This window comes from uncultured Psychromonas sp., from assembly GCF_947489755.1.
GTDB lineage: Bacteria > Pseudomonadota > Gammaproteobacteria > Enterobacterales > Psychromonadaceae > Psychromonas.
On record NZ_CANLFB010000014.1, the window covers coordinates 57,672 to 115,342 of the forward strand.

Consider the following 57,671-nt stretch of genomic DNA (forward strand, 5'->3'; position numbering starts at 1 on the left):
TTACTTCAATCATTCACCTTGAGCTACGCAAAACTAACGACGCTTTCATTAATCATCATTGTAGGTTACTGACAAACATCTATTGGAGACTGTCAATAACTAACCTTAATGCTCGCTAATGCCAATTTGATTACGGCCATTGTTTTTTGCAATATATAAGCCCAAATCAGCGACTTCAATTAGCTTCTTATGATCTGTAATAGAGGGGGTGATTTGAGCAATACCAAAGCTTGCAGTCACTTTAACCACGGTTCCTTGGTATTCAAAATGTATCGCTTCAATAGCCTTACGAAGTCGCTCAGCGACTAATTTGGCAGATTCTAAATCAGTATCAATTAATAAAGATGTAAACTCTTCACCACCAAAACGTCCTGTAATATCTTGCTTCTTGCTCTTATCACGTATCGCATCAGCAATCCCTTTAAGGACTTCATCACCAAAAGGGTGGCCATAAGTGTCATTTACAACTTTAAAGTGATCAATATCCAAGATGATCATTGAGGCTATCCTCCCAGAATTTTTATGGCTCATGAATTCACTCGCACATCGTTCACGCCAATAACCTTGGTTATATAATTGGGTTAACGTATCTGTTTGGCTTAAAAGAGTCAGTTTTGCATTGGCTTTCTGGAATGCCTGTTTAGATATAGCAATATCGGTGACATCATGAACAATCATACAGATTTGTGTGACTTCACCTTGAATATTAGTTAACGGTATAAACGTAATATTCTGATACATAAATTCGGCGTTACTGGTAATAGGGCGGTAACTTTTGAATTTAAATAAGTACGGGCGTTGTTCCCAAGTAGTAAACGCTTTGTTTTTTAATAAACAGACGCTCTTAACTTTCTGTTGTAACCAGTCTTCAGGAATGCTGGTAAACACGTCGGTGATTTTTTTATCCATCATATGCGTGGTTAAAAAACCAGAATGGTTTTCCATAAAGCCATTCCAAACTTTGACACTGAAGTCTTTATCGATGATCACAATGCCTACGTCTATGCTATGCACCATATCTATAAGCCAATGGATATCTTTTAATTCTATTGTTGTACTCATTAGTCTAAGAGGTATCCTATTTTATGTTGAATGACTTTAATTGATTCTTCAGTAAATAAAAGCAGTAGCTCACACTTGATGTCGTGCTCTTGAATGCTATAACTAACTTCGATGGTAAGCGTTTTTTGCCAGTCTTTTTGGCGACTCTTAATTAAGTCTTCGACTTTTCCATGTTGCCCTAAAACGCTAGGCTGCCCTTGACTAAATTGAATATCTAACTGCTCTGCTAAACCATTTAAAAAAGCACCCACCAAAATGTTAGAAATATCATTCATGACCTCAAGTTCTAAATGGTCACTGATCATATTTTCATATTTCAGTAACTTAGTCATTTCATCAAAATTTGAGTCGTGGAAAATAACAATCGCTTCGCCGCTGATACCTGAGCTAATAAACCCCTGAGTGACTGCTGAAACCGTATTATCTTTGGCGATATTCGTCAGCGCCATATGTAACTCGCTGCTTTCAAAGGTATTTACATTAGGGACGGGGAGCAAAATAAAAACATCTAATAATCGCCCTAATAAATCGCCCGCTCGACCCATTGCAATATTAGCAACCTCTTGCAGTGCTTCGCGAATACTGACTTTTTCTAAGTTTTCTGGGCTTGAAAGTGAGTTGTGGCTGCCTGGCTTATAAATGCCATATTGCTCAAGGATGGCAATTAGTTTGGCGTTGTTGATCGGTTTTTCTATAAAATCCATCGCACCTAATTCTTTTACTCGACGATGCGCTTCAGGTTGAATATCCCCTGAGATAACAATAACAATCGCTGGTAAATCATCTCGTTGAATTTCTTCTAATACTTGATAGCCATCCATAATCGGCATATTCAAATCAAGGAATACGATATCGCCTTTCTTTTGGCGAATCGCTTCTAAACCAATCTTGCCATTCTCAGCAAAATTGACGTTAATATCCCAATCTTTGGGTAATGAGCGAGCAATTTGTTTTCTGGCTAATGCAGAATCATCACAAATTAAAATGGGTAAAGGCATATTATTCCTATTATATGTCTGCAATAGTGCAAAAGCACAGAGATGGTCATACTAGTTTAAAGTACGTATCATTTTTCTACTACCATAAGAGTAGGCTAATGATGACAAAATAGAACTGATTTTAAATGCTTTTGTAGATTTATTGAGAAGTAGATTTAAAACACAAAGAATAAAGTCGATGGTTTACATAAAACAAGCCTATGTTGCCCAATCATCACTATAAAATTAAGTGATAATAGAAAGTGACTTAGCGTTACCGTCACACTGATTTTAATAAAAGAGGAGAGTGGTGCTTCTTGCCCACTTTTATGCGTTTTTTATTACAGAGTTTTATTACAGAACTTTATTGCTAAGCTTTTATTGAATGCATGATAGCTTATTTTTCAGACTCAACTTGTTGTGCTTGTTGTAATGCCATTAACATTTCATCAGGGTTACGAATGGCTCTTACGGATTGTAAGAACGGGTCAGCTTGTACATGTTGCATTTTCATAAACATTAACCACTGCTTAATACGACTAGGCATAAATTTTTCTTTGTCCTCAATCACCCGTAACCATTGATAATACTGTTCCATCATCTCTAAGTTTTGTAACCAAGTATAGGGTGCTTCTAAACCTTTAAGTACATTAGACAGATTAGGTACGGCCATTGCACCGCGCCCAATCATTAAATGGTCACAGCCACTTATTTCAATACAACGCTGTGCATCTTCAAAACTAAAAATATCACCATTCGCAATCACAGGAATATCGATAGCGTCTTTTATTTTTTTAATCCAATGCCAATGAGCAGGGGGCTTATAACCTTCATCTTTAGTACGCGCATGTACGGCCAGTTCACTTGCACCTGCTTCAGCAATCGCCTGTGCATTTTCAATCGCCAAGCTTTTATCTTCATAGCCTAAACGGATTTTAGCACTAACCACATGTTCACTTGGAACCGCTTCACGAACCGTTTTGACTATTTGATATAAGGCTTCTGGATCTTTTAATAACACTGCACCACCACGACTTTTATTTACCGTTTTAGCCGGACAACCAAAGTTTAAATCAATTCCGTCAGAGCCTAGTTTAATAGCGCGAGCTGCGTTCATTCCTAAACATTGAGGGTCTTGGCCTAATAACTGAACGCGAACAGGCGTCCCAAATTCAGTACGGCTGGCATTATGTAATTCAGGGCATAAGCGGTAAAAAACACGTGAGGGCAACGGTAATTCAACAACACGAACAAACTCAGTAACACAACGATCGATCCCGCCAAGTTGGGTTAAAAATTGGCGCATGTGGAAGTCCATCACACCTTCCATTGGAGCAAGCGTTATATGCATGAGTGTTCTCGTGTAGTTATGGAGAAATTAAAGAGCGCGGATTATACCTGCTCCCTTTATATAAGATAAGCAAAAATAAGTATAAGCAGAAATAAATACCTTATCTCTCGTTAGAGGTTTATGAATAGTTAAAGTCAAAAGCATTAATGATTAAACCATATTGGCTAATAGTAATTTAAGAACGAATCATCTTTTGACCTTGGGGCGCATGCTTCAGCCTGCTTGCTTTTACTGTTGTGTTGTCTTTTCATCTACTTGGAATAAGAAGGTAATAAATAACTTGTTCATTCTTTGGTTTTTCCTTCGTGTCCTTAGTGAAGCGCAGCGCTTCGTGGTTGCTGAAGTTTTTTAAAGCCAAAAGCGTTAATGATTAAACCCTACTGGCTACTATTACTTTCAGAACGAATCATTTTTTGAACTTGGGGCGCATGCTTTAGCCTGCTTGTTTGTATTGTTGTGTTGTCTTTTCATCTACTTGGAATAAGAAGGTAATAAATAACTTATTCATTCTTTGGTTTTTCCTTCGTGTCCTTAGTGAAGCGCAGCGCTTCGTGGTTGCTTAAGCTTTTTAAAATCAAAAGCAATTAACCACGAAGGATGGAGAAGGTTAAGACAAAAGCATTGATGATTAAAGCTTACTTGCTACTATTACTTTAAGGGCAAAGTATCTTTTGACCTTGGGGCGCATGCTTCAGCCTGCTTGTTTGTACTGTACTGTACTGTTGTCTTTTAATGTACTTGGGATAAGAAGATAATAAATAACTTGTTCATTCTTTGGTTTTTCTTCATGCCCTTCGTGTAGAGAAGGTTAGGTCAAAACATTAATGACAGAGTTATATTGGTTTTCCTTCGTGTCCTTAGTGAAGCGTAGCGCTTCGTGGTTGCTTAAGTTTTTTAAAGTCAAAAGCGTTAATGATTAAACCATACTGGCTACTATTACTTTAAGATCGAATCATTTTTTGACCTTGGGGCGTATGCTTCAGCCTGCTTGTTTGTGTTTTATTTTCCTTCGAGCCCTTCGTGTAGCACAGCACTTCATGGTTGCTTAAGTTTTTTAAAGTCAAAAGCAATTAACCACGAAGGCACGAAGGGTAGAGAAGGTTAGGTCAAAACATTAAGGACCAAATGATCCTGGTTTTTCTTCATGTCCTTTGTGAAGCGCAGCGCTTCGTGGCCGATTGTGTTTTTTAAAATCAAAAGCGCTATTGATTAAACCCTACTGGCTATTATTACTTTAAGAACGAATCATTTTTTGACCTTGGGGCGCATGCTTTAGCCTGCTTGTTTGTACTGTTGTGTTGTCTTTTTTAAAATCAAAAGCAATTAACCACGAAGGGTGGAGAAGGTTAAGTCAAAAGCATTAATGACCAAATTATATTGGTTTTCCTTCGTGTCCTTAGTGAAGCGTAGCGCTTCGTGGTTGCTTAAGTTCTTTAAAGTAAAAAGCGTTAATGATTAAACTATACTGGCGACTATTACTTTCAGATCGAATCATTTTTTGACCTTGGGGCGCATGCTTCAGCCTGCTTGTTTGTATTGTTGTGTTGTCTTTTCATCTACTTGGAATAAGAAGGTAATAAATAACTTGTTAATTCTTTGGCTTTCCTTCGTGTCCTTAGTGAAGCGCAGCGCTTCGTGGTTGCTTAAGCTTTTTAAAATCAAAAGCAATTAACCACGAAGACACGAAGGGTGGAGAAGGTTAAGTCAAAAGATAGTATCGATATATGTTTTAGAAATGAGTTGTCTATTGAACTGGGGCGCATGCTTTAGCCTGCTTTTTTGTACTTTATTTTCCTTCGTGTCCTTAGTGAAGCGCAGCGCTTCGTGGTTGCTTAAGCTTTTTAAAATCAAAAGCAATTCACCACGAAAGCTCGAAGGGTAGAGAAGGTTAAGTCAAAAGCGTTAATGATTAAACCATACTGGCTAATATCATATTAAGGGCTAGTCATTTTTTGAACTTGGGGCGCATGCTTTAGCCTGCTTGTTTGTACTTTATTTTCCTTCGTGCGCTTAGTGAAGCGCAGCCCTTCATAGTGCTCCAATACTCTTTTAAATTCAAAGCATATTATCAACATCTATTCGTACAATATCTAAGCTATTTATTCTCATTGTTTTAACACTAGATAGAACTCCATCAGCCTCCAATACATCCACAAAAGCTGAACAGACGATTTTTTATGCAATTATTGAAAATAGTTACCTACTTTATGACAACACAACTTGCACTACTGCAAGCAACTATTTACCCTATGATATTAGATATTACAGGATAAAAAAGATGAGCATGGAACCATTAGCATTAATTAAGAACAGCATTAAAAGCATCAAAGATTATCCGTTACCGGGTATCATATTTCGTGACGTCACTAGCCTGATTGAAAATGGTGAAGCTTTCTCAGCAACGATTGACTTGTTCGTAGAACGTTATAAAACACAAAAAATAGACAAAATAGTCGGTACAGAAGCACGTGGTTTCATTTTTGGTGCGCCATTAGCCGCAGCGTTAGGCGCTGGCTTTATTCCAGTGCGCAAACCTAACAAACTACCACGTGAAACAATTCAAGAAAGTTACGAATTAGAATACGGTAACGACATTTTACAGATCCATAAAGATGCCATCAAAGAAGGCGAAAAAGTCTTATTGATGGATGATCTACTAGCAACAGGTGGCACAGCAGAAGCATCAGTTAAACTTATCGAACGCTTAGGCGGTGAAGTCATTGAAGCTGCTTTTGTTATCTCCTTACCAGACTTACGTGGTGAAGATAAACTAAAAGCCATGTCTGTTCCTGTTTTCTCTTTGATTGAATACGCGGGTGAATAATTAGTGAGCTATCAAGTTTTAGCACGGAAGTGGCGACCACAGTCTTTTAAAGAAGTCATTGGTCAACCGCATGTATTAACCGCATTAGAAAATGGGTTAACACAAGATCGCGTACATCATGCTTATTTGTTTAGCGGTACCCGTGGGGTTGGTAAAACAACTATCGCGCGTATCTTAGCAAAAAGCTTAAATTGTGAAACTGGCGTAACAGCAACCCCTTGTGGTGTCTGTGCTAACTGCCAAGCAATCGATCAAGGTCGATTCGTTGACCTATTAGAAATTGATGCGGCATCCCGTACTAAAGTTGATGACACGCGTGAACTATTGGATAACGTGCAATATAAACCAGCGCAAGGGCGTTATAAGGTTTATTTGATCGATGAAGTGCACATGTTATCCAAGCACAGTTTTAACGCACTGCTAAAAACGCTCGAAGAGCCACCAGAGTATGTGAAATTCTTACTCGCAACGACTGATCCTCAAAAACTACCTATTACCGTCTTGTCGCGTTGTTTACAGTTCCATTTAAAAGCGATCATGCCAGAGCAAATTGAACAACAACTGGCTGCGATTTTAGATCATGAAAAAGCAACGTACGAGCAGCCTGCACTTGGCGTTATTGCTAAAGCTGCTGACGGCAGTATGCGTGATGCATTAAGTTTGACTGACCAAGCACTCGCGTTTGGCGCTGGCAATATCAAATATGCCGCCGTATTAAAAATGTTAGGCACGATTGACCAATCGCATCTACATTATTTATTACATTTCATCGCATCGGGTAATAGCCAAAAAGTCTTTGAAAAGATTCAAGAGTTTGTGCACTTAGGCGCTGACTTTGCTGCTTTACACCAAGAGTTAGCAAGCTTATGTCACCAAATTGCATTAATGCAATTACAGCTCAATGCCAATGTTACTGATAAAACTACCGTGCAGTTATTAGCAGAACGTTTAACGCCAGAAGAAGTGCAGTTATTCTACCAAATTGCAGTACAAGGTTTTAAAGATTACGCCTACGCACCAAACGGTAAAGTCGCATTAGAAATGACCGTAATGCGTTTGCTTGCCTTTAAACCGGCAAACTACATCGATATTGATGAATCAATGCTGGTTAAAGCGCAACAAGTTGAAACTATTAAACCAGTTGCTCCTGAAACGCGTACAGAAACACAACCGCTTACAGCACGACCTGAAAATCTAGCAACACAAACGGAACCCGTTAAACCTCAAGCTACACCTATAGCGGCTACAGTACCTGAATCAGTTTCACAACAAGCAGCGGTTCCATTGCAAACAGAAAATGCAGTGCCAGCTCAAATAGCCGCTGTTCAACCAGTAGTGCAACAAACCACTGACGAAACTGAGGTAGCGGCACAATCTGCTGCACCAGAACAGCCATCAACGCCTTATCAGCCAGACTATCAACAACCTCGCGATCAAGCGGCTTATATTGCGACTGAACAACATGCGGTGCCTGAAAATATCCATGCATCAGAACAACACGTTACAGCGGCTCAATACGAGCAACCGACTGCAGCGCCCGTTCATGAGACCGCTTCTGACCCTGCTGCTGTAGCGCAAACTACATCAACACCGCCAGTACAAAGTGAACCTGCACCTGCAAGCTTTGATCTAGCAGCAACAACAAACTCACGTAACATGTTACGTAGTCATCGTTTAAAGCGAGAAGAACTAAAAAAGATTGAAGCGGCAACTGGGCAAAAAATACCAAAAGCAAACGATCGGTTTGCCGCATCTGAAGTAACAGCGCCAGCGACACCGGTCACTGAACCGCTAAAAAAGAAAGTCGTTGAACCATCAACTGTCACTCATGCAGTGCCAGTTGAAAAAACACCAATGCCAATAAGAGCAGTTGAAGCAAAAAGCAATGAGCGTTTAAGCAATCAACATTCAAATAACGACCATTCAAACAACCAACAAGCATCGCCTAACCATTCAACGAATGAACAAGAGTTACCGCCTTTAACAAGCTACCAAGAACAACCACATAATCAAAATAACTATGATGACTATAATGGTGATTATAGCGGTAATGATTATGGCGATACTGACAATAGCCAGAAAAATAACGACTACTTTGATGACCATTCTGACAAGCATGCTAAAGGTGCTGATGTCACCACTGCGCCAACATCTGACCATCATGTGCAGAATGATTACTTCGAAGACACTAAATCCGTGTCTACAGACGCTAACGCTGCTCATCTAAATGCCAGTAACTCGAGCGCTTCTCAAGCAAGCATTGCTAAACCATCAGCAAGTGCACAAGTGATCACTGAAGTAATACCTGAAAAAGCACCTGCTGCAAAAACCGTGGTTGCCAATCATGATATTTCTACATTAAATCAATCAGCTTCGAGTACTGAAGTCATGTTGGTGAATGATCCAAACTTACAAAGTGCTGAAATAGATATTGCCGCTTATGTTGAAGACAAAATGACAGACGCGTGGTTCTTAGCCATTAAAGCCATGGAATTAGTGGGATTTGAAAAATTATTAGCAAAAAGTTGTGTTATGCAGCAAAAAGATCAAGCAATAGCCTTGAAATTACATAAATCGCAAGCACATCTATTAAATAATCAAAGTTTGTGTGAAGACTTAAAAAACAAACTAAGCCATTACTATGGTCAACAATACACCATCACTATTGAGCAAGGTGAAGTTGCTGGCAGCTATACACCAATGGAATTAGAGCAAGTTGTTTATCAGCAGTATCTTGATAACGCGAAAACATCGATTAAAAACGATCCAATTGTACAGACGCTTGTGCGAGATTACGCTGCAAAAGTCTATGAAAATAGTGTCGTGCCGCTATAATCGGCATGATTTAATTAACTAATATAAAGAGATAAAATATGTTTAATAAAGGCGGAATGGGCGACTTAATGAAAAAAGCCCAAGAAATGCAAGAGAACATGCAAAAAGCACAAGCTGAAATCGCAAACACAGAAGTGGTTGGTGAATCAGGTGCCGGCCTAGTCAAAGTAACTTTATTGGGTAACCACAATGTACGTAAAGTTGAAATTGATCCAAGCTTATTTGAAGACGACAAAGACATGATCGAAGACCTAGTAGCAGCCGCAATGAACGATGCAGTACGTCGTGTTGAAGAAGTTAACAAAACTAAAATGAGCGGTTTAACTGGCGGTATGGATTTACCACCAGGCTTCAAAATGCCTTTCTAGGCTTTATGCCACGAAATACACTGTTAATATAATTAACATCAATAGCTTGTCTTTGCATCGTTTATTAAATAACGAAATGAAGACAAGTTTTTTTGTTTTCGTATTTATGTTTTAGTTTCAAAGTTATCTCTATTTTATACCCCATACTTTTATCAGCTATTTCTTTGTCGCCTAGACCTTTATCATCTAACTTTTTATTGTCTACAGTCGCCAACCCAGTTCAATCTAAGCCAATAACATGACTCATATTATTGAATTCATGGACGAGTGCGGTACCATCAACTACTTTGAGATTATTTATTTTATAAAAGAAGCAACTATGCCCATTTCATCTTCATTAAAAACAACCTTATTAACATTGACTGGCGCGCAAGCGATATCTGATGTTCAGTTAATTCAAGGCGTGTGGGGCGGATATGGGGAACTGTTTAGAGTCAGTTTGCAAGGCGGTGAACATCGCGCAGTGGTCGTGAAATTAGTAAATACACCACAACCTAGCTCGCATCCTAAAGGGTGGAATACTACACTGTCGCATCAGCGTAAATTGCATTCTTATCAAGTCGAAGCAAATTGGTATGCTCATTACACCGCGCTAAATAATGATGACTGCTACTCACCACGCTGTATTGCACTGCAAAGTGACCAACAACAAAGCTTATTGGTATTAGAAGATTTGGCCGCAGTCGGTTATCCCATCGTTAAAACAGAAGCGACGCTTGATGAAGCCAAAACCTGTATAAAATGGCTTGCTAACTTTCATGCGTTACATCTTCAAAGAAAAGCCAACGACTTATGGGCAACTGGAACCTATTGGCACTTGGCGACGCGTCCAGATGAATTCGCCGCCTTGCAAGATAGTGAATTAAAACATTCAGCACAACGTATCGATCACATCTTAAGCCAATCACCTTTTCAAACCTTAGTGCATGGCGATGCTAAATTAGCTAACTTTTGTTTCTCTGCTGATGCTAACAAAGTTGCCGCGGTAGATTTTCAATACGTTGGGCAGGGTTGTGGCATGAAAGATCTGATCTTATTTATCAGCAGTGCTATTCCACCTGAAGATTGCGAACAGTTACAAGCGGCGTTAATTGATCATTACTTTCAATGTTTAACCTCGGCAGTTTCAAAAACACGTCAAGATATTGATGCAACAAAACTAGAGGAAGCGTGGCGACCTTTATATGCCATTGCTTGGGCGGACTTTCAACGTTTTGTAAAAGGGTGGTCACCAACGCATTGGAAAATTAATGCTTACACTGAACAACTCACTGCACACGCGCTAAAATCGTTAACACAATTTCCCTAAAAGGTCAGACAGCCGTGTTATTAACAACAGAACAACTGAATCAATTAAGCTTATTAGCCATTCAAGCGGCAGAGCAAGCTGGCGATTATATTCGTCAATTTGACCGTGCATTACTAACCACACACTTTAAAGCAGCAGGCAGTAGTCAAAGTGCACAAGTGGTGACAGACGTGGATTTTGCTTGCCAAGATATTATCTTAACTATCTTACAACCGATCTGTGAACAGTACGATTTAGCACTGCTGAGTGAAGAACAAGTAAACGAAAAAAAGCTAAGCGAAGATAGCACTGATCTAGAAGCGATTAATCTAAAAAGCGCTAATCAAGAAAGCCGTGAAGAAAATACAAACATTCATCCACGTTTAACAAAAGACTACTTTTGGTGTATCGATCCGCTCGATGGCACCTTACCCTTCATAGAGGGCGGAAATGGTTATGCCGTATCGATTGCACTAGTCGCAGCAAGCGGCGAGCCCATACTGGCGGCTGTGCATCAACCCACAAGCAATACCACTTATCATACAATGATAGACACACTGGGGATGACGCAGGGCTATAAAAATAAACAGCCATTCAATAAATCATCACCGAGCGACTTATCGCCAAACAAGCCATTACCAAGCGAGTCATTATTAAACCAATCACTACCAAGCAAACTAACTGAAAGTAGCACAAGCGACATCAGCAGTATCAATACCATCAATAAGGTGAATAACTCATTTACTTTTTACAGCGACAGAAGCTTTCAGTTTAGTAAGCACTATCCAGTGTTAATTAAGCAGTTAACAATATTAGCCAATGAACTAGGTTATGAAAAAGTGATAGTCAAAGAACAAGCAGGCGCGGTAATGAATGCAATGTCGGTGATTGAATGTGCCGTGATGGAAAAACAGAACCCTCAGCACAATGCCGCTTGTTATATTAAATTACCTAAACCCCAGTTAGGCGGAGGCAGTTTGTGGGACTTCAGCGCAACAGCTTGTTTAGCCAATGCGACAAATACCTGGGTCAGTGACATTCACGGCAATCCGCTTGATTTAAATCGACACGATTCAAACTATATGAACCATCAAGGTGTGCTTTACGCGTCAGAACAAAAGCTCGCACAAAGGCTCATTACTATGTGTAGAGCATTCAAATAATGGTTAAATAATACCTTAATAGCTAAACTGTTAAGCTATTTCACAACATTAATTAACCAATCTACTGTTCATCAATAAAGCGTGTTTCAAATTGAAATGCTCTAAAAAAGTGATGAATAAACAGTATTCTTCATTTTTCTCATTAATATCAACTATTTCAAGCTCTTACCATTCCTAAAATCACTTTTTTGTGATAAAACTGATTTAATAGCTGAACTTATGTAATGAATTTAGCTATTAAGGAATAAGCTCCTTTTCCCTATTTTGAGAATCAAATCTTAAATGCTTTCAATAACAAGATGAAATTAATGTGCAGGGAACTGAGTAAATAAAATGCCAGAGAGCTTTTACAATAAAAATGCAGACTATTTAGCAAAATTGTATTTATCAAAATCCTTTGAGCAGGTGCATCAACCATGGCTTGAATATCTAACACCCATCTTAAACAAACCCGATGCCCGCATTTTAGACTTAGGGGCAGGCGCGGGGCGCGATAGTAAATATCTGGCGCAACAGGGTGCTAGCAACAATATCTCAGTTACCGCGATAGAGCCTGCTGCAATGCTTGCCGAACTAGGCAAACAATATACCCAAGGTTTAAACGTTCGTTGGTTGCAAGACTCCTTACCCGATTTAACCACAGTCACCAAACAAGAAGTCAGTTTTGACCTGATCTTACTGAGTGCTGTTTGGATGCATATTCCCGAGACACAACGTTCACGCTCGTTACGGAAATTAGCTAACCTACTTAAACCCGGTGGAAAATTAGTTATCTCATTGCGTCATGGCCCAAGTGGCGATGAACGTAATATGCTTGATGTGTGCAGTGACCAGTTACTGCACATGAGTAAAGAGTTTGGGTTATCTCCATTATTAGTCACTGACAAAAATGCAGATGTTATTGGGCGAGAGTCAGTGACATGGCAAACGGTAGTGCTCATTAAGGAAACAAATTAATGGCGGTAAAATATTACATTGATAAATTTCAATCAATTAGAGCTGATCGTTCTAATGGTCATGTTAAACCTCATAAAATTTGCTTACTTTTTGCTGTTATTGATCTTATTGAACAGGGCATTATTACTCAAAATAAAATTATCTTTAGTGAACAATTAAAAGCATCTTTTACTTCCTACTTTGAACCACTTAAACAGGGGAATGATAAAGATACGCCGCATTTACCCTTTTATCATTTACAAAGCAGTAATTTCTGGCACTTAGATATTAAGCCTGAATACCAAAAAGAGTTTGATAAACTGAAATCTGCAAGTAATGCAACTATGTTGTGTTTTGTCAATTTCGCATATATTGATGATGAGCTTTTTGATTACCTCAAAAGCTCAATAACCAGAGGTGTATTGAAAGACGCCTTAACTCATAACTTAGGTGACTTAGAAGCACAGTATATGCGCTGGGCTTCATCTATTGGTAAGTCTGATAAAACCATAAAAAATTATATCGGTGCATTAAAAGGTTCAATTCCAAATTGGCTTAAAGGCAGTGGTTTAGCGACTGGAAGCTTAATGTCTATCAGTTCACATGCAACTTATAGCCAAGTGACAGAAAAAATAATGCAAATAGAAGAATTTAAAGCTAAAAATAAAAAAGGTAATGGTATGTATAGTGCAGCCATTAAATCCTATTCTGCATTCTTAGATAATATTACTCAAACTACTCTTAACAATGATCTAGAAACGATCATTAAAGATGAGGCTACAACAGCCACAGATAAAGCAACGTTAGTGAAAACTCGCTTAGGGCAGGGGAAATTTAGATCTGATCTTATTAATTATTGGCATGGCTGTGCTTTAACAGGTTATAGGAATACTGACTTTTTAATTGCATCGCATATACGGCCTTGGTCTGTATCAAATGATAAAGAAAGATTAGACCCTAACAATGGTATTTTATTACTAGCCAATATTGATAAAGCATTTGATGGTGGTTACATCACTTTTAACGATAAAGGTAAGGTGCTCATTTCTGACTCTCTCGATGATCATAAAGTATTGGGTATTGGCGTGGACATGGCAATATCATTAAACAATGAGCATCAAAACTATCTTGCTTACCATCGCGAAATGATTTTTAAAAATTAAAAACGTATCTAAATAACAGAGATCGATATGGAAAAAATATTTAATAAAGTAAATGGGTTTATACCTAGTTTAACCGCATTAGCAGTCTTATTTGGTTTTTTATCTTATATGGTTGCCTATTTTTTTATCAAAGGTGTGGGGGAAGGCTATGGTGTGAGTGCTAATATTGGTACTCAACAGGAACTTATTGCACAAGGTCTAATTTTATCAGTTGGACTTATAGGTAAAATAGCTATTCAAGCTTTTTATTCAATAATCGAACAGTGGCATATGTTATTAGTTGGTGCAGGCATTGGTATCTGTATTGTTATCTTTGACGTATTTATAAAAAAAGGAGCCGCCGTTGGTGATTTATCAGAGAAAGCCCAAACCTACTCTAGATATTTAGTTGGGTTATTAATATTTATTTATATTTTTATCGCTTTCCCGTTAGCCGCTTATAACAAAGGGGTTGCAACGGCTCAGAAAGTGATCGAAAACTTAAATGAGAAAGGCTGTGTAATAGAATCAAATATGTGGAGGAAATGCTCTACTATTACCTACAAAAAATCAGATGTACTTATTACATTAAATGGTTTGGTAGTTGATAAAAGTGGACAGGAAATAACCATTTATCTACCGAAAGAAAAAGTATTAAGAACCTTTCAATTGCCTAATGATGCTGTTATCGAACGAAATTTTGTTTTAGATTGATGCTGAAAATCATGAAAAATAAATAGATTAAATTAATATAATATAGCCGCTATTTTGTGAATCATGTGTGTCTATTTTAATTAGAAAATAAAGGTTACATATGAGTAAATATCCCATTTCAATCCTTCCATATTTAGAAGAAATATCTAATTGTATTTGGAGTCAAAATGCCTCAATAATGGTCGGTGCGGGGTTTAGTATGAATGCTAAACCAATAGGGAATAATAAAAAATCATTTCCTAGTTGGCAAGATTTAGGAAATAAATTTTATCAAAAGGTTAGAGGTGAAAAAATTGAAGAGGCTAAATATAATTTTTTTGACCCTTTAAAGCTTGCGTATGAAGTAGAGGCTAATTTTGGACGTCCTGCTCTTAATTATCTGTTAAAAGACTCTATTCCTGATCTCGAGTATTTACCTTCTGATCTCCATAACACATTACTTAATTTCCCTTGGTCTGACGTATTCACTACAAATTACGATACATTATTAGATAGGGCTTCTATGGAAGTTGCACGTAATTATAAGATTGTTGTTAATCAGAACGACTTAATCCACTCTGCTTCTCCGCGCATAATAAAATTACATGGCTGCTTTAATGCTTCAACTCCTTTAATTATAAGCGAAGAAGATTATCGAACATATCCTATTAAATATGCCCCATTTGTAAATACAGTTCAGCAAACTCTTTTAGAAAATACACTTTGTTTAATTGGTTTTTCTGGTGATGACCCTAATTTTTTAAAATGGATTGGTTGGATAAGGGATAATTTAGGTCAAAGTAATTCGCCAAAAATATATTTAATTGGGATGTTAGGGCTTTCTGCTTCACAAGAAAAAGCATTATCTCAATATAATATTACATGTGTTGATATGTCTTTATGCCCTGAACTAAATAGTCAAGATCATAAACAAGGAATCGAGTATTTTTTTGATTATATAAAAAGTAATAAAATAGAAACGGTAGACTGGGAAATCATAGAGGAATTTTCTAAAGAAATTCAAACAAGTCCATTTCCTAAAAATATACAACCCTCTGAAGATTTTGAGGCTAAAAGCTCTGAAATAGTAAAGCTTACTAAGAAATGGAGTAATGTTAGAGGTAAATATCCTAATTGGTTGATTGTACCTGAAAATATAAGAAGTCAACTATACCAAAGAACACGTCGTTGGCAGGGATATATTAATGATGAAGATCCAATCGACAATAAAGTAAAACTTGAATTTATTTATGAGTATTTATGGAGAAAAGAAAAGTGTTTATTACCTATATGGGATGATGAGATTCAGGTGATAGAAACCGTAGTTGATTATTATATTAAAGAATTAAGCAAAGAAGCTTCAAGTATTGAAGGTATGGATGTTGAAAATTTAAAAAATAAGATTTCATATTTAATGTTTGCATTATTACGTTATTACAGAGAGGAAGGAAAATCAAACGAGTGGAATACTTATTTTTCATTGATTGTAAATACATTAGATAAATCAAAATTTGCTAATGAAATAGAGCATGAACAAGCTCTACAATTTTTATTTGATGGAGATAGAAAACAACTGGAAATATGCTTAATGAGGTGGAATGTTTCTCAAAGTACAGCATATTGGATGTATAAAAAATCAAGCTTACTGGCTAAATTAGGGCAATTCCAAGAAGCAAAAACTTTGTTAAATAATGCGTTAGTGAAAATTAAAAAGCATATCAATGAAACTAATGTCATAAATCAATATAGCCATGTTTCGCTTGAATCTTATGTACTATTATTACTTAATTACATTGAGAATGCTTTAGGTTGGACGCGTAATAATGATAATGAAATTCAATCAAGGTTAGACTTCCTCAAACGATATTCTTGTAACCCCAGAGGAGAAATTAATTCTTTAGAAAAAGATATTTCTCATAAATTCGTAACTGGAAAGTTCATTTCATCGCAATATAGTTTTGACGTTGGTTTTATTGATCCTAGTGATATAGCTGATGATAATGTCCCTGAAGTCGAGAATGCTTTTCATTTATTGAGGTTCTTTGAAGATACTGGTATTCCATATCAAATAAAAAATACTACTTTAGGTGCTAAAGGTGTAGAGAACGCAATAAAACGAATTGCTAATGTTGCGCCAAATTGGGCTATGGCGACAATGCTTCAATTAGGTAGTAGTAAAACAGTTAAGGTTTTTTTCACTCGTGAAAAATTAAACACAATGACAGTTGAATCTATCGATGAAATTGCACTTAAATATATTTCACGATTAACAGAACTATGTGAGATAAATGATTCTAATAACCTTAGTGGGAAAGTGTTACCTGAAGCTTTATCAAGACTTTGTTGTAAATGTTCAATATCAGTAAAAGAGGATATATTAAACTTATTAATACGAATTTACAGTACAGAATATGGTAGGCAATTTGCGGATGTAAAGACATTGGTAAAGCGTTTGATCTATTCGCTAAGTGATTTAGAAATGATAAATTATCTACCCAATTTTATTGAGCTATCATATTTATATATCTCAAATATACAAAAGTCATCATTTCAGCATTATTTTAATAACCCATTTTATTATATTGAAAATATATCGAATGAAGTTATTAAATCACAAGCAGTTAAGATAGATGCTAAGAAAATTTATTCATTAATTAAGTTTATAAAATCAGATATTTTAAATGAAAGGGATAATGCTACACAGGTTCTTATCTCACTTTACAATTTTTCTATTCTCAATAAAAACCAGCATAAAGCTTTAAACAGTAGTTTGCTGTCACAAACAGATGAGTTTGGAATCCCGAATAATACCAATTTTTGTAAAGCTGCTTTTAATGAGGTTCTTATTGAACAGGATAAATATAAAGCAAACTTAAAAAATTATCTCCTCGAATCTACACATCTTATACAAAATGAAGAGCCAAACCCCAATGCATATACTTTGACCTCTAGACCAGATTTATTATGCAATGAAATGGTTATATCTAGCTCTTTTTTAAAATGGGATAAAAATGAGCAAATATATATTTTAAAAAAACTAATAGCATGGTGGAATGTAGATAAAAAATACCTTCTAGAAAAAAGAGTCTATCATGATATTAAAGCTGAGTTTAAAACTCGTTTTTCTCTTATTCCTCAAGTTATTTGCTCTGTAATAACTAAAGACAGTTTTGAAGAACATAGAAATGATTTATTACAAATGGTTAATGACTTCAAAACACATGATGTACCTTATATTTATTTAGACACTATTTTATTTAATTTAGTCGATAAAGAAAGAATAAAAGCGTTAATCAATAACTCGATCTCAAGTGATGATAAAAGCACCGTGGTTGATACATTTAAATCAATTCACTACCTTATTAAAATTGAAAGCCCAATTTGCGATGATGTTATAGAGAGTGTTTTTCAATTTGTTAAGTATGACAAAAGCTATAATCTAACATATGGATTGACAGTAATTGAAAGCGTAATTTTTGCTGACGTTGTACCTATTAATGATCAATTTGAAAATATAATTATCAACCAATTAAAAAGAATAAATAATGGAATTAAAGAGTTAACTATTGAAGAAAACTTGGAGCTACAAAAATTAGCTGCAAGACTCGCATATCTAATTGACCATCATTCTCTTGATAAAAGTGATGCAATGAATGAGGCATTACTTATTTGGAAAGAGCGTTGTTTAAGTGAAAATGAGTTTTCTGAAATTAAGAATCAGTGGTTACAGTGATACTACTTTTGAAATTATAAGTACCCAATTTATTCGAATATAAATTTTCATATTAAGTGAAAAGCTAGATTTACTTATTTCTAAACATAATATAATTGTGACTTTCAACCAAGCTCTCGCATTATTTTTTAGGAGATTCTGTGGAAGTTGTTTTATTCGTAGTGGCAGCAATTAAGTATGTATTTAGTCATTACGTATTTACTGTGTAAACGACTATTCATAAGTTTTTTAAAAGCATACAAAAAAGCCGAACATAAGTTCGGCTTTTTTATTGCAACTATAAAGAAACTTACGCTTCTTCGTCCGCTACAACTGGACGGTCAACGAACTGGATGTAAGCCATTGGAGCTTTATCGCCAGTACGGAAACCACATTTAATGATACTAGTGTATCCACCAGGACGAGTCGCGTAGCGAGGACCTAGTTCATTAAACAATTTTGCTACTGTTGCATCATCACGAAGACGAGCAAACGCTAAACGACGGTTAGCAACGCTATCCACTTTAGCTAGTGTAATTAATGGCTCAATTACACGACGCAATTCTTTTGCTTTAGGCACGGTAGTTTTAATAACTTCGTGCGTAGCAATAGAGATTGCCATATTACGAAACATAGCCTGACGGTGGCTGCTGTTTCGGTTAAGTTGACGTCCACTTTGACGATGGCGCATAACCTAATCCTTATTATTCGTAAGTCGGTTTTAGACTAATCTTCGATTAAACTTGCTGGTGGCCAATCTTCTAAGCGCATGCCTAGAGACAATCCACGTGATGCAAGTACATCTTTGATTTCAGTTAGAGACTTCTTACCTAAATTAGGCGTTTTTAGAAGTGCAACTTCAGTACATTGTACTAGGTCACCGATATAATGAATCGACTCTGCTTTCAAACAATTAGCAGAACGAACAGTGAGTTCTAAATCATCTACTGGGCGTAAAAGAATTGGATCAAATGCAGGCTTTTCTTCTTCAACTGGAACTTGTACTTTTGTGCGTAAATCAACAAATGCGTCTAACTGCTCAGCTAAAATTGTAGCTGCGCGACGAATTGCTTCTTCAGGCTCTAAAGTACCATCTGTTTCCATATCGATAATAAGCTTGTCTAAATCGGTACGTTGTTCAACACGTGCTGATTCAACACTGTAAGCAATACGCTCAACAGGGCTGAAAGTCGCATCTACTAATAGACGACCAATTGGACGCTCATCTTCTTCACTATGCATACGTGATGAAGCTGGAACATAACCGCGACCTGATTCAATTTTAATACGCATGCTGATTTCAGCATTGCCTGTTAAATTACAGATCACGTGCTCTCGATTGACTATCTCTACATCACCATCATGAATGATATCGCCTGCAGTAACAGGACCAGCGCCAGATTTAGTTAAACTAACTAAAACTTCGTTTTTACCTTCAAGTTTTACTGCCAGACCTTTAAGGTTAAGAAGAATCTCTAGGATATCTTCTTGAACGCCTTCTTTGGTGCTGTACTCATGTTGTACACCATCAATTTCGACTTCAGTTACGGCTGTGCCAGGCATAGACGATAACAAAATACGACGAAGCGCATTACCTAAAGTGTGGCCAAAACCACGTTCTAGTGGTTCAAGAACCACTTTTGCTCTAGTTGTTGAAATTTGTTCGATATCAACTAATCTTGGTTTTAGAAAATCAATTACAGAACTCTGCATTTATGTCCTCTCTTAAAAATTAACTTTACTTAGAGTAAAGCTCGATGATTAACTGTTCGTTAATCTCAGCAGATAAATCTGAACGTTCAGGTTGACGAGTAAATATGCCTTCCATCTTCGTTGTATCAACCGAAACCCAAGCGAGGGCTTCACGTTGACCAGCAATCTCTAATGCAGCGCCAATACGTGTTTGCTTTTTAGCTTTTTCACGGATTGCGATAACATCACCAGCTTTCACATTGAAAGACGGGATATTTACAACTTTACCGTTCACTAGGATAGCTTTATGGCTAACTAGTTGACGTGATTCAGCACGTGTAGCGCCAAAGCCCATACGGTATACAACATTGTCTAAACGACCTTCTAATAAAAGAAGTAAGTTTTCGCCAGTGTTGCCTTGTAAACGAGCAGCTTCTTTATAGTAGTTACGGAATTGCTTTTCTAATACACCGTACATACGACGTACTTTTTGCTTTTCACGTAATTGTAAACCGTAGTCTGATAGACGAGGTTTACGCGCACCATGTACACCTGGTGCGTTATCAATTTTACACTTAGATTCGATCGGACGAACGCCTGATTTTAAGAATAAATCAGTACCTTCACGACGGCTAAGCTTAAGCTTAGGACCTAAATATCTTGCCATTGTTCTTTCTCCAATTACCTTAGAACGTTGCGATTAAACGCGACGTTTCTTTGGTGGACGACAACCATTATGTGGGATCGGTGTAACGTCAGTAATATTAGTTACACGGAAACCCGCCGCGTTTAGTGCGCGAATCGAAGATTCACGACCAGGTCCTGGTCCATTTACAAAAACTTCTACGTTTTTAAGGCCATACTCTTTTGCTGCTTCAGCAGCACGTTCAGCAGCAACCTGTGCAGCGAACGGAGTAGATTTACGAGAACCACGGAAACCAGAACCACCTGCAGTAGCCCAAGAAAGAGCATTACCTTGACGGTCTGTAATAGTGACGATTGTGTTGTTGAAAGAAGCATGAATATGAGCCATGCCATCTGCAACTTGCTTTTTAACGCGCTTGCGAGCACGAGTTGGTGTTTTAGCCATGATCTCTTACCCTATTTCTTAATTGCTTTGCGCGGACCTTTACGGGTACGAGCATTCGTTTTAGAACGCTGTCCACGTACAGGCAAGCTGCGACGATGACGAAGTCCACGGTAACAACCAAGGTCCATTAGACGCTTGATGCTCATAGATACTTCACGACGTAAATCACCTTCAACGGCGAATTTAGCTACTTCTGTACGAAGCGCTTCGATTTGTGTTTCATCCAGATCTTTAAGCTTAGTATTTTCAGCAATACCTGACTCAGCACAAATAATTTGTGAACGAGTCTTGCCAATGCCAAAAATAGCAGTTAATGCGATAACTGCATGCTTATGATCAGGAACGTTAATGCCAGCGATACGGGCCACTATGCACTCCTTAAAGTTAACGGTTTATTTGCGAAAAGCCCGAAAGGATGCTCTACAAATAATGATTATAAAATGCGATTCAAACTTGAATCACTAGGATGTTGATATCCAAACTTTAGCCTTGGCGTTGTTTATGCTTTGGCTCTACGCAGATAACTCGCACCACACCGTGGCGTTTGATTACTTTGCAGTTACGACAGATCTTTTTAACGGATGCACGAACTTTCATTGCAACACTCCGGTTAGTAAATATTAGCCTCTCGAAGAGTGAACAAGTTTAAAATAAACCTGTACATCTGAAGGGTGGTGGAATATAGCAAATTCTATATAAATTTTCGAGTAATACTTGATGAAAAATGAATAAATATCATGCCGATTTACAATTTAGAGATAAAAGAGACTCTCTTTTTAAAAGAGATCGTTTGGAGGAGAATAAATTTAGATTTTAAACTTGAAGAGCAAAATAATACAATCATGATTTTCTTTAATGCTATTTCTGAAATGGTATTAAGATAAGTGGTATTAAGATAAGTGGTAAAAATTTTAACTTGGTATTTTTTTTGATGGGGCGGGGCGGTATTTACTGACAGGCTATATTTGCAATATAACCTGTCAGTTGATCTAAAAAGTGAACTTTATATTTTAAAAGAGCCTACATGTTTATCTAACGTGTCTGCTAGTTCGGTTAAGTTTCTGCTGGTGACTTCTAATGCCTGACTAGCGGTTGCACCTTCTACTATTGAGTTATTCACTGTATCCATATTCATGTTAATTTCATTAGATACACTCGATTGTTCCTCTGTTGCAGTGGCTACTTGAGTATTTAAATCTAATATTGCGATGACTTGATTTGATATTCTGACGAGTGCTTGTTGCGCTTCTTCAGTGGCTTTTGAGCCTTCATAGGTTAAAGATTTACTGATGCTCATTGCCTCTACTGCACTTTTAGCTTCGGTTTGTAGGTAGTCAATCATCTTCTGAATTTCACCGGTTGATTTAGCGGTTTTGGTTGCTAGATTTCTTACCTCATCTGCGACTACTGCAAAACCTCTTCCTGCTTCTCCGGCGCGAGCGGCTTCAATGGCTGCATTCAAAGCAAGTAGGTTGGTTTGCTCTGAAATACTGTTAATAACTTCAAGAATTGACCCTATAGATTGAGTTCTATCGGCTAATGACGTTATCACTAGTGAAGTATTGTTTATTTCTTCAGATAGGTTTTGAATAGTGCTGGTGGCTTCCTGTAATATTTTATTACCTTCTTGCGTTTCTTTGTTTACATCTTGCGCTGCGTCAGCTGCACCAGATGCATTTGAAGAAATTTCATTGATGGTCGCGATCATTTCATTCATTGAGGTGACGACTAAGATAGATTGCTCACTTTGTTCTTCACCTCGTGTTAGTGAACGTAAAGCTTGGTCTCTAACATCGGTCGCTGACAGACCTAATTGCACGCCTGTTTTAACAACTTGAGTCACTATTTCATTAATATTGCTAGCAAAGGCATTGAAGGCGATCGAAATTCGCGTGATTTCATCATCCCCTTTAATAGGTAATCTTACGGTAAGGTCACCATCACCTTTAGAGATGTCTTCTAATGCCAGTTGTAATCCTGAAAGGGGTTTGAAAAGGTGATTCATTACCCAAATAAGAATACAGATACAGATAATAAATATCCCTGAGATTGCAACTAACTGAATCATTAATATGCCAGAAGCCGCTTCGCTGACTTCTGTAATTGGAATACCGATATCTACCGTGCCATAAAGTTTACCGTTGACATAAATAGGTGTCATTATGTCGTAAACCCATACTTTTTGTACGTCGGCATACCATTTCGAGTGTTGAGAAACCCCTTGGCTAGCACCTTTTACTGAATAACTGTCGTCGTACACTTTATTAAGTTTTTCTCTGTCACTGTGTGCAACCGCTTTTACTTGTTTATTAATGACAATGGCATAAGAAATATCAGGTCGACTTTTAAGTGAAGTGACCAAACTTTGTAAGTCGGCCAATGGTTGTGGTGATTTTTCTAGAATATATTCAACATTGGTAACCAGTAAAGAAGCCTGTTGTTGTGACTTTTTGAGAATTATTTCATCTATTTCTTGGTTAGAAATATAAGAGGTTGCAGCAATGCTAGTAATTGCTGCAATAACAAACATTGCAAATACTACTATCAGTATTGTTTTTTTCATTTTTTGTTTCCTGAAGTTGTAAAATATTCCTTCCTAAATTCACATGATAAGTGAAGGATGTAGCCATAAAGGAGTATACATACTCTCGAGTTTATCGAAAAGTGATTACTATTTTAAATTAACGTTATGCACTTATTATTTGAATCCAAGTTTCAAATTTTATGTTGTCATGTGTTCTTTTATTAACTGGTTCATTCTTTTGAAGGTACAACGAGAGTAGAAGTAAATGAGATATAAGCAAAAGTATCTTATAAAAAGAGTAAGTTTTTAGCATCAGATGTGTACTTTAATGTTTGAACGCTGATGTTGTATAGATATTAAATTGCTTTAACTTGTTGTGGCTTTGATGTGGCTTTTAGTCTGAATAGTTATAAATTCACTGAAGATCCCATCTTATAAAAAGCATTAATTAAATAAACGCCGTTATGTGGTTAAACGGAGGGTGTTGTAAGTATTTTATTTAATTGTTTCTTGTCTGGATGTAATTAAGCTAATCTGTTGTTTATCAATAATATCTATCACTGAAGTGTTAGTGCATGCTTAAAGGAATAACAGACTATGCATAATAAGATTGCAAAAATATTGGCACAGCTGAATGCTGTTTTATTAGGTAAAGAGCGACAGACTAAACTGGCGCTGGTGTGTTTATTAGCTGATGGCCATTTGTTGATTGAGGATTTACCTGGCATGGGTAAAACCACTTTAGCGGGGGCATTGGCAAGAACCTTAGGGTTAGATTATCAACGAGTGCAATTCACCAGTGATATGTTGCCTGCTGATATTTTAGGTGTGTCGATTTTTGATAAGCAACTGCAACAATTCAGTTTCCACCAAGGACCTATTTTTACACAAGTGTTATTAGCCGATGAAATAAATCGTGCGAGCCCTAAAACACAAAGTGCATTATTGGAAGCGATGGAAGAACGTAAAATATCTATCGATAAACATACCTATCCATTAGGCCAACCCTTTTTTGTGATTGCGACACAAAATCCACAAGATCAAGCGGGCACGTTCCCGTTACCTGAGTCCCAATTAGACCGATTTATGATGCGCATTGAATTGGGTTTTCCTAATAAAGACGCTGAATTATTAATGTTAAAAGGACAATACCAACCGCAAGTGACTGAAGCGATTATTGATGCTCAGCAATTGAATGAAATGCAAGCCGCTGTTCGGTTGGTGCAAGCAAGTGATGCGGTATTACATTATCTGATCCGTTTAATTGAAGAGAGTCGTTATGGCGCTGAATATGCGAATGCGCTTTCACCTCGTTGTTCAAAAGTGTTGTTGAGTGCGGCTAAAGCGATGGCCTTTATTGAGCAGCGTGACTATGTGGTACCAGAGGATGTTCAAGCGGTGTTTGTAGCAGTGGCTGATCATCGATTAAATGGGGTGAATGGCACTAAGAAAAGTGGACAAGCATTGAGCCAAACCCTGTTAAATAGTGTTGACCCGCTACAGTAATTCATTTTTATTTTTTAAAATAGTGTTTTTAAAATCGCGCTTTTAACCATGAATTTTTAAATCAGGCTTTTTTAAATAACATTTTTAATAATACTTTTATTATCTAAATCTAAGCCGCTTTTAATCTCGATTATTAGAAAGTGATGTTCAGGAAATACGCTTAGTCGAGGCGTGTTGGACACTGTTTAATAAAGCATAAGAATAAAAGCATACGAGTTAAATACGACTAATAAATCACACAGAATAACGGTAACGTTGATAAGCACGTATTGAGTAAAGGTAGCAATCATGTCTCTGACAATAATATCAAAGCAGTTTAAGACGTTAATGAATCAGCGATTTGATCGTTGGTTGGTTAAGCGCATACCGGTTGTTGATTCAATTACCTTGAACCGAGGTAATACGTTTATTTTCCCTTCTCGGTTTGGGCTTATATTTTTAGCCACCTGCGTTATTTTGTTTTTAATTGGCACTAATTATCAAAATAATTTGATTCTATTTTTGGTGTACTTTCTATTAAGTTTTATGATCACTTGTTTATTATTAAGCCACCAAAACCTGTCAGGCCTGAGATTAACAGCAAGCCAAACGGAAGATCAGTTTGCGAATGAAAATTGTGCTTTTACTTTACGTTTATCACGGTCAAAAAATGCCAAAGCGAATTGTGCTCAACAAACCAGTTTTGCGTTTAAGCAGGCTAGTTCAACTTTTCCCGCGACCATGGCAGAACCTTTATCTGAACAACAAAATATTAGCTTATTTGCAAAAAGCACCAAACGAGGATGGTTTAAACCCGGACGCGTTACGGTGCAATCTTATTATCCTTTTGGGTTGTTTAGAGTGTGGTCGCATATTGATTTTGGTTTCTCATGTTTGTTGTATCCGAGCTCCATTGAAAATGCCTTAGATAACGTGGTGTTAAACGGTGATGAAACAGAGGCAGGAAAGCAAGCTGCTAAAGTCGGTTTTGATACGTTCAGTACGTTAAAGCCATTTCAGGAAGGCGAATCATTAAAATCGATAGCATGGAAACAAGTTGCTCAAGGAAAAGGTGTTTTTACTAAGCAGTTTGAAGAGGAACGAGGTGGCGATGTGTTTTTATCTTTGTCGGCTTTTAATGGCGTACCCACTGAAGCGCGATTGTCGATGTTAGCTTATCAAGTGTTAACGTATGAACAGCAAGGTATTAGCTATGCGTTAGATCTTGGAAAAAGAGTTATTGAAGTAGGATCTGGTGCGCAGCATCAACAAGCATGTTTACGTGCGTTAGCGTTATATGGAGAGCAGCATGCCTGAGTTTTTAACACGTCAAAGCTTGTCGTTAATTGTGTTTAGTTATGCCTTAGTGGTGGTGTTATTAGCTGAGCAAGTGAATGTGCTATTAATTGTTTTTGGTGTGCTTTGTGCTGCCTGGCGTATTGCGCTGTTTACTGGGCGAGTAACGGCATTAAAGAAAATGATGACCAATAGTATTTCTGTTATTTGTATCTCAATTATTGTGTTGATGGTTTATAAGTCAGATGTGCTGAATATATTGGTGCATGTGATTTTATTAGGCTTCAGCCTTAAGTTCCTTGAATTAAAATCGGTTAGAGATGTGCACTTTTTTGTGAATACCGGCATTGTGCTAGTGGCGGTTTTTCTGGTGTTTAATCATAGTATTATGATGGCAGCCGCTGCGGCTATAGTGGTTGCTTTATTGCTGATGATTTTACTGTCGATACATGGTGCAACTTTACAAACAAAACCCCAATTTAAGGTGTTGAGTAAAGTGCTCGTTTTAAGCTTGCCATTGGCTGTGGTGCTATTTCTTGTTTTACCTCGCTTACCTTCCATGTGGCAAATGCCATTACAAAACAAAGCAACGACGGGGTTAACCGATAGCGTGTCCCCTGGCAGTATTGCTGAATTAAGCCAATCTTCAGCACTTGCTTTTAGAGTGAGCTTTGATGACGAATCACCTCAAGGCGTATTACCTGTAGGACAAGCACGTTATTGGCGAGTGTTAACGTTAGATGAGTTTGATGGCAAAACATGGTCGCAAAGCCCCAGCTTACAAAGAGAAGAAAAAAGGGCTAAAAGAGGTAAGAATCTAGGTTACGAGTTAATTGATAAACAACGTAGTTATCAATTGATATTAGAACCTCATTATAAGCATTACGTGCCGAGCTTGGATTTTGCTTATTCAAGTAATGACAGTGCGTTATTAAGTGATTTTAGTTTACGCAGTGTTGACCCTGTTTATAAACGCCAAGCTTTTAAAATCGAGCAATATAAGCAAGTCGACGGTTTTGTTAATAGCGCAAAGTCGTTACAAAAATACACGCAATTGCCAAGTAAAGGCACTGAGGTCGATAACCCTAAAACAAGGGAGTGGATACAGAGTAAGCTCGCTTCAGGCATTGATAAGTACGCGATATTAGATCAATTATTAGCGATGTTTAATAAGGATGATTTTCGTTATACCTTAAAGCCCCCTTTATTGGGCGAGCAACAAATTGATGATTTTCTGTTTTCATCACAAGCTGGATTTTGTGTGCATTACGCCAGTACTTATTTGTATGTAGCTAGAGTATTGAATGTGCCTGCACGTATGGTGGCTGGTTATTTAGGGGGGGAATGGGATAACTCAAATGAGTTTTTGAGTGTACGTCAATATGATGCTCATGCTTGGGTTGAGATTTGGAAAGATGAACAATGGACGCGCGTCGACCCAACGGCGTATGTTTCACCTGAACGAGTGGAACAGGGCATATTACAAAGCTTGGATGATCAAAGTGAGTTTTTATCTGGGCAATACTTGTCACTTCGTCATTGGCAAAATAATCAATTATTCAATCAACTCGCTGATTTCCTCGATAGAGCAGATTACTTTTGGGCGGTTTGGGTTATAAATTATGATAATCAGAAGCAATTAGAAATACTGAAGCGTTTATTGAGTAACATTCCTTGGTTAAATTTATCCATGTTGATATTACTGCTGTTATTTTTAGGCACAACGATCACCGCATTATGGATATTTAAACCGTGGCAAGGTGAGACGCTACCTATTGAAGATCGATTGTTTAATAAGTTGTATAACACAGCCACTGAAAAGCATTTGGTCAGACATAAAGGGCAAACCGTTGCTGATTATTGTAACGCGCTAGGGCAGTTAAAGGTTGATGCACAACCTTCATTGGTTAAATTCGCTATGGTGTATAACCAAATAAAGTATCAGGCGAGTTTAACTGCATCACAAAAAAACGTGTTAATTGCAGAGCTGGTTGTACTGAGAAAATTGATTAGTAAGCAATGTAAGCGTTAATGCTTACATTGCTTTTATTTTAAAATCAAAAGCAGTTTTACCACGAAGGCTCAAAAGGTAGAGAAGGTTAAGTTAAAAACACCGTTCACTTTTAAAGATTCTCTTCGTGTCCTTCGTGAAGCGCAGCGCTTCGTGGTTGATTAAGTTTTTTAAAGTCAAAAGCTTATTTACCACGAAGGCACGAAGGGTAGAGAAGGTTAAGGTCAAAAGCAGATATTCACTTTAACAGTCTTCTTCATATCCTTCGTGAAGCGTAGCGCTCCGTGGTTGATTAAGTTTTTAAAGTCAAAAGCTTATTTACCACGAAGACACGAAGGGTAGAGAAGTTAAGTCAAAAGCTTAAAAAATTTATTAATGATGGTTTTTCTTCGTGTAGCGAAGCGCTTCGTGGTTGATTAAGGTCTTTAAAGTCAAAAGCCGATTAACCACGAAGGCACAAAGGGTGGAGAAGTTAAGATCAAAACAGATACTCATCTTTAAAGGTTTTCTTTGTGTCCTTCGTGTAGCGAAGCGCTTCGTGGTTGATTAAGGTCTTTAAAATCAAAAGCCGTTTAACCACGAAGGCACGAAGGGCAGAGAAGTTAAGGTCAAAAGCAGAAATTCACTTTTAGAGGTTTTTCTCCGTGTTGCGCTTGGTGGTTTGTTAAGTCTTTTTAAAGCCAAAACTGTACGGTTAAACAGCATGAACAGATTATTTTAGTTAGTTAACTATACTAATTAATATTTGAAGTTGAGGTGGATAATATGGAGTTTGAAGATTTATCTTTTCAAGTTATTGGTTGTGCTATTGAAGTTCATAAAAACTTAGGTCCTGGATTACTAGAATCGAGTTATGAAAAATGCTTAGCTTATGAATTATCCAGTTTAAATATTCCATACAAGCAACAACTTGCCTTACCTATAAGATATAAATCTGTTGAAATTGATTGTGCCTATAGAATTGACCTACTCGTTGCTGATGAAATCATTATTGAACTCAAAAGTGTAAGCCAGTTAACTGCTATCCATGAAGCGCAAATATTAACCTATATGAAATTAGCGAATGTGAAGACAGGTCTATTAATTAATTTTAATACTGTTTTCTTGAAGAATGGTATTAAGCGTTTTAAAACTTAATACCCAACAGCTACTTAACCACGAAGAGCAGAGAGGTTAAGGTCAAAATCTGACACTTATTTTTAAAGGTTTTCTTCGTGTCCTTCGTGAAGCGCAGCGCTTCGTGGTTGTTTAAGGTCTTTAAAGTCAAAAGCCGTTTAACCACGAAGGGTGGAGAAGTTAAGGTCAAAATCAGGTATTCACTTTAAAAGTCTTCTTTGTGCTCATCATGTAGCCCAGTGCTTCGTGGTCGTTTAAGATCTTTAAAGTCAAAAGCCGATTAACCACGAAGGCACGAAGGGTAAAGAAGGTAAGATCAAAAGCAGATATTCACTTTAAAAGTATTCTTTGTGCTCATCATGTAGTGCAACACTTAGTGGTCGTTTAAGATCTTTAAAGTCAAAAGCTTATTTACCACGAAGGCACGAAGGGTGGAGAAGTTAAGGTCAAAAGCAGATATTCACTTTTAAAGGTCTTCTTCGTGTCCTTCGTGTAGCGCAGCGCTTCGTGGTTGCTTGAGATGTTTAAAGTCAAAAGCTTATTTATCAGGAAAGCACAAAGCGTGAAGAAGATTAGGTGTGTGTGATTTTGAGGGCTATTTGCTGTGATTATAGTGGTTCTGAGATTGTTCTGTTACGGGTTAATGGCAAAAAAATAGGCCGAAATACTTGAAGTAAATCGGCCTATTGATTTTAACTTATTGAATTCAAGCCATGAGAGCTATTTATTCGTTATTACCAGTACCTGTCCATTCAATATTGAATTTTACCTTTTCAATGTATTCATTTTCACCAGAATTTGTATAACCGATAATACTATATACAGTGTCTTCAGTTAATTCCTCGAAGATGTCTAGGTCAATATTTGCAGAGCCTTCATCTGAATCTTCATAACAATCAAAATCTGAGTTTATGGTTCCATCATTACTTGTTATTGTAAAGTCACTAAATGATTCTTGTAGTTGATCACAAGTAACACCTTCGTCACCAAGGTTAAAGGTAATGTTAGCGTCAAATATACCGCTATCCTGAGAATTATTATTCTCAAGTAAGCTAACAGAGATTAAGCCTTTTTTCCAATTTAGGGTCTCCTCACTTGGTAAGTAAACTTCAACATCTCTTATTGCTGCGCCATCGTCAGATTTTATATTAATTCTACTTTCAGCAGCAGCTGCCGTTGAAAAGTAGGTATAAAGCCCACCATCTTCGTTTGAATCTGTTGGTTTTGAAAGGACTAAAATAGCATTTTCAATATTGTCATCAGTCGCTTGAACAGTATAAGTTCGGTTCTCTGTTATCGTTTCATTACCTTCTGTAAATGATAAAGAGGCATTAAGTATATTGAGGTTATCACCAATCGTGTAACTTCCTACTTCAGTGCTTGCATTGTTAGGACACGTTGTTAAGTTTGCTGACGTACGCACACTTCTATAGATTATTCCATCTGTAAATTCGAACGTGTCACACCAGACTTGTTGAGCTGGGTTATCATTAAAAGATCCATGCTCAGTGAAGTACCACTTATTACCTTCTAATGTATTGAGGGTTTGTGAAGGGGTTGTTGACTCGGTGATTTCAGGTAATGTGAATGAAACTTCAGTTTTATCATTAACACTATCTTCGGCATAAATGAAGAGAGTACTTGTTTGTGCTTCTTTTGCATTACTTGGTGTGCCGCTAAAAGTGAGTGTGCCATTTTGTTCACTGAAAGATAGACCACTGTTCCCACCTGATGATAGGTTGGTGTTGAATGTATATGTTAATACATCAGATTCGGCATCAGTGAATAGTGCTGAAATATCTAATTCGTAATCAACAGCTTCACCTACGGTTAACACCCAAGTTGATACTTCTGTTTGAAGTAGAGTCGCTATCTCTTCATTAAAAGTTGGTGCGGCATTTTCTGTTTCAACTATAACAGTGAAGTTAATTGGGTAAGAACGTGCTTTACCGTCATAAGCAAACGCTTGATATTCAAATGTGCCTGCTACGGTTGGTGTACCAGAGATGATGCCTGTAGATGGAATGATTGTTAAACCGTTTAATTGTTCACTGCCTTTTAAAACTAATTGGTAGGTCAGCGAATCTTGATCTGCGTCGGAGAAAAGCTCAGTTACATCTATTTCTGTTAATGTATCTTGATACTCTAAAGTTTGCGTTTCGATAGTTCCTGCTACTTCTGGACGAGAATTTACTGCAACTTCTACTTCGCCATTATTCATCGTTACCGTTGGATAGAAGTTAGTTAAACTTCCTTGAACTTCAACAACCTTTTGTACTTCAATAGCTACTTCACTTGTTATTTGTAATTGAGATTCAATCGATAACCCTGCATTCGATAACCCTGCATTATCAACCAAGATTTCACCAATGATATTAAGTGCTTGTGCTTGTTGATCTGAAGTATCTGCCAAGTAATCACCAAAGATAAGTTCTCTAGAAGCGGTTAAACCTGAATCTTGAATTAATTTAATGACGGCATCTTCAGCGTCTGCTTGTGTTAGTGTTCGAGTTGAGTCTGCTTCTAATTGTTGAACGACCATATTAGTCATTGGGTTAGCAACGGTTGAGCCTGCAGGCGCTGAAAGTTCGAAGTCAGTAGAGACGACACCACGAACACTATCAATCGTTTCGCCTGCAATTGCTTTAATAAAAACTGCATGGCCTTGTTGGTCTGCCGGTAATGTAAATTGACCCTTCTCATCACTCTTTTCTGGTAGTACAGTATCGCCACTATCCAGTGTTAAATTATCATTTGTATCAACCCATAATTCAGCATTCGCTAAATAACCATCGATTGCAGTAATAGTAGAGTCAGAACCGCTATCGCTACCACCAGATCCTCCACAAGCTGTTAATGCAAGTGCAATAGATGCTGCTAAACACGTTTTTTTATTAATCATGAACCGTTCCTTCGAGTTTGTTTTTATATGAAAGTGAACTTTATACTTCTTAATGAGCATTTTTGTGGTGAGTTTTATTTTGACTATTTAATTATAAAAAGCAATCTAAACTACTTATAAGTGGGTATTTATTTTTTATTGAGCAATTTTTGTTCGAGATTAATGATGTATTGTTAATAGCGAGTACTGTCGGAGGAAATTATTTGTTAAATATTGTCTGTTAGCATATTAAAAGGTTAAGTGAATTGCTGTTTTCACTTAACCACGACAAAAAATACTGTATAACAGTACTTTCTGCCAATATTGGCTTTTTGCTTATTAGGAGTTGTTGTGGAAGTTACTTTATTGTTGTTACAGCAACTTAGTGTGTATTTAGTGATTACTTATTTATTAAGTAAAACACCACTGTTTATGCCACTTATTTTTATTTCCGGACGTAACTCTCACCGTATCGCTTGTTATTTATTGTTTAGCTCTTTTTGCATTTTAGGCACTTATTTCAGTCTTTCCATTGAAAATGCATTAGCCAATACTCGTGCAATAGGTGCTGTAATGGGCGGGTTACTTGGTGGGCCTTTAGTGGGGTTAGCCGTTGGTTTAACCGGTGGAATACACCGTTATTCAATGGGCGGATTTACTGATGTTGCTTGTATGATTTCAACTACCACTGAAGGGTTGATTGGTGGACTGCTTCACCTTTATTACCTTCGTAAAGGACGCATTGAGCAAATCTTTAGACCGATGATCGCCCTAGGGATTACCTTGTTTGCTGAAATAGTACAAATGTTGATCATCCTTGCTGTCGCTAAACCTTTTGATCAGGCGTGGCTATTAGTGCAATCCATTGCATTACCTATGATTATTGCTAACTCTCTGGGCGCTGCTTTGTTCATGAGTATTATCCAAGATAAAAAAGCTATTTTTGAAAAAAACTATAACGCCTTTTCAACGACGGCTTTACGTATTGCGCAACGTGCTGTAGGAGTATTTAAACATGGTTTTAATGCTAAAAGCTGTCAAAATATTGCTGATATTATTTATCAAGAAACTGCCGTTGGCGCGGTCTCAATTACGGATAAAGAGAAAATATTAGCTTTTGTAGGCGTTGGTGAAGATCATCATTTATGCGGTACAGTCATTTCATCTGCTTACACATTGAAAGCGATTGAACAGGGCGAAATAATGTATGTTGATGGTTATTCAACTAATTATCAATGCTCGTTGAATAATGGTTGTAAACTTGGTTCAGTATTGGTTATTCCTTTATTAGAAGCCGATGGTCGGGTATTTGGAACGGTTAAATTATATGAGCCTAAGCAAAAGCTATTTTCTACGTTGAACCGTAGTTTAGGGGAAGGGTTAGCGAAGCTGATTTCTAATCAAATTTTATTGGGGCGATACATTCAACAGAAGAACCTCATTAATCAATCTGAGATCCGTTTATTGCAAGCACAAGTTAACCCTCACTTTTTATTTAATACACTGAATACGATTAGTGCGGTAACACGTAAAGATCCAAAAAAAGCACGTGAATTAATCCAACATTTATCGCGCTTTTTTAGAAGTAATCTAAAGCAGAATATTGAACATGTTACGGTGAAAGAAGAATTGGAACATGTGCATTCTTACCTTGAGATTGAATTAGCTCGTTTTGCCGACCGTTTAACGGTGAAGGAAGAAATAGATGAACGTTTGCTTTCTCTGAACATTCCCACTTTTACATTACAACCGCTGATAGAGAATGCCATTAAACATGGTACTTCCACATTAATTGGTCAGGGGAAGTTAACGATTAAAGGCTATTTTTTAGAACAAGGTAAAGAAACGTTAGTGGTATTAGAGGTGATTGATAATGCAGGTAATTATCGTGAGCCCAGTAGCAGTAAAGGGTTAGGTTTGCAGATTGTTGATAAACGGATTAAAAATCAATATGGGGATCAATTTGGTTTGGTCATGACCTGTGAAACCAATCAATATTGTAAAGCGACCATTACTTTACCTTTCTATAGTAAACAGGAAGCATAATGTTAAAAGCAATTATTATTGACGATGAGCTATACGCACGTGAAGAACTTAATGAACTGTTAATTGAAAGCCAACAAGTTGAAGTGATTGCACAATGTAGCAATGCCATTGAAGGGTTAAAGGCGATTAACAGTTTAAAGCCTGATGTTATCTTTTTAGATATTCATATGCCGCAAATAACAGGGCTAGAACTGCTGAGTATGTTAGATCCTGTGAACATGCCTAAAGTAGTTTTTGTGACCGCTTATGATGAGTATGCCGTCAAAGCCTTTGAAGATAATGCCTTTGATTATTTGTTAAAGCCAGTCGAAAGCGCGCGTTTACATAAAACATTACAACGTATCAATTTGATTAATGAAGAAAAATTAGAAAAACCTAATTACTCGCCTATTATTAGCCAAAAGTTAGAATTAATTCCGTGTTCTGGCTTTAATCGAATTTTGTTATTAACGCCTGACGAGATTGAAATTGCTATGTCTGAACAAACAGGTGTGCATCTATTAACCGATAATGACAAGTTTACGGCGAGTTTGTCACTGAAAGTATTAGAGGAAAAAACCGATCTAATCCGTTGTCATCGTCAATATTTAATTAACCCAACCTGTATTCGAGAGATCAAGTTATTAGATAACGGTTCTGCTGATATTGTGACGAAATCAAACCATCACGCACCTGTTAGTCGCCGTTATCTGAAAGTGATTAAAGACCGTTTTGGTTTATTGTAAAGTAATCTGTTTTGAAGTTGCTTTGATAAACAGTATTTTTTGAATCTGCTCAACACTGTTTTTAGAAAAATAAAATTGCTAACGCTACTTGTTCAGCCGTCACAAAAACCGCCTAAAACTAATGAAAAGTTAAATAGAAAAGGGCGGTTTTAAAAAGTTATAACCATTTTAACAAACTGTTAAAACCGCTTAACATTAATAACAACCGTTTAAATGTGTATTTGACCACTCACGTAATCACTCACTGCTATTTTGATTTGAAAGATTATAGTGCCACCATCAAATTTACTCATTTAAAAGGACTTCGCCATGCTTTGGTTTCTATTTTGTTTAGCATTGTTACTCGGTGGTTATTATATTTACGGCTCATTTGTTGAGAAAGTGTTTGGCATTAAGAAGCAACGTCAAACGCCCGCTTATGAAAAAGGAGATGGCGTCGATTACGTTGCCATGTCGACCCCTAAAGTTTACCTCGTACAATTACTCAATATTGCTGGTGTTGGTCCAATCTTTGGTCCTATTATGGGAGCCCTATATGGTCCTGCTGCTATGTTATGGATTGTATTCGGTTGTATCTTTGCTGGTGGCGTACACGATTATTTCTCTGGCATGTTATCAGTACGAAACGGCGGCGCATCTGTGCCTGCTATTACCGGTAAATATCTAGGTAATAACGCCAAGCATTTCATGAATATCTTCGCGTTAGTCTTATTGCTATTAGTTGGCGTTGTATTTGTATCTGCTCCAGCGGGTATGATTACTAACCTAGTTAACGAACAAACAGATATGAACGTATCGTTAATGTCGATGGTTGCTATTATCTTCGCTTATTATGTTGTCGCGACGATTGTACCAGTTGATAAAATTATTGGTCGTTTCTATCCATTCTTTGGTGCGTTATTAATCTTTATGTCTGTTGGTTTAATTGCAGCAGTGGTTGTGTCTAGTGAGCATACGCTATTAGGTGATTACGAATTAAGTCAAATGTTCGTTAATATGAACCCAAATGATCTACCATTATGGCCTGCACTATTTATTACGATTGCATGTGGTGCTATCTCTGGTTTCCATGCAACACAATCTCCTCTAATGGCGCGTTGTATTGAAAATGAAGGTAATGGTCGTTTTGTGTTTTACGGCGCAATGATTGGTGAAGGTGCGATTGCACTTATCTGGTGTGCATTAGCGTTATCATTCTTTGGTTCGGTTGAAGCGTTATCTGAAGTCGTTGCAACGGGTGGACCTGGCGCAGTGGTATATGATGCATCATTTGGTTTGTTAGGTGTGTTCGGTGGTATTTTAGCTTTCTTAGGGGTGGTTATTCTTCCTATCACATCTGGCGATACTGCTTTCCGTTCAAGCCGTTTGATTCTTGCTGAATACTTTAATATGAATCAAAAAACAATGCGTAACCGTTTATTGATGGCGCTACCATTATTCATTCTAGGCGGGATTTTAACGCAGGTTGATTTCGGCATTATCTGGCGCTACTTTGGTTTTGCTAACCAAACGACTGCGGTAATGATGTTATGGACAGCAACTGCTTACTTAGCACGTCATAATAAATTCCATTGGATTGCGACAGTGCCAGCGATGTTTATGACGGCTGTTGTTATTACGTTTATTCTAAATAATTCATCATTAGGGTTTGGTCTAGCGATGCAAACGTCAACGATTATCGGTATTTTAGCAACAGTAGCGATTACGGTTTATGTATTAACTAAATCTAAACGTGACCTATTTGTAAATGAACATGGTAAAGCCATTGATGATGATGGTGTTGAAGTTGTAGCACAAGAGAGTTAATACTACTGTCTTATTTATGTGCTAAGCCTGTCTTTTAGACGGGCTTTTTTGTGCCTGAAAATTGTGGTCGGCTGTGTTTTTTAAATTAAAAGCAGACAATCACTTTTAAAGGTTTTCTTCGTGTCCTTCGTGAAGCACAGCGTTTTGTAGTTGCTTAAGATCTTTAAAGTCAAAGCTAATTAACCACGAAGGCACAAAAGGTGAAGAAGTTAAGGTCAAAATCACAAGTATTCACTTTTAAAGGTTTTCTTTGTGCTCTTGATGTAGCGCAGCGCTTCGTGATTGCTTAAGATCTTTAAAATCAAAAGCAGTTTAACCACGAAGGCACGAAGGGTGGAGAAGTTAAGGTCAAAACAAATACTCATCTTTAAAGGTTTTCTTTGTGCTCTTGATGTAGCACAGCGTTTTGTAGTTACCTGTGTTTTTAAAGTCAAAAGCATATTAACCACGAAGGATTGAGAAGTTAAGGTCAAAATCACAAGTATTCACTTTTAAAGGTTTTCTTTGTGCTCTTAGTGTAATGCAGCGCTTCATGGTTGATTAAGTTCTTTAAAACCAAAAACAGTTTAACCACGAAGGCACGAAGGCACGAAGGGTAGAGAAGTTAAGGTCAAAAGCAGACATTCACTTTTAAAGGTTTTCTTTGTGCTCTTGATGTAGCGCAGCGCTTCGTGGTCGTTTAAGATCTTTAAAGTCAAAAGCCGTTTAACCACTAAGGGTGGATTTTGACTTTGGGGCGCATGCTTTAGCCTGCTTGTGTTTTTTAAATAAAAAACAGAAACTCATTTTTAAATATTATCTTCATTCAGCCCAGCGCTTCGTGGTTGCTTAAGATCTTTAAAATCAAAAGTCGTTTAACCACGAAGGCACGAAGGGTGGAGAAGTTAAAGTCAAAATCACAGGCATTCACTTTTAAAGGATTTTCTTCGTGTCCTTCGTGAAGCGCAGCGCTTCGTGGTCGTTTAAGATCTTTAAAGTCAAAAGCCGTTTAACCACTAAGGGTGGATTTTGACTTTGGGGCGCATGCTTTAGCCTGCTTGTGTTTTTTAAATAAAAAACAGAAACTCATTTTTAAATATTATCTTCATTCAGCCCAGCGCTTCGTGGTTGCTTAAGATCTTTAAAATCAAAAGCAGTTTAACCACCAAGGCACGAAGGTTGGAGAAGTTAAGGTCAAAATCACAGGCATTCACTTTTAAAGGTTTTCTTCGTGTCCTTCGTGAAGCGCAGCGCTTCGTGGTCGTTTAAGATCTTTAAAGTCAAAAGCCGTTTAACCACTAAGGGTGGATTTTGACTTTGGGGCGCATGCTTTAGCCTGCTTGTGTTTTTTAAATATAAAACAGAAACTCATTTTTAAATATTATCTTCATTCAGCCCAGCGCTTCGTGGTTGCTTAAGATCTTTAAAATTAAAAGCCGTTTAACCACGAAGGCACGAAGGGTAGAGAAGTTAAGGTCAAAAGCAGATATTCACTTTTAAAGGATTTTCTTCGTGTCCTTCGTGAAGCGCAGCGCTTCGTGGTGATTTATGTTTTTAAAATCAAAGGCCGATTAAGCATGAGGGCATGAGAAGGTTAAATCAAAAACATTATTTTAATCATGTCGTTTTTCTTTGTATAGGATCGAGTGGTTACTTAAATTTTTTCCAACAAAAAAGGCTAAGCTGTTTGCACAGGTTAGCCTTTTTTATATTGCTGCTTCTATGAAAAGAAGCAACAGGAATCAGTATTATTCTTCGTCGTAATCGAAGTCATCATCTTCATCGCTTTCAGCTGCTTCTAACGCTAGTGCGCGAGACTCTGCTCTTTTAGCTAAAAAGGCTGCATTTGATGCTTCTTTTGCTGCTGCTGCTTTTTCAGCTAATGCGTTACGTTCAGTACGGCGTTCTGATTTACGTGCATTTGCTTGTTTTTGTTTCTCTAAAAATCCTGCTAATTCAGCTGTAGCCCATTCAATGGCTAACGCTTCAGTGGCAAAACCATCTTGTTTTTTTGAAACACTGCTTCTACGAGCACTAACACGACGGGTGATTTCTGCACTCCAGGTATTAGCGTCCTGTTTGATTTGGTAATCGAACTTTTTTTGTTGAGTCATGAGCTATTCCTAGTTTAGACGTTGTTTATTTTAGGCGCGCGATAGTAACACAGATTAACTGGTTTATTGATAGCTTTATTTGTTGTTGATTTTAGCCCATTCAAATCCATCATTACTTTTAATAACAGAAGGTTTTTTAGGCTTTTTCTCAATGGGTGCTGTTTGCGTATTATCCTGTGTTGCCAATATGCTGCGTATTAGCTTGGTTGTTTCAGGATGTTTACTACAAAAAGTCTTTAAATATAAAATCTCAACACGGCTTCTTGCCCAAGGTGTTTGACGTAAAAATTTCAAACACGATTTTTGTGTTGGATTATTTAGAAAGCATTTAATACCTAACTTATCACCCATCTCTTTCCATGAGTGTTTCGTTTGAAGTTCGGTTAGTATTTGTGCCAGTTTGATGCCGTATAAAGGGTCATTTGTTTGCATGTTTATGTGTCTTATTTAGAGCGTGTTAGTTCGTGTCGTTATAAATGCGGTTACTAATGCATTATTTACAGTGCAAGCTTACAGCAACCTAAAATTAATGCTTACTTAAATGGAACTATGATGACATTTTCATCGTTTTAATGCGCTATTTTAAACTGAATGTGTTCACTTATGGTGATTGAAAACATATCATGTACTTGAAACTGATACATAGAGGTAGTGATGGCTTATATTCCAACTAATTATAAAAGTTTAGAACACGATTATCGTGATAAAGCATTAAAGTTGTTTCCCTGGGTTTGTGGGAAATGTACTCGTGAGTTTGTTTATTCAAACCTCAAAGAGCTAACGGTACATCACATGGATCATGACCATAGTAATAATCCTTCTGATGGCAGTAACTGGGAATTATTATGTATTTATTGCCATGACCATGAGCATGACAAATATACGCAAGCCGATTTGTACGGTAGCCATGTTGAAGCGGGAGATGAGAACGTAGCGACTGCGACTTATAACCCATTTGCAGATCTACTGTCTAAAATGAATAAATAGTTCATTATTTCAATCAACTCATTTTAATCAATGCTTGAATTCAATCAACACTGTCATCGTAAAAGCAACATACAATCTATCGCTACGTTGCTTTTAACTTCACACTAGAAAATAGTAAAATTCGTATTACTTCACTCCAATAAAATCAAAATAGTCATATAATATGGCTATTTTAAATTTCCTTAAATTTCCTTAAATTTCCTTAAATTCTTAAATACTCCTTAATATTTTTTTGTTTGAATTTTAAACACTTTTAATTTCTTCATTAATTTGAATGTGAACAATTAGTTATTTGCATCTAAAATTTAGAATTAATCCTTTATGAAAATAATTTAATTATTTACTTTTTTTTTCGCAGTGCTAGGTTAACGCACGAAACAGGGCAGTCGATAGAAGTTGTATTTATCTCACAAAGTTTATTTAATTTAAGGAAAAGTTTTATGCAAGAAATTGTTGATTTTTTGAACGGCATTATATGGAGCCCAGCACTGATTTATTTATGTTTAGCTGCTGGTTTATTTTACTCAATTCAAACAAAATTTGTACAGGTACGTTTATTCAAAGAAATGTACACATTATTATTATCTGGCAAAACCTCTAAACACGGTATCTCATCATTTCAGGCGCTATCTGTTTCATTATCTGGCCGTGTAGGAACGGGTAATATTGCCGGCGTTGCTGCTGCGATTGGCTTCGGTGGACCTGGTGCTGTATTTTGGATGTGGGTTGTTGCCTTTTTAGGTGCGGCAACGGCTTATATTGAATCAACATTAGCGCAAATATACAAAGAAGTAGACCAAGGACAATATCGTGGTGGTCCCGCTTATTACCTTGAAAAAGTTACTGGTCAACGCTGGTATGCAGTCATTTTTGCTATCGCGACTATTGGTGCTTGTGGTCTTTTATTACCAGGTATTCAATCTAACAGTATTGGTAACGGTATCGAATTAGCGTTTGGGACAGGGTCTTTAATTGAAACGGGTATTGGTGTTGTGAGTGAAGCCAAAATCATGACCGCTATGTTGATTGTTGTCATGCTTGGTTTTATTATTTTTGGTGGTGTTAAACGTATCGCAAACTTTACGCAAGTTGTTGTGCCGTTTATGGCGCTTGCTTATGTACTCGTTGTATTTGTGATTATTGCATTAAATATTTCAGAACTGCCTTCTGTCTTTATGATGATTGTTGGTGATGCATTTAGCCCAATGGCGGGTATCGGTGCTGCAATTGGTTGGGGTGTTAAACGTGGTGTTTACTCTAATGAAGCAGGTCAAGGTACAGGCCCTCACGCTGCTGCTGCCGCTGAAGTTGAACACCCTGCACAACAAGGTTTAGTGCAAGCGTTCTCTGTATACATTGATACATTATTAGTTTGTTCTGCGACTGCTTTTGTTATTTTAATTACAGGTGCTTACAACGTACATGGATTAGGTGACACTTTCTTAGTGCAAAATGTGGCAGCTGAAATGGCGGCCAATGGTCCCGCATTTACGCAATTAGCCGTTGAGAGGGTCTTACCGGGTATCGGTAAACCATTCATTGCATTGGCATTGTTCTTCTTCTCTTTCACGACCATTTTAGCGTATTACTATATTGCTGAAACAAATGTCGCTTATTTACGTCGTACGTTAAAACTACCTGATTTTACGTTCATTCTAAAAGTTGTGCTTATTGCAGCTGCTTTTTATGGAACGATTAAAACAGCTAATTTAGCATGGGGCTTAGGTGATGTTGGCGTTGGGCTAATGGCTTGGTTGAATATTGTTGGTTTATTACTTATTTTCTTTATGGGTAAACCTGCCATCAAAGCGTTAAAAGATTACGAACTACAACGTAAATCACAACCAGAAGAGTACACATTTGATCCGCTTAAACTAGGTATCAAAGATGCTAAATTCTGGGAAGATAAAATAGAAAGCAATAATAAAGATAAATAGTTTCCTATTAGTTAGCTTTGGATTGTAATAATAATGACATAAACTTAATTAAGTTAACGGTAATAGAAAGCATCAATAAAAACGTCATTTAGTTTCATCGCTAAATGGCGTTTTTTATTTTATAGCGACTGTAATAAAGAGTATATTGGTCCGCATATATGAAAGTGGTGGGTCAATAACCACGTAAACTAAAAAATAGGATATAAATAATGGATAACACACAACAAGTTGAACTAGAAGCCGCAGCATTTCGTCGTTTGTTAAAACATTTAGACAGCCGTAAAGATGTACAAAATATCGAGTTGATGAATACCGCTAACTTTTGCCGTAATTGTTTATCAAAATGGATGTTAGCAGCAGCGAAAGAACGTGATATCGAAATGACTGATGACCAAGCGCGTGAACATATCTATGGTATGCCGTATAGCGAATGGAAAGCTAATCACCAATTGCCAGCAACCCCTGAGCAGATGGCTAAGTTTGAAGCGTTAAACCCTAAAAAGTAATTTACTAGTCATGGTTGGTTTAGTGAATACTTTAAAGTCAAAAGCTAATTAATCACGAAGGTATGAAGGGTAGATAAGTTAAGGTCAAAAGCTGGCATTCACTTTTAAAGGTTTTCTTCGTGTCCTTCGTGTAGCGCAGCGCTTCGTGGTTGCATGAGTTTTAAAGTAAAGTTGATTAACCACGAAGGGTGGAGAAATTAAGGTCAAAAGCTTTATTTAAGGTTTGTATTGGTTTTCCTTCGTGCTCTTCGTGTAGCGCTTCGTGGTTGATTGAGTTTTTAAAGTCAAATACAAAACATGTTTTTGATGGTGTGCCGATAGGCTAGTGTCACGAGCGGAAGAGTTCTGCGATTCCTTTTTAAAAGTTTAGTAAAATCAATACAATTAAGCGATACATCTTTTAAGGGGCGCTGGCTTTAGCCTGCTTTTTTAATTTTGATTGTGTTGTTAATTATTAAATAATGGCTGCTCGTTCGCTTTACTCATTGCGTACAATCGTTGTATGCGATGGCTCGCATACTGGCAGGCTGAAGCCAGCGCCCCTTAAATTAGACTCTGTCTAATAACTACCGCTTGCTTTGATTGTGTTATTCGCTTTACTCATTGCGTACAATCGTTGTATGCGATGGCCCGCATACTGGCAGGCTGAAGCCAGCGCCCCTTAAATCAGACTCCGTCTAATAACTACCGCTTGCTTTGATTGTGTTGTTCGTTCGCTTTGATTATTGAATCCAATCGTTGTATCCGGTGGCTCGCATACTGGCAGGCTGAAGCCAGCGCCCCTTAAAATTAGACTCCGTCTGATAGCTACAACGACTCGCTCTTTGGTGGGTTTACTATTAATGAGTCGTTTGTTTATTCTTTATCTAATATCAACTGCCATAACGCTTCATAATTCAGCATGTTGAGATGCTTTCTCGTTTCATTATGTTTAAGCTTATCTTGCCTGTTGTTATAAGGGCCCGTTGCACATAACTGGCAGTACTCTTCACTCTGATATAACGCGTCACTTAATTGTGCTTTGATTTCATGCTGTTTAATATCACTCCATACATAAGTGATACCTTTGGTGTCTTTAACATGCTTATCGCGGTCTACATTACGCACCTTATAACCAGGGAACGCGTTAATATTAAAATCATGCCAACCTAAGTAGTTAATGTCTGTATTTCTGTGCAACGCATTTTCAATATTCCACTCTTTATAAGGCTTTACATCTTTAGAGGTGATGTAACATAAACGAGCGCCATTAGGATCTAAAAAATGCTTAAAAGAATGGATTAAAAAGTAACGTAATAATTGACGGTTTAACGTATTGATATGCACTTCTTTACACTTCTCCTGAAACTCTGCCTGTGATTTAAAAGCAGGAATAAGGGGAAATTGAAAAATAACCACATCGAAGCTGTGCTTTTCTAATTGTGACCAAGAATCTGGATCTGTCACATCAAATTCACACAAAACAGGGCAGTTTTGTTGTAATAAAGTTTGATAGTCATTATGAGCATATTTAGCCAATAAAACATCGCTAGTATCAAGTACTGTTGCTGTTAACTTCGCTGGCTGGTGGTGAGTTAATAGTGATGCTGAAAATGATAAATCCCCATCCCCTACAGTTAATACTCGCCATTCTTTTTTAATGATCATCTTTTATCCTGTTCAAAAAGCTATACTAAAAATCGCGCGGAGTATAACAAATAGAAGGTTGAATGTTTTCTTTAATTTTCCTTTCACTTTTCTTTCATTTTTACTAAGTAAAAAGTCATTTTTGATTGTCGAACCCAATTAGAATAAGAGCTTAAATTGGTCAATAATATTTTCAAATAAGTATTTAAAAGAGGTTAAATCATGAAATTAGTTACGACGAGTATTGTTGCAGGCATTGTTGCCAGTATTTTGAGTATCATTACGTTACTGGTTTTAACCTTGGATACTGACAGTAAAATAGACAATAATAAATTGGAACAACAAGTTATAGGTCAGATGGTTCAACATTTAGATGTCGCAATAAACTCCCCAACAGATAAAAATGCATTACAAACTATCGTTAAATTCGGTACAGATAGCCGATATTATTTAATGATAAGAGGGTGGTTAGTACAAAAGTTGAATGGTATTGAAAGTCGTTTACAAGCTCAACAATCACAAGCTAAAAAAGCAGCGTTATCCGCAGAAGTAGATGCGTTAAAAGAAGCCATTAGAGCAATTGATTTAGAGTAGTTGATTGTTAGTCAGATTAGAGAATAGTTGTCATTTTTATAACGGCTAACTGAATGCCTGACTATATCGACGGTAGCTTTTACTGGTATTAAAGATATTAAAGATATTAAAGATATTAAAGATATTAAAGATATTAAAGATATTAAAGATATTAAAGATAGAATTTGTTGGGCATTAAAAATAAGAGCTTAGTGCTGCTCTAAACTCTTATTCTCAAGATACTTTTTATTTAAAGACTCGCTTTGTATATCGCTTAACTATTAGTACAAATTAGCTATCTGTACAGGTTAACAGGGTATCAAATGCATCGTTACCACGTAGGTTCTCGAAGTCATCTTCATCTGCGGCTAATTCTCTTAGCGAAGAACGGCCTTCAATGGCTTTTTCTAAGTCACTGATCGCTTGGTCTTCGACACCTAAACAAGCGTATGCACAGGCACGTTGGTAGAATGCATCTTGGTTAGTGTCATCCATGTCTAGTACACGATTACAAATACTGAGTGCCCAGTGGAACTCTTTCATTTCCATTGCGGCATCTGCTTTCGAAGTTAATGCTTCTAAGTCGCCAGGACGAATTTTTAGAATTGCATCGTAAGCTGACATTTTTTGCTCTGGAGTTTGGCCTTTTTGAGCACGCAACCACAGGTTATGAATTTCATTGATTTTTTCAATTTCAATATGGTTATCGGCAATACGTAATGTTTTACGGCGTAAATCTTTTTCTAATACTTGGAATTTCTCTTCATAAGATTGAGCGATCATTTTAATTTGTGAGTTAGCTTTCTTGGTGGTGTTAACTCGAATTTCATGAAGTGATTTCCAACCAAATAAAGCGACTAATGAGGCAACACCGGCAATCACATAGAAGAAAAAGTTAACGGTTTGTTCTGCATAACTTAGTGATTTTTCAGCAACGTCTAATTCTCTATCAGTAATTTCAATGGTTAATCGTCGCTCTAAATCTTGCAAATCATGACGGGTCGCTTTTAATTCATCAAGAATATAGCGTTCAATTAACGGTTTTTCTGCAAAACTCGCCGTTTCAACGTTGTTTGTTTTTTTGTTTACTGCTGCCTGAGTCTGCTCTTGCACGGAAGCCGCAACTGATTCTTCTGTTGTTTCAACATCTGCCCAAGTGATAGATGAAAGAAGGCTGAATAAGACGAAAATAATTGCTTTGATGAGCATAAGGTTGTGTTCCTGTGGCGCGCTGAGTAAATAGGAAAGTATGAACGATAGCGATATTATTACAACCGTAAAGCTAATATTTATACTTGATATTAATATTAATTACGGGTTGAATGGTCAACCTATTCTATTACTGAGAAGTACCTATGCAAGAGCCTGAAAATAATCAAGAAAAATGGTTATCTGGTTTCATGAAAGAAACCTTTAGAGAACAGAAAAAAACACGTCGTTGGGGCATCGTCTTTAAATTATTAACTTTTACCTACTTATTCGTCGCTTTATTTTTATTCATGAATACAGGATTGCTTGATCAAGAATCATCAACCCAGGAAGAACATACCGCGATGGTTGTGGTTAATGGGGTGATTGCGGCAGATGAAGAAGCGAATGCCAATAGCATTGTGAGTTCGTTAAGAGCAGCTTTTAAGGATGAACATTCAAAAGCTGTGATGATGGTGATTAACAGTCCAGGCGGTAGTCCAGTCCAAGCCGGTTATGTTAATGATGAAATTAAACGTTTACGTGGTATTTACCCTGATAAGAAACTGTATGCCGTGATTGCAGAGTTAGGCGCGTCAGGCGGTTATTACATGGCGGTTGCTGCAGACGAGATTTATGCTGATAAATCGAGTTTAGTCGGCTCAATTGGCGTGACAGCATCTGGCTTTGGTTTTGTTGATTTAATGGAGAAGGTCGGGGTTGAGCGTCGTCATTACACATCAGGTGAACACAAAGCTTTCTTAGACCCATTCTCTCCTGCTAAAACAGAGGAATCTGAGTTCTGGCAAAGTGTATTAGACAGTACGCATAAACAGTTTATTAAAGTAGTCGAAGAAGGGCGTGGCGATCGTTTGTCGAAAGATAATAAAGATCTTTATTCCGGTTTGATCTGGAATGGTGAACAAGCTTTAGAACTTGGTTTGATTGATGGTCTAGGTAGCCCTGGTTTCGTAGCAAGAGACGTTATTCAAGCTGAAGAGATTGTTGATTATTCAATTAAACCATCGCCATTAGAAAGCTTTACGGAAAGCCTAGGTTTATCAATTGGTGAAGGTGTTGCAACTTTATTGAATCGCTCAGATACAGCAATGCAACTGAGGTAATCAGCTCACTGTTTTTCAGATCTCTAGTTAAAATAATTGCGCCTCTGTTATCAGAGGCGCTTTTGTTTGTGTAGATTAAACAAAGATGAATGACATAAGTTTTTCTGAAAATAGTTCATGTTAGTCAATTACGAAGCATTTTTTGAACTGCCAGTGTTGATTAAATTGGCAGACAGATGAGTGTCACGAGCGGAATCGCCCTGCAATTCCTTTTTCAGGCCGTTTCGTGTGATCACTTTAATTAAACGAGACATTTTTAAGGGGCGCTGGCTTTAGCCTGCTTGTTTTGACTTTGACTTTGACTGAGATGTTTGATGTTGTGAATCGATTTTATTCGCTTCACTCATTATGGCTAATAGTAGTATGCGATGGCTCGCATACTGGCAGGCTGAAGCCAGCGCCCCTAATATCAAGCTTTGCTTAATAGCTGTCGCGACTAACTTGTGGTGTGTCTCCAATCACTAAATGTTTTTTAAATTGTTGTGTTGATTGAATTAGCTAGCAGATGAGTGTAACGAGCGGAAGAGTTCTTAACTACGAAGGATAAAGAAGGTTAGGCCAAAGCGTTAAAACTACACATGCACTTATTTTTTCTTTATGTCCTTTGTGCCGCGCAGCACTTCGTGGTTGCTTCAGATCTTTAAAGTCAAAAGCTTAAAAAATATTAATGATGGTTTTTCTTCGTGTCCTTCGTGAAGCGCAGCGCTTCGTGGTTGCTTGGCTTTTTAAAATCAAAAGCGATTAACCACGAAGATATGAAGGGCGGATAAAGTTAGGCCAAAAGCGTTAAAACTACACTCGCACTTATCTTTTCTTCGCGCTCTTTGTGTAGCGATTTGTGGTTACTTATTTTTAAAATAAAAAGCGGTTAACCACGAAGGCACGAAGGGTGGAGAAGGTAAGCTCAAAAATAGGTTCTCATTTTTAAAGATTTTCTGCGTGTCCCCGTGAAGTGCAGCGCTTTGTGGTTTCTTATTTTTAAAATAAAAAGCGGTTAACCACGAAGGCACGAAGGGTGGAGAAGGTTAAGTCAAAAGCAAAAAGCGTTATGTCTAAACAGCCTTATTTGGTTGTACTTGATTTTCTTCGTCCCCTTCGTCCCCTTCGTGTAGCGCAGCGCTTCGTGGTTATTTATTTTTTAAAAGAAAAAGCCTTTACACGTTTACTCAACTGCTTTTAACGTCGCTTTCAAAAGAGCCCAATAATTATCAACTGATGCAATGTGTACTTTTTCATCAGGGCTGTGTGGGAATTTAATCGTCGGTCCGAATGAAATCATATCCCAGTGCGGATATTTATCGCTGAATAAACCACATTCCAAACCAGCATGAATAACCATTGCTTTAGGCTTCTTAGCAAATAACGTTTCATATTGTGTTTCCATTATTTGGTATATTGCTGAGTTTGTATTGGGCGTCCAACCTGGGTAATTACCTTCTTTAGCGACTCGTCCATTAAATTGCTTAAAGTGTGCGGCAATTAAATCTGCTCTTGCGTGTTTGTCAGCATCAACTTGTGAACGTACTAATACTTGAATAGCAAAATGATTAACCGCACCAGTCTGTTGAGTTATCACCCCTAAATTACTTGAAGTTTCAACTACGTTAGGAAAGTTGTCATCCATTGCAAACACGCCATTGACACAGTTATCTAACGCGTTTATTAGATTGTCATGGCTTGTGTGTGTTAATACTGAATTTGGTAACGAGCAGGGGGTGATGCTCACAGTAAAGTTGTTTTCACTGGCTCTGTATTTATCTTTAAGGCTCACTTGTAATGTACTGATGACCGTTTTAATGCTGTTGTAATATTGCTCATCACATACAATGACGGCTTTTGCTTCGCGTGGAATCGCATTACGTAAACTACCGCCAGAGAATGACGATATTAAAAAGGGCGTACCAGCTAAGTTAGTTAACACTGAAGCTAACTCTTTCACTGCATTAGCACGACCTAAATTAATGTCAACGCCAGAGTGACCTCCTTTTAAGCCGGAAATAGTAATTTCATAGGCATTTTCGGAAATGTCAGATTCCATCTTTTCAAAAGGAAGCAGTACGTTAACATTAACGCCGCCAGCACAACCTACATAGAGTTCACCTTCTTGCTCTGAGTCGGTGTTGATTAAAATCTTACCTTGTAACGCATTCGCTTCTAAAGCAAATGCGCCTGTCATGCCTGTTTCCTCATCGGTTGTGATCAGCACTTCTAATGGACCATGTTCAATATTGTCATCATCTAAAATAGCTAAGCATGATGCCATGCCGATACCATTATCTGCCCCTAGGGTTGTATTATCCGCTCGTAACCATTCTCCATCTACAATAGGGGTAATGGGATCAGTCAAAAAGTCATGTACTTTATCATTGTTTTTTTGGGGCACCATATCAAGGTGACATTGCAATATAACCGGCGTTCTATCTTCAAAACCAACGGAAGCTGATTTTGTTAGTATTAAGTTACCTATTTTATCCTTAACGCAGGCTAATTTTTTTTCAGCTGCCCAATTAATAATCCAATGAGTAAGTTGCTCTTCATGCTTTGAAGGATGAGGGATTGCGCATATTTTTTCAAAGAATGACCATACAGGAGCTGCTTGAAGTGACTGTAATTGTTGCATAAATAGGCCTTTTGCCGCTAAAAATAAGAGTAACCTTAGTTTTACTTGGTTTGAATTCCAAGTGTTTTACGTTATTATGTAATTGATCTAGATCAATTTATAAAATTAACGTTAAGGAAGTTACCGTGTCAGAAGAAAACTTTAAAGACCCATATAGCCTACGTCATTTTCTTGGTTTATTGGTTGTGTTCTTAATTCCAACCTTGCCAGCTACTTTAACGTTAATTCAAGTACTGTCTTAAAAATCAATCGGTTACTAATTTCATTGTCGATAATTAGTAACCGAATCTACAACAGCTACGCTACTCTTTTTCCCTCTTTATGTCATTAATTTCTAACTGATTTAACATCAAAATAAACGAAGTTTGATCTCTGTATCTTATCCAGTAATCGCTAGCATATTTCTCACTATAAAGAAATTACCAAAACAGACATTTATTTTAATAAAATTAAAAATTTGATTGGTCAATTGCCCTTAAGATCTATAAAATACGCGGAATTTGCCAAATTTTACTATTTTCTGGTGAAAAAATGCTCTGCATGGCCTCACTCAGATTATATAAATTTTTATTTATTTGTTATTTCATGGAGGTTAACTTGAGTCATTCTGCCATACTGGTATTGGAAGATGGGACTGTATTTAGAGGCGTATCAATCGGCGCTCACGGAAGCTCTGTTGGTGAGGTTGTTTTTAACACTTCAATGACAGGCTACCAAGAAATTCTGACTGATCCATCCTACGCAAGACAAATCATTACACTCACTTACCCTCATATTGGCAACACTGGAACAAACGATGAAGATGAAGAATCTCCATCAATCCATGCTTGTGGCCTTGTTATTCGCGATTTACCTCTTCTAGCAAGCAACTTCCGTAATCAAGCATCATTAAGCGACTACCTAACAGCACGTAACGTTGTTGGTATTGCTGATATTGATACACGTAAGTTGACACGTATTTTACGTGAGAAGGGTGCTCAATCAGGTTGTATCGTTGCCGGTGATAACATCGACGAAGCTGCTGCCCTTGCACAAGCTAAAGCCTTCCCAGGTTTAAAAGGAATGGACTTAGCGAAAGAAGTAACAACAAAAGAATCATTTGAATGGTCTGAAGGCAGCTGGACATTAACTGGCGGCTTACCTGCACCAAAAACAGATTGTAAATACCATGTTGTTGCTTACGACTACGGCGTTAAACGTAACATTTTACGTATGTTAGCTGACCGTGACTGTAAATTAACAGTGGTACCTGCGCAAACACCTGCATCTGAAGTGTTAGCAATGAACCCTGATGGCATCTTCCTATCTAATGGCCCTGGTGACCCAGAACCATGTACTTACGCGATTGACGCTATTCAAGAAATCCTAAAAACTGATATACCAGTATTCGGTATTTGTTTAGGTCACCAATTATTGGCACTAGCAAGTGGCGCAAAAACAGTGAAGATGAAATTTGGTCATCACGGTGCAAATCATCCTGTTAAAGATTTAGAGCGTGATGTTGTGATGATCACTAGTCAAAACCACGGTTTTGCAGCTGACGAATCGACATTGCCGGCAAACTTACGTGCAACGCATGTGTCATTGTTTGATGGTTCACTACAAGGTATTCACCGTACTGATAAAGCGGCATTTAGTTTCCAAGGTCACCCAGAAGCTAGCCCAGGCCCGCATGATGCAGCGCCTTTATTTGATCACTTCATTGAATTGATTGAACAGTACAAAAACGCCTAGTTAATTAGAACGATAGAACAGATATAAAAAGGTAATTTCAGATGCCAAAACGTAATGACTTAAAAACGATTCTCATCATTGGTGCAGGTCCGATTGTTATCGGTCAAGCTTGTGAATTCGACTATTCAGGCGCGCAAGCATGTAAAGCGTTAAGAGAAGAAGGGTACCGCGTTGTACTTGTTAACTCTAACCCTGCAACGATTATGACTGATCCAGAAATGGCCGATGCCACTTACATCGAACCTATTCACTGGCAAGTAGTAGAAAAAATTATCGCTAAAGAGCGTCCATGTGCAGTATTACCAACAATGGGTGGCCAAACGGCACTTAACTGTGCATTAGAGCTTGAAGAAAAAGGTATTTTAGCGAAATACAATGTTGAAATGATTGGCGCAACAGCCGATGCTATTGACAAAGCTGAAGACCGTAGCCGTTTTGATACCGCAATGAAGAAAATTGGACTTGAATGTCCACGTGCAGGTATCGCACATACAATGGAAGAAGCTTACGGTGTCCTAGACATGGTTGGCTTCCCTTGTATTATTCGTCCATCATTTACGATGGGTGGAACAGGCGGTGGTATCGCGTACAACAAAGAAGAATTTGACGATATCTGTTCAAATGGTTTAGACCTTTCTCCAACAAGTGAATTATTGATTGATGAATCATTAATCGGTTGGAAAGAGTATGAAATGGAAGTGGTTCGCGACAAAAATGATAACTGTATCATTGTTTGTGCGATTGAAAACTTCGACCCAATGGGTATTCATACGGGTGACTCAATTACCGTTGCACCTGCTCAAACACTAACAGATAAAGAATACCAATTAATGCGTAATGCGTCTTTAGCAGTACTACGTGAAATTGGTGTTGAAACAGGCGGTTCAAACGTACAGTTTGGTATCAACCCTGCAGACGGCCGCATGGTTCTAATTGAAATGAACCCACGTGTATCACGTTCATCTGCATTAGCATCAAAAGCAACGGGTTTCCCAATTGCTAAAATCGCTGCAAAACTAGCGATTGGTTATACGCTTGACGAATTACAAAATGATATCACTGGCGGTAAAACACCAGCATCGTTTGAACCAACAATCGATTACGTTGTCACTAAGATCCCGCGTTTTAACTTTGAAAAATTCGCTAACTCTAATTCTCGTTTAACAACACAAATGAAATCAGTTGGTGAAGTGATGGCGATTGGCCGTAACCAACAAGAATCATTACAAAAAGCGCTTCGTGGTCTAGAAGTGGGCGCTGATGGTTTCAGCCCAATGGTTGACCTAAACGACGAAGGCGCAAAAGAAAAAGTATTATACGAACTACGTGAAGCTGGCGCAGAGCGTATTTGGTACATCGGTGATGCATTCCGTCTAGGTATGACGATGGAAGAAATTCATGACATCACGATGATTGATAACTGGTTCCTCGTTCAAATCGAAGATTTAATCTTAGAAGAGAAAAAACTAGCAGAAGGCGGTTTACGTTCATTAGATGAAGCGCGTTTACGTGGACTTAAGCGTAAAGGCTTTGCCGATAGCCGTATCGCATCTGTCGTCGGTATTACTGAAACTGAAGTACGTAAATTACGTGAGAAGTTTTCACTACACCCAGTGTACAAACGTGTAGATACCTGTGCTGCTGAGTTCTCATCTGATACTGCTTACATGTACTCAACTTACGACGAAGAGTGTGAAGCAAACCCAACAGATAACGAAAAAATCATGATCATCGGTGGTGGTCCTAACCGTATCGGTCAAGGTATTGAATTCGATTACTGTTGTGTACATGCGGCGCAAGCAATGCGTGCAGACGGTTATGAAACCATCATGGTTAACTGTAACCCTGAAACGGTTTCAACAGACTACGATACTTCTGACCGTTTATACTTTGAATCAATCACGCTTGAAGACGTACTTGAAATCGTACGTGTTGAAAAGCCTAAAGGCGTTATCGTGCAATACGGTGGTCAAACACCACTTAAATTAGCACGTGCACTTGAAGCCGCTGGCGTACCAATTATCGGTACTTCACCTGAAGCAATTGACCGCGCAGAAGACCGTGAACGTTTCCAACAAGTGGTTGAGCGTCTAGGCCTTAAACAACCAGAAAACGATACAGTAACAACGCTTGAACAAGCAGTGACTTCTGCAACACGTATTGGTTACCCGTTAGTGGTACGTCCTTCGTATGTACTAGGTGGTCGTGCGATGGAAATTGTTTATGACGAAATTGATTTACGTCGTTACTTTAAAGAAGCGGTCAGTGTTTCTAACGAATCACCTGTATTACTTGATCGTTTCTTAGATGATGCAATCGAAGTTGATATCGATGCAATCTGTGATGGTACTGATGTCGTTATCGGCGGCATCATGGAGCATATTGAGCAAGCCGGCGTTCACTCTGGTGACTCAGCATGTTCATTACCTGCTTATACATTAAGCAAAGAGATTCAAGACGAAATGCGCGGCTACATCAAAGCATTAGCGTTAGAGCTAGGTGTTGTCGGTTTAATGAATACTCAGCTTGCTGTTAAAGATAACGAAGTTTACATGATTGAAGTAAATCCTCGTGCAGCACGTACAGTGCCATTCGTTTCTAAAGCGACAAGTGTGCCAATTGCTAAAATTGGTGCAAGTGTGATGGCGGGTAAAACGCTTAAAGAACTAGGCATTACTGAAGAAGTTATTCCACCGTATTACTCTGTTAAAGAAGTAGTATTACCGTTCAACAAATTCCCAGGCTCAGATCCAATCTTAGGCCCAGAAATGCGTTCAACAGGTGAAGTAATGGGCGCTGGTGCAACGTTTGCTGAAGCTTATGCTAAAGCAGAATTAGGCTCGACGAAAGAAGTTGCAACGGTTGGCCGTGCGCTTATCTCTGTACGTAACAGTGATAAAAAACGTGTTGCTAAACTGGCACAACAGCTTCTTGACCTAGGTTTCGAACTTGATGCTACACACGGCACAATGATCGTACTGCAAGAGTCAGGCATTAATGCTCGCCTTGTTAACAAAGTACAAGAAGGTCGTCCACATATTCTTGACCGCATCAAGAACAGTGAATACAACTACATTGTAAACACAACAGAAGGGCGTGTAGCGATTGAAGATTCTCGTCAACTACGTCGTGCTGCGTTACGTTATAAAGTAGATTACACAACGACATTAAACGGTGCATTTGCAACGTGTCAGGCACATACCGCTGACCCAACAGCACCAGAAGCGACAGTGACCTCAGTACAAGAGTTACACAAACGCATTAATGGTTAATCTAATTTTTGATTGATAATAAGTTAGTGTAAATAGCTGATAGGAAGCCACTCAATTGAGTGGCTTTTTTTTGATCTTCATTTGTATCTGATAATTTATTCTTGGGTTCAAGTCATGAGTGCGATCATTTAAATAAGTCAGATAAAGGGCTTCTTACGCAGTTTGCTCCTGCCTGTAAAACATGAGTATATATTTGGGTTGTACGGATATCTGTGTGACCTAATTGTTCTTGAACTGTACGGATATCTGCACCGCGCTGTAATAAGTGCGTTGCAAAAGAATGGCGTAATGTATGTGCTGTTACATGTTTATTTAACTCTAGTCTTTGAGCTGTTTTTTTGATTGTTTTTTGAATATTCGTTTCGTGAATATGGTGGCGTCTTAAATTACTCGTGCCGGGTTCGATTGAGAGTTGTGTTGAAGGGAATAAGTAATGCCATTTAAATTCCTTCGCCGCATTAGGATATTTACCTGCCAAAGCATGCGGTAAATACACACCTTTATAATCATTTCGTAGCATATCTTCTTGATAATAAAAATTAGCTCTTATTATTTGGTTTTGCAAAGGGGTTTTGAGTTCAGGTGCTAACGTTACACGTCTATGTTTACCACCTTTCGCATGCCAAATGTTGATTGAGAGATAATCAAAATCAATATCTTGAATGCGTAACCTAGCCGCTTCCATTAATCGCAATCCACTACCATATAACAAATAACATGGAAGTGATAATGCAGGAGGAATTCCCTTTAATAAACGAGATACTTCTTCAGGCGTTAGTACTACGGGGAGTTTAGGCTGTGTACTTGTTTTATTAAACTTGAGATCTAGCGTTAAAGGTTTGTCTAAAAATTCTCGATATAAATAAACTAACGCATTAAGCGCTAATGCTTGAGTTCTTGGTGCGACTTTTTTTGTATTCGCTAGATAAGAAAGAAAAGATTCGACTTCAGCATCATGGCAAGTAAATGGGTGTTGTTTATTATTGAAATAGATATAGCATTTTATCCAATAAACGTAAGCTTTGATGGTTTTTTCTGCATAAAACGTCAAACGCATGTTTTCACTAACTGCACTTAAAAATGGAGATTTCATTTTTTATTCCTTACTGCATGTAAATGGTGTGTTTATATACAGTATAGGTGTTGTTCCGCATTTCCGCCGGAAATGCGGAATGATTCTATGTATTTACATGACCAATATTTGACAATCAACTCTAAAGTATTGATTTAATGTTTTATGAGCGTATTGTTGAAGCAATTTTAACAACAGAAGATATTCCGCATTTCCACCGGAAATACGGAATTGTTCTGTATAATAAGCTGTTATAAGCCAGTTGTAGCTGCAACGTATTACTCATGGGAGTTTTATGATATTACAAAGGTATATGGATCTATCAAAATTTATGTATTTATTGCAAAAAAGCTCATTATTTTTACCTAAAATGTCACTCTTTGATGATCATTTAGAGGGGGGGCTTACAGCTATAGATTATCTGTCATCTTCAAATGATTTTGCACACTTAGATATTGGTATGTGCAGTGCCGGAACTTCTAATATTGAAAAAGCTAATGAGAAGGTGAATCAACGTTTATTTGAAACTCCTTTTGGAGAATACAAACGTAATGACCTTGATAAAATATTTCCTCGTTGTAGAGAGTGGCTTTATGTGAGTTGTTGGCATAAATCCTCACATGAATGCTCTGCTATGTGGTCAATTTACGGTGGTGTTAATAACTCTGTTTGTATACTTACCACTGAAGATAAACTTCTAAATCAAATACAAAAACCTAAAAATGTTAATAAAATAAAATTAGAAGACGTTGAGTACCTTGACCATAAATATGGGCAGTTAACTGGCAGTGATTCCCTCGCACCTTTTTTAGCTAAATCTTTACCATTTAGTTTCGAAAAAGAGACTCGCTTAATAGCTTATAATACTGAAATAGATTTAAGTCGCGTTAATAAAAACCCTGATGCAGGAGTAGAAGTTTCAATTGAGTCATTAGAGCAATTAATAGATAAAGTTGTTATATCACCGAAAGCAGATATTTGGTTCTCAGACTCAATCAAACAACTTTGTAATAGTAATGGGTTAAATATAGTTGAAGACTCAACATTGCGAAAAAAACGTTTTATGGGTTCTCTAGAAGCATACGCACAATTAGAAGAAAATGTCTTATAACAAGGCAATTAAACGGAACTAAAACAGTGGGTTACGTTTCGCTTCGCTCCACATTTTAACCCACTATTTTAGTCCGCTTATTGCGGCGTTATGAATATATTCAAAATTTGGTGATAACTTGAGCGAAAAAGAATTTTCAACACTTAGAAAAGTAGCAACTCTACTGTTTGATAGAGAATTTAGCTCTCATTTATCCAGTGAGGAAGGAAGAATATTTTATCTACTTAGTAAGAAATTCTTAAATCATATTAATAGTTTTTATACGGTATTGAATGGCACAAATTTCAATGATGTAGTTAAAAATAGTGAACAAATCGATCACTCGTCAGCGAAAATACTTTTAAGAGCATCCTTTGAATCTTATTTAGTAATGACTCACTTATTCTATGATAAACCTGATCTAACAGAAATCAGGGTGTTGTTGTATCGACACAGTGGTTTGAAAGAGAGGCAAAATAAGTTACCGACTAAGAATTTGGATGATGCACTGCAAGAAAAGATGAATCTGGAGGCTGAGTTAATAAAAACAATTGAAGAATCAATTGAAAATTTATCATCAAAATTAAACCTCAATCATACGCATATTTCTAAAGCTGTAAAAGAAGGATGGAGTACAGGGAATGGTTGGGTAAAAATAGGACTTAAAAGTTCTTTACCAAATAAGTATGTTAATTATGTATACCCATATTTATGTGGTTACTCTCACTCCGGCTTTGAATCTTTGATGCAGTTATCTACTGATGAAAATTGTAACAATCAGGAAGTTAGAGAGAAGCAAACGACGTTATACTTCTTTGCCACATAT

At 37.5% G+C, this 57,671-nt stretch carries 42 protein-coding genes (1 of these 42 only partly in view); 25 read left to right on the forward strand and 17 right to left on the reverse strand.

Annotated features, from left to right (window positions below; genetic code table 11):
- Window positions 1-105: 105 nt before the first annotated feature.
- From Q0794_RS09690 to Q0794_RS09700, 3 genes are all read right to left on the reverse strand, one after another.
- Window positions 106-1,062 carry a diguanylate cyclase gene (locus Q0794_RS09690; RefSeq protein ID WP_298941518.1) on the reverse strand — a complete coding sequence of 319 codons (957 nt, stop codon included), beginning with the start codon at window positions 1,060-1,062 and terminating at the stop codon, window positions 106-108.
- Entirely contained in the window at window positions 1,062-2,060 is a 999-nt protein-coding gene (locus Q0794_RS09695; protein ID WP_298941519.1) for a response regulator, read from the reverse strand. The genes Q0794_RS09690 and Q0794_RS09695 overlap by 1 nt, the downstream gene beginning before the upstream one ends.
- A gap of 376 nt (window positions 2,061-2,436) precedes the next feature.
- Window positions 2,437-3,390 carry a tRNA-dihydrouridine synthase gene (locus Q0794_RS09700; protein ID WP_298941520.1) on the reverse strand — a complete coding sequence of 318 codons (954 nt, stop codon included), beginning with the start codon at window positions 3,388-3,390 and terminating at the stop codon, window positions 2,437-2,439.
- 2,278 nt (window positions 3,391-5,668) lie between these two features.
- On the opposite strand from Q0794_RS09700, the gene apt reads away from it, so the two are divergent.
- From apt to Q0794_RS09745, 9 genes are all read left to right on the forward strand, one after another.
- Window positions 5,669-6,214 carry an adenine phosphoribosyltransferase gene (apt, locus tag Q0794_RS09705; protein WP_298941521.1) on the forward strand — a complete coding sequence of 182 codons (546 nt, stop codon included), beginning with the start codon at window positions 5,669-5,671 and terminating at the stop codon, window positions 6,212-6,214.
- A 3-nt stretch (window positions 6,215-6,217) separates the two neighbouring features.
- Window positions 6,218-9,049 (forward strand): DNA polymerase III subunit gamma/tau, encoded by a 2,832-nt coding sequence (dnaX, locus tag Q0794_RS09710; protein ID WP_298941522.1) that lies wholly within the window; start codon window positions 6,218-6,220, stop codon window positions 9,047-9,049.
- Window positions 9,050-9,087: 38 nt separating this feature from the next.
- Entirely contained in the window at window positions 9,088-9,417 is a 330-nt protein-coding gene (locus Q0794_RS09715) for a YbaB/EbfC family nucleoid-associated protein (RefSeq protein WP_298941523.1), read from the forward strand.
- Window positions 9,418-9,655: 238 nt separating this feature from the next.
- On the forward strand, window positions 9,656-10,726 hold the full coding sequence (locus tag Q0794_RS09720) for a phosphotransferase (protein ID WP_298941524.1): 1,071 nt from the start codon (window positions 9,656-9,658) through the stop codon (window positions 10,724-10,726).
- Between the two features lie 14 nt (window positions 10,727-10,740).
- Window positions 10,741-11,868, forward strand: a complete 1,128-nt coding sequence (locus Q0794_RS09725) for an inositol monophosphatase family protein (RefSeq protein WP_298941525.1) — start codon at window positions 10,741-10,743, stop codon at window positions 11,866-11,868.
- 333 nt (window positions 11,869-12,201) lie between these two features.
- Window positions 12,202-12,825, forward strand: coding sequence for a class I SAM-dependent methyltransferase (locus Q0794_RS09730; protein ID WP_298941526.1), 624 nt, complete (start codon window positions 12,202-12,204; stop codon window positions 12,823-12,825).
- Window positions 12,825-13,967, forward strand: a complete 1,143-nt coding sequence (locus Q0794_RS09735) for an HNH endonuclease (protein ID WP_298941527.1) — start codon at window positions 12,825-12,827, stop codon at window positions 13,965-13,967. The genes Q0794_RS09730 and Q0794_RS09735 overlap by 1 nt, the downstream gene beginning before the upstream one ends.
- Window positions 13,968-13,994: 27 nt before the next feature.
- Complete coding sequence (locus Q0794_RS09740) at window positions 13,995-14,660, forward strand: hypothetical protein (RefSeq protein ID WP_298941528.1); 666 nt, start codon at window positions 13,995-13,997, stop codon at window positions 14,658-14,660.
- Between the two features lie 100 nt (window positions 14,661-14,760).
- Window positions 14,761-18,372 carry an SIR2 family protein gene (locus Q0794_RS09745; RefSeq protein WP_298941529.1) on the forward strand — a complete coding sequence of 1,204 codons (3,612 nt, stop codon included), beginning with the start codon at window positions 14,761-14,763 and terminating at the stop codon, window positions 18,370-18,372.
- Window positions 18,373-18,661: 289 nt separating this feature from the next.
- Here the strand turns inward: Q0794_RS09745 and rplQ are convergent, their stop codons facing one another.
- The 7 genes from rplQ to Q0794_RS09780 form a co-directional block, all read right to left on the reverse strand.
- Window positions 18,662-19,042 carry a 50S ribosomal protein L17 gene (rplQ, locus tag Q0794_RS09750; RefSeq protein ID WP_137297931.1) on the reverse strand — a complete coding sequence of 127 codons (381 nt, stop codon included), beginning with the start codon at window positions 19,040-19,042 and terminating at the stop codon, window positions 18,662-18,664.
- A gap of 35 nt (window positions 19,043-19,077) precedes the next feature.
- Entirely contained in the window at window positions 19,078-20,064 is a 987-nt protein-coding gene (rpoA, locus tag Q0794_RS09755; protein ID WP_298941530.1) for a DNA-directed RNA polymerase subunit alpha, read from the reverse strand.
- Window positions 20,065-20,089: 25 nt separating this feature from the next.
- Window positions 20,090-20,710 carry a 30S ribosomal protein S4 gene (gene rpsD, locus Q0794_RS09760; RefSeq protein WP_298941531.1) on the reverse strand — a complete coding sequence of 207 codons (621 nt, stop codon included), beginning with the start codon at window positions 20,708-20,710 and terminating at the stop codon, window positions 20,090-20,092.
- A 33-nt stretch (window positions 20,711-20,743) separates the two neighbouring features.
- Window positions 20,744-21,133: a 30S ribosomal protein S11 gene (gene rpsK, locus Q0794_RS09765; protein ID WP_019613697.1), complete on the reverse strand. Its 390-nt coding sequence runs from the start codon at window positions 21,131-21,133 to the stop codon at window positions 20,744-20,746.
- 11 nt (window positions 21,134-21,144) lie between these two features.
- On the reverse strand, window positions 21,145-21,501 hold the full coding sequence (rpsM, locus tag Q0794_RS09770) for a 30S ribosomal protein S13 (RefSeq protein WP_025565958.1): 357 nt from the start codon (window positions 21,499-21,501) through the stop codon (window positions 21,145-21,147).
- A 115-nt stretch (window positions 21,502-21,616) separates the two neighbouring features.
- A complete protein-coding gene (gene rpmJ / locus Q0794_RS09775) occupies window positions 21,617-21,730 on the reverse strand; it encodes a 50S ribosomal protein L36 (RefSeq protein ID WP_011770886.1) in 114 nt (37 codons plus the stop codon).
- Between the two features lie 406 nt (window positions 21,731-22,136).
- Window positions 22,137-23,696, reverse strand: coding sequence for a methyl-accepting chemotaxis protein (locus Q0794_RS09780; RefSeq protein ID WP_298941532.1), 1,560 nt, complete (start codon window positions 23,694-23,696; stop codon window positions 22,137-22,139).
- Window positions 23,697-24,254: 558 nt separating this feature from the next.
- Here Q0794_RS09780 and Q0794_RS09785 point away from each other — a divergent pair.
- From Q0794_RS09785 to Q0794_RS09800, 4 genes are all read left to right on the forward strand, one after another.
- Window positions 24,255-25,163 (forward strand): AAA family ATPase, encoded by a 909-nt coding sequence (locus Q0794_RS09785; protein ID WP_298941533.1) that lies wholly within the window; start codon window positions 24,255-24,257, stop codon window positions 25,161-25,163.
- 288 nt (window positions 25,164-25,451) lie between these two features.
- Window positions 25,452-26,459 carry a DUF58 domain-containing protein gene (locus Q0794_RS09790; protein WP_298941534.1) on the forward strand — a complete coding sequence of 336 codons (1,008 nt, stop codon included), beginning with the start codon at window positions 25,452-25,454 and terminating at the stop codon, window positions 26,457-26,459.
- Window positions 26,452-28,470, forward strand: a complete 2,019-nt coding sequence (locus Q0794_RS09795; protein WP_298941535.1) for a DUF3488 and transglutaminase-like domain-containing protein — start codon at window positions 26,452-26,454, stop codon at window positions 28,468-28,470. The genes Q0794_RS09790 and Q0794_RS09795 overlap by 8 nt, the downstream gene beginning before the upstream one ends.
- Window positions 28,471-29,214: 744 nt before the next feature.
- Entirely contained in the window at window positions 29,215-29,586 is a 372-nt protein-coding gene (locus Q0794_RS09800) for a GxxExxY protein (protein WP_298941536.1), read from the forward strand.
- Window positions 29,587-30,289: 703 nt separating this feature from the next.
- Here the strand turns inward: Q0794_RS09800 and Q0794_RS09805 are convergent.
- Complete coding sequence (locus tag Q0794_RS09805) at window positions 30,290-32,467, reverse strand: putative Ig domain-containing protein (protein WP_298941537.1); 2,178 nt, start codon at window positions 32,465-32,467, stop codon at window positions 30,290-30,292.
- A gap of 330 nt (window positions 32,468-32,797) precedes the next feature.
- Here Q0794_RS09805 and Q0794_RS09810 point away from each other — a divergent pair, with 330 nt between their 5' ends.
- From Q0794_RS09810 to Q0794_RS09820, 3 genes are all read left to right on the forward strand, one after another.
- Window positions 32,798-34,492: a sensor histidine kinase gene (locus Q0794_RS09810; RefSeq protein ID WP_298941538.1), complete on the forward strand. Its 1,695-nt coding sequence runs from the start codon at window positions 32,798-32,800 to the stop codon at window positions 34,490-34,492.
- The gene (gene btsR / locus Q0794_RS09815; RefSeq protein WP_298941539.1) at window positions 34,492-35,217 is read left to right on the forward strand and encodes a two-component system response regulator BtsR; all 726 of its coding nucleotides are present in this window, start codon (window positions 34,492-34,494) and stop codon (window positions 35,215-35,217) included. Before Q0794_RS09810 ends, btsR begins: the two co-directional genes overlap by 1 nt.
- A gap of 309 nt (window positions 35,218-35,526) precedes the next feature.
- Window positions 35,527-37,023: a carbon starvation protein A gene (locus Q0794_RS09820; RefSeq protein WP_298941540.1), complete on the forward strand. Its 1,497-nt coding sequence runs from the start codon at window positions 35,527-35,529 to the stop codon at window positions 37,021-37,023.
- A 1,727-nt stretch (window positions 37,024-38,750) separates the two neighbouring features.
- Here Q0794_RS09820 and Q0794_RS09825 read toward each other — a convergent pair.
- A complete protein-coding gene (locus tag Q0794_RS09825) occupies window positions 38,751-39,116 on the reverse strand; it encodes a DUF3622 domain-containing protein (RefSeq protein ID WP_298941541.1) in 366 nt (121 codons plus the stop codon).
- Window positions 39,117-39,191: 75 nt separating this feature from the next.
- The gene (locus Q0794_RS09830) at window positions 39,192-39,548 is read right to left on the reverse strand and encodes a VF530 family protein (RefSeq protein ID WP_298941542.1); all 357 of its coding nucleotides are present in this window, start codon (window positions 39,546-39,548) and stop codon (window positions 39,192-39,194) included.
- Between the two features lie 222 nt (window positions 39,549-39,770).
- On the opposite strand from Q0794_RS09830, the gene Q0794_RS09835 reads away from it, so the two are divergent.
- The 3 genes from Q0794_RS09835 to Q0794_RS09845 all read left to right on the forward strand — a co-directional run bounded on the left by Q0794_RS09835 (window position 39,771) and on the right by Q0794_RS09845 (window position 42,546).
- Window positions 39,771-40,103: a YajD family HNH nuclease gene (locus Q0794_RS09835; RefSeq protein ID WP_298941543.1), complete on the forward strand. Its 333-nt coding sequence runs from the start codon at window positions 39,771-39,773 to the stop codon at window positions 40,101-40,103.
- A gap of 440 nt (window positions 40,104-40,543) precedes the next feature.
- Window positions 40,544-42,040 carry an alanine/glycine:cation symporter family protein gene (locus Q0794_RS09840; protein WP_298941544.1) on the forward strand — a complete coding sequence of 499 codons (1,497 nt, stop codon included), beginning with the start codon at window positions 40,544-40,546 and terminating at the stop codon, window positions 42,038-42,040.
- Window positions 42,041-42,249: 209 nt separating this feature from the next.
- Window positions 42,250-42,546, forward strand: coding sequence for a DUF1244 domain-containing protein (locus Q0794_RS09845; RefSeq protein ID WP_298941545.1), 297 nt, complete (start codon window positions 42,250-42,252; stop codon window positions 42,544-42,546).
- A gap of 855 nt (window positions 42,547-43,401) precedes the next feature.
- On the opposite strand, the gene Q0794_RS09850 is transcribed toward Q0794_RS09845, so the two are convergent.
- Complete coding sequence (locus Q0794_RS09850; protein WP_298941546.1) at window positions 43,402-44,193, reverse strand: class I SAM-dependent methyltransferase; 792 nt, start codon at window positions 44,191-44,193, stop codon at window positions 43,402-43,404.
- Window positions 44,194-44,394: 201 nt separating this feature from the next.
- On the opposite strand from Q0794_RS09850, the gene Q0794_RS09855 reads away from it, so the two are divergent.
- A complete protein-coding gene (locus Q0794_RS09855) occupies window positions 44,395-44,766 on the forward strand; it encodes a hypothetical protein (protein WP_298941547.1) in 372 nt (123 codons plus the stop codon).
- Window positions 44,767-45,036: 270 nt separating this feature from the next.
- Here the strand turns inward: Q0794_RS09855 and Q0794_RS09860 are convergent, their stop codons facing one another.
- On the reverse strand, window positions 45,037-45,954 hold the full coding sequence (locus Q0794_RS09860) for a hypothetical protein (protein WP_298941548.1): 918 nt from the start codon (window positions 45,952-45,954) through the stop codon (window positions 45,037-45,039).
- Between the two features lie 146 nt (window positions 45,955-46,100).
- Between Q0794_RS09860 and Q0794_RS09865 the strand changes: the two genes are divergently transcribed.
- Complete coding sequence (locus tag Q0794_RS09865; RefSeq protein ID WP_298941549.1) at window positions 46,101-47,057, forward strand: S49 family peptidase; 957 nt, start codon at window positions 46,101-46,103, stop codon at window positions 47,055-47,057.
- A gap of 1,162 nt (window positions 47,058-48,219) precedes the next feature.
- Here Q0794_RS09865 and Q0794_RS09870 read toward each other — a convergent pair.
- Entirely contained in the window at window positions 48,220-49,677 is a 1,458-nt protein-coding gene (locus tag Q0794_RS09870) for an aminoacyl-histidine dipeptidase (protein WP_298941550.1), read from the reverse strand.
- A gap of 585 nt (window positions 49,678-50,262) precedes the next feature.
- On the opposite strand from Q0794_RS09870, the gene carA reads away from it, so the two are divergent.
- The gene (gene carA, locus Q0794_RS09875; protein ID WP_298941551.1) at window positions 50,263-51,411 is read left to right on the forward strand and encodes a glutamine-hydrolyzing carbamoyl-phosphate synthase small subunit; all 1,149 of its coding nucleotides are present in this window, start codon (window positions 50,263-50,265) and stop codon (window positions 51,409-51,411) included.
- A 41-nt stretch (window positions 51,412-51,452) separates the two neighbouring features.
- Complete coding sequence (gene carB, locus Q0794_RS09880) at window positions 51,453-54,683, forward strand: carbamoyl-phosphate synthase large subunit (RefSeq protein WP_298941552.1); 3,231 nt, start codon at window positions 51,453-51,455, stop codon at window positions 54,681-54,683.
- A 124-nt stretch (window positions 54,684-54,807) separates the two neighbouring features.
- Here carB and Q0794_RS09885 read toward each other — a convergent pair whose 3' ends face one another.
- A complete protein-coding gene (locus tag Q0794_RS09885) occupies window positions 54,808-55,776 on the reverse strand; it encodes an integron integrase (protein ID WP_298941553.1) in 969 nt (322 codons plus the stop codon).
- 274 nt (window positions 55,777-56,050) lie between these two features.
- Here Q0794_RS09885 and Q0794_RS09890 point away from each other — a divergent pair, with 274 nt between their 5' ends.
- A complete protein-coding gene (locus Q0794_RS09890; protein ID WP_298941554.1) occupies window positions 56,051-56,866 on the forward strand; it encodes a DUF2971 domain-containing protein in 816 nt (271 codons plus the stop codon).
- Between the two features lie 118 nt (window positions 56,867-56,984).
- Window positions 56,985-57,671, forward strand: the 5' portion of a protein-coding gene (locus Q0794_RS09895; protein WP_298941555.1) for a DUF5677 domain-containing protein. 120 nt of this gene lie beyond the right edge of the window; only the first 687 of its 807 coding nucleotides appear in the window; the start codon lies at window positions 56,985-56,987; the stop codon falls past the right edge of the window.

What these genes read in the sequence shown, in the direction of transcription:
- Q0794_RS09690 (WP_298941518.1), bottom strand. Translation starts at nt 1,062, where the DNA reads ATGAGTACAACAATAGAATTAAAAGATATCCATTGGCTTATAGATATG.
- Q0794_RS09695 (WP_298941519.1), bottom strand. Translation starts at nt 2,060, where the DNA reads ATGCCTTTACCCATTTTAATTTGTGATGATTCTGCATTAGCCAGAAAA.
- Q0794_RS09700 (WP_298941520.1), bottom strand. Translation starts at nt 3,390, where the DNA reads ATGCATATAACGCTTGCTCCAATGGAAGGTGTGATGGACTTCCACATG.
- apt (WP_298941521.1), top strand. Translation starts at nt 5,669, where the DNA reads ATGAGCATGGAACCATTAGCATTAATTAAGAACAGCATTAAAAGCATC.
- Q0794_RS09715 (WP_298941523.1), top strand. Translation starts at nt 9,088, where the DNA reads ATGTTTAATAAAGGCGGAATGGGCGACTTAATGAAAAAAGCCCAAGAA.
- Q0794_RS09720 (WP_298941524.1), top strand. Translation starts at nt 9,656, where the DNA reads ATGACTCATATTATTGAATTCATGGACGAGTGCGGTACCATCAACTAC.
- Q0794_RS09730 (WP_298941526.1), top strand. Translation starts at nt 12,202, where the DNA reads ATGCCAGAGAGCTTTTACAATAAAAATGCAGACTATTTAGCAAAATTG.
- Q0794_RS09735 (WP_298941527.1), top strand. Translation starts at nt 12,825, where the DNA reads ATGGCGGTAAAATATTACATTGATAAATTTCAATCAATTAGAGCTGAT.
- Q0794_RS09740 (WP_298941528.1), top strand. Translation starts at nt 13,995, where the DNA reads ATGGAAAAAATATTTAATAAAGTAAATGGGTTTATACCTAGTTTAACC.
- Q0794_RS09745 (WP_298941529.1), top strand. Translation starts at nt 14,761, where the DNA reads ATGAGTAAATATCCCATTTCAATCCTTCCATATTTAGAAGAAATATCT.
- rplQ (WP_137297931.1), bottom strand. Translation starts at nt 19,042, where the DNA reads ATGCGCCATCGTCAAAGTGGACGTCAACTTAACCGAAACAGCAGCCAC.
- rpoA (WP_298941530.1), bottom strand. Translation starts at nt 20,064, where the DNA reads ATGCAGAGTTCTGTAATTGATTTTCTAAAACCAAGATTAGTTGATATC.
- rpsD (WP_298941531.1), bottom strand. Translation starts at nt 20,710, where the DNA reads ATGGCAAGATATTTAGGTCCTAAGCTTAAGCTTAGCCGTCGTGAAGGT.
- rpsK (WP_019613697.1), bottom strand. Translation starts at nt 21,133, where the DNA reads ATGGCTAAAACACCAACTCGTGCTCGCAAGCGCGTTAAAAAGCAAGTT.
- rpmJ (WP_011770886.1), bottom strand. Translation starts at nt 21,730, where the DNA reads ATGAAAGTTCGTGCATCCGTTAAAAAGATCTGTCGTAACTGCAAAGTA.
- Q0794_RS09780 (WP_298941532.1), bottom strand. Translation starts at nt 23,696, where the DNA reads ATGAAAAAAACAATACTGATAGTAGTATTTGCAATGTTTGTTATTGCA.
- Q0794_RS09785 (WP_298941533.1), top strand. Translation starts at nt 24,255, where the DNA reads ATGCATAATAAGATTGCAAAAATATTGGCACAGCTGAATGCTGTTTTA.
- Q0794_RS09790 (WP_298941534.1), top strand. Translation starts at nt 25,452, where the DNA reads ATGTCTCTGACAATAATATCAAAGCAGTTTAAGACGTTAATGAATCAG.
- Q0794_RS09795 (WP_298941535.1), top strand. Translation starts at nt 26,452, where the DNA reads ATGCCTGAGTTTTTAACACGTCAAAGCTTGTCGTTAATTGTGTTTAGT.
- Q0794_RS09800 (WP_298941536.1), top strand. Translation starts at nt 29,215, where the DNA reads ATGGAGTTTGAAGATTTATCTTTTCAAGTTATTGGTTGTGCTATTGAA.
- Q0794_RS09805 (WP_298941537.1), bottom strand. Translation starts at nt 32,467, where the DNA reads ATGATTAATAAAAAAACGTGTTTAGCAGCATCTATTGCACTTGCATTA.
- btsR (WP_298941539.1), top strand. Translation starts at nt 34,492, where the DNA reads ATGTTAAAAGCAATTATTATTGACGATGAGCTATACGCACGTGAAGAA.
- Q0794_RS09820 (WP_298941540.1), top strand. Translation starts at nt 35,527, where the DNA reads ATGCTTTGGTTTCTATTTTGTTTAGCATTGTTACTCGGTGGTTATTAT.
- Q0794_RS09825 (WP_298941541.1), bottom strand. Translation starts at nt 39,116, where the DNA reads ATGACTCAACAAAAAAAGTTCGATTACCAAATCAAACAGGACGCTAAT.
- Q0794_RS09830 (WP_298941542.1), bottom strand. Translation starts at nt 39,548, where the DNA reads ATGCAAACAAATGACCCTTTATACGGCATCAAACTGGCACAAATACTA.
- Q0794_RS09835 (WP_298941543.1), top strand. Translation starts at nt 39,771, where the DNA reads ATGGCTTATATTCCAACTAATTATAAAAGTTTAGAACACGATTATCGT.
- Q0794_RS09840 (WP_298941544.1), top strand. Translation starts at nt 40,544, where the DNA reads ATGCAAGAAATTGTTGATTTTTTGAACGGCATTATATGGAGCCCAGCA.
- Q0794_RS09845 (WP_298941545.1), top strand. Translation starts at nt 42,250, where the DNA reads ATGGATAACACACAACAAGTTGAACTAGAAGCCGCAGCATTTCGTCGT.
- Q0794_RS09850 (WP_298941546.1), bottom strand. Translation starts at nt 44,193, where the DNA reads ATGATCATTAAAAAAGAATGGCGAGTATTAACTGTAGGGGATGGGGAT.
- Q0794_RS09855 (WP_298941547.1), top strand. Translation starts at nt 44,395, where the DNA reads ATGAAATTAGTTACGACGAGTATTGTTGCAGGCATTGTTGCCAGTATT.
- Q0794_RS09860 (WP_298941548.1), bottom strand. Translation starts at nt 45,954, where the DNA reads ATGCTCATCAAAGCAATTATTTTCGTCTTATTCAGCCTTCTTTCATCT.
- Q0794_RS09865 (WP_298941549.1), top strand. Translation starts at nt 46,101, where the DNA reads ATGCAAGAGCCTGAAAATAATCAAGAAAAATGGTTATCTGGTTTCATG.
- Q0794_RS09870 (WP_298941550.1), bottom strand. Translation starts at nt 49,677, where the DNA reads ATGCAACAATTACAGTCACTTCAAGCAGCTCCTGTATGGTCATTCTTT.
- carA (WP_298941551.1), top strand. Translation starts at nt 50,263, where the DNA reads ATGGAGGTTAACTTGAGTCATTCTGCCATACTGGTATTGGAAGATGGG.
- carB (WP_298941552.1), top strand. Translation starts at nt 51,453, where the DNA reads ATGCCAAAACGTAATGACTTAAAAACGATTCTCATCATTGGTGCAGGT.
- Q0794_RS09885 (WP_298941553.1), bottom strand. Translation starts at nt 55,776, where the DNA reads ATGAAATCTCCATTTTTAAGTGCAGTTAGTGAAAACATGCGTTTGACG.
- Q0794_RS09890 (WP_298941554.1), top strand. Translation starts at nt 56,051, where the DNA reads ATGATATTACAAAGGTATATGGATCTATCAAAATTTATGTATTTATTG.